The organism is Paenibacillus sp. FSL H7-0357, assembly GCF_000758525.1.
Classification (GTDB): domain Bacteria; phylum Bacillota; class Bacilli; order Paenibacillales; family Paenibacillaceae; genus Paenibacillus_AQ.
Window position 1 is genome coordinate 6,054,298 of record NZ_CP009241.1, and the last position, 57,671, is coordinate 6,111,968.

Annotated in this window: 47 protein-coding genes, 1 riboswitch and 1 other annotated feature (2 of these 49 only partly in view); of the genes, 6 read left to right on the forward strand and 41 right to left on the reverse strand. The window is 45.1% G+C overall.

Features of this window, described 5'->3' with window-relative positions; all coding sequences use genetic code 11:
* The 17 genes from H70357_RS26775 to H70357_RS26855 form a co-directional block, all read right to left on the reverse strand.
* Window positions 1-1,871: the 5' portion of a valine--tRNA ligase gene (locus tag H70357_RS26775; RefSeq protein WP_038600550.1), read on the reverse strand. Its footprint begins 766 nt before the window's first position; only the first 1,871 of its 2,637 coding nucleotides appear in the window; it begins with the start codon at window positions 1,869-1,871; its stop codon lies off the left edge, out of view.
* Window positions 1,872-2,044: 173 nt separating this feature from the next.
* Window positions 2,045-2,329, reverse strand: a binding site (T-box leader).
* A gap of 219 nt (window positions 2,330-2,548) precedes the next feature.
* A complete protein-coding gene (locus H70357_RS26780; RefSeq protein ID WP_038595718.1) occupies window positions 2,549-3,967 on the reverse strand; it encodes a LysM peptidoglycan-binding domain-containing protein in 1,419 nt (472 codons plus the stop codon).
* 138 nt (window positions 3,968-4,105) lie between these two features.
* Entirely contained in the window at window positions 4,106-5,527 is a 1,422-nt protein-coding gene (locus H70357_RS26785; protein ID WP_052092266.1) for a glycosyltransferase family 4 protein, read from the reverse strand.
* 336 nt (window positions 5,528-5,863) lie between these two features.
* Entirely contained in the window at window positions 5,864-6,715 is an 852-nt protein-coding gene (gene ypfJ / locus H70357_RS26790; protein WP_038595720.1) for a KPN_02809 family neutral zinc metallopeptidase, read from the reverse strand.
* Window positions 6,716-6,883: 168 nt separating this feature from the next.
* On the reverse strand, window positions 6,884-7,330 hold the full coding sequence (locus H70357_RS26795) for a hypothetical protein (RefSeq protein ID WP_038595722.1): 447 nt from the start codon (window positions 7,328-7,330) through the stop codon (window positions 6,884-6,886).
* A gap of 354 nt (window positions 7,331-7,684) precedes the next feature.
* The gene (locus H70357_RS26800) at window positions 7,685-8,629 is read right to left on the reverse strand and encodes an RluA family pseudouridine synthase (protein ID WP_038595725.1); all 945 of its coding nucleotides are present in this window, start codon (window positions 8,627-8,629) and stop codon (window positions 7,685-7,687) included.
* On the reverse strand, window positions 8,629-9,930 hold the full coding sequence (hemL, locus tag H70357_RS26805; protein WP_038595727.1) for a glutamate-1-semialdehyde 2,1-aminomutase: 1,302 nt from the start codon (window positions 9,928-9,930) through the stop codon (window positions 8,629-8,631). The genes H70357_RS26800 and hemL overlap by 1 nt, the downstream gene beginning before the upstream one ends.
* 32 nt (window positions 9,931-9,962) lie before the next feature.
* Window positions 9,963-10,961 carry a porphobilinogen synthase gene (hemB, locus tag H70357_RS26810; protein ID WP_038595729.1) on the reverse strand — a complete coding sequence of 333 codons (999 nt, stop codon included), beginning with the start codon at window positions 10,959-10,961 and terminating at the stop codon, window positions 9,963-9,965.
* Window positions 10,962-11,568: 607 nt separating this feature from the next.
* Window positions 11,569-13,116, reverse strand: coding sequence for a uroporphyrinogen-III C-methyltransferase (gene cobA / locus H70357_RS26815; protein WP_038600555.1), 1,548 nt, complete (start codon window positions 13,114-13,116; stop codon window positions 11,569-11,571).
* Between the two features lie 5 nt (window positions 13,117-13,121).
* Window positions 13,122-14,108, reverse strand: coding sequence for a hydroxymethylbilane synthase (gene hemC, locus H70357_RS26820; protein ID WP_038595731.1), 987 nt, complete (start codon window positions 14,106-14,108; stop codon window positions 13,122-13,124).
* Between the two features lie 317 nt (window positions 14,109-14,425).
* A complete protein-coding gene (locus tag H70357_RS26825) occupies window positions 14,426-15,079 on the reverse strand; it encodes a precorrin-2 dehydrogenase/sirohydrochlorin ferrochelatase family protein (protein WP_231578320.1) in 654 nt (217 codons plus the stop codon).
* The gene (gene ccsA / locus H70357_RS26830; RefSeq protein WP_038595734.1) at window positions 15,079-15,906 is read right to left on the reverse strand and encodes a cytochrome c biogenesis protein CcsA; all 828 of its coding nucleotides are present in this window, start codon (window positions 15,904-15,906) and stop codon (window positions 15,079-15,081) included. The genes H70357_RS26825 and ccsA overlap by 1 nt, the downstream gene beginning before the upstream one ends.
* 5 nt (window positions 15,907-15,911) lie before the next feature.
* Complete coding sequence (hemA, locus tag H70357_RS26835) at window positions 15,912-17,303, reverse strand: glutamyl-tRNA reductase (RefSeq protein ID WP_038595736.1); 1,392 nt, start codon at window positions 17,301-17,303, stop codon at window positions 15,912-15,914.
* A gap of 358 nt (window positions 17,304-17,661) precedes the next feature.
* Window positions 17,662-18,684 carry a LacI family DNA-binding transcriptional regulator gene (locus tag H70357_RS26840; protein ID WP_038595738.1) on the reverse strand — a complete coding sequence of 341 codons (1,023 nt, stop codon included), beginning with the start codon at window positions 18,682-18,684 and terminating at the stop codon, window positions 17,662-17,664.
* Window positions 18,685-18,753: 69 nt separating this feature from the next.
* Window positions 18,754-20,334, reverse strand: a complete 1,581-nt coding sequence (locus H70357_RS26845; protein WP_038595741.1) for an ABC transporter substrate-binding protein — start codon at window positions 20,332-20,334, stop codon at window positions 18,754-18,756.
* A gap of 77 nt (window positions 20,335-20,411) precedes the next feature.
* Entirely contained in the window at window positions 20,412-21,308 is an 897-nt protein-coding gene (locus H70357_RS26850; RefSeq protein ID WP_038595743.1) for a carbohydrate ABC transporter permease, read from the reverse strand.
* 28 nt (window positions 21,309-21,336) lie between these two features.
* Complete coding sequence (locus H70357_RS26855) at window positions 21,337-22,281, reverse strand: ABC transporter permease (RefSeq protein WP_306080849.1); 945 nt, start codon at window positions 22,279-22,281, stop codon at window positions 21,337-21,339.
* A gap of 398 nt (window positions 22,282-22,679) precedes the next feature.
* On the opposite strand from H70357_RS26855, the gene H70357_RS26860 reads away from it, so the two are divergent.
* The 6 genes from H70357_RS26860 (at window position 22,680) to hpt (ending at window position 32,363) form a co-directional block, all read left to right on the forward strand.
* Window positions 22,680-26,027: a GH36-type glycosyl hydrolase domain-containing protein gene (locus H70357_RS26860; RefSeq protein WP_052092267.1), complete on the forward strand. Its 3,348-nt coding sequence runs from the start codon at window positions 22,680-22,682 to the stop codon at window positions 26,025-26,027.
* A gap of 33 nt (window positions 26,028-26,060) precedes the next feature.
* A complete protein-coding gene (gene bglX, locus H70357_RS26865; protein ID WP_038595745.1) occupies window positions 26,061-28,220 on the forward strand; it encodes a beta-glucosidase BglX in 2,160 nt (719 codons plus the stop codon).
* Window positions 28,221-28,246: 26 nt separating this feature from the next.
* A complete protein-coding gene (locus H70357_RS26870; RefSeq protein WP_038595746.1) occupies window positions 28,247-29,209 on the forward strand; it encodes a metallophosphoesterase family protein in 963 nt (320 codons plus the stop codon).
* Window positions 29,210-29,392: 183 nt separating this feature from the next.
* A riboswitch (purine riboswitch) is annotated at window positions 29,393-29,495 on the forward strand.
* A gap of 137 nt (window positions 29,496-29,632) precedes the next feature.
* On the forward strand, window positions 29,633-30,193 hold the full coding sequence (locus H70357_RS26875) for a phosphoribosyltransferase (RefSeq protein WP_038595749.1): 561 nt from the start codon (window positions 29,633-29,635) through the stop codon (window positions 30,191-30,193).
* A 60-nt stretch (window positions 30,194-30,253) separates the two neighbouring features.
* The gene (locus tag H70357_RS26880; RefSeq protein WP_038595752.1) at window positions 30,254-31,765 is read left to right on the forward strand and encodes an IMP dehydrogenase; all 1,512 of its coding nucleotides are present in this window, start codon (window positions 30,254-30,256) and stop codon (window positions 31,763-31,765) included.
* Window positions 31,766-31,835: 70 nt separating this feature from the next.
* Window positions 31,836-32,363, forward strand: coding sequence for a hypoxanthine phosphoribosyltransferase (hpt, locus tag H70357_RS26885; protein ID WP_038595755.1), 528 nt, complete (start codon window positions 31,836-31,838; stop codon window positions 32,361-32,363).
* 215 nt (window positions 32,364-32,578) lie between these two features.
* Here the strand turns inward: hpt and H70357_RS26890 are convergent, their stop codons facing one another.
* From H70357_RS26890 to H70357_RS27000, 24 genes are all read right to left on the reverse strand, one after another.
* The gene (locus H70357_RS26890; protein WP_052092268.1) at window positions 32,579-33,196 is read right to left on the reverse strand and encodes a VanZ family protein; all 618 of its coding nucleotides are present in this window, start codon (window positions 33,194-33,196) and stop codon (window positions 32,579-32,581) included.
* Window positions 33,189-34,391 carry a sensor histidine kinase gene (locus H70357_RS26895; protein ID WP_231578322.1) on the reverse strand — a complete coding sequence of 401 codons (1,203 nt, stop codon included), beginning with the start codon at window positions 34,389-34,391 and terminating at the stop codon, window positions 33,189-33,191. Before H70357_RS26895 ends, H70357_RS26890 begins: the two co-directional genes overlap by 8 nt.
* Entirely contained in the window at window positions 34,324-35,019 is a 696-nt protein-coding gene (gene vanR / locus H70357_RS26900) for a VanR-ABDEGLN family response regulator transcription factor (RefSeq protein ID WP_038595760.1), read from the reverse strand. Before vanR ends, H70357_RS26895 begins: the two co-directional genes overlap by 68 nt.
* A gap of 172 nt (window positions 35,020-35,191) precedes the next feature.
* Window positions 35,192-36,229: an acyltransferase family protein gene (locus H70357_RS26905; RefSeq protein WP_038595762.1), complete on the reverse strand. Its 1,038-nt coding sequence runs from the start codon at window positions 36,227-36,229 to the stop codon at window positions 35,192-35,194.
* Window positions 36,216-37,316 carry a hypothetical protein gene (locus tag H70357_RS26910; RefSeq protein WP_038595763.1) on the reverse strand — a complete coding sequence of 367 codons (1,101 nt, stop codon included), beginning with the start codon at window positions 37,314-37,316 and terminating at the stop codon, window positions 36,216-36,218. The genes H70357_RS26905 and H70357_RS26910 overlap by 14 nt, the downstream gene beginning before the upstream one ends.
* 185 nt (window positions 37,317-37,501) lie before the next feature.
* Window positions 37,502-37,651 carry a hypothetical protein gene (locus tag H70357_RS36090; protein WP_156130953.1) on the reverse strand — a complete coding sequence of 50 codons (150 nt, stop codon included), beginning with the start codon at window positions 37,649-37,651 and terminating at the stop codon, window positions 37,502-37,504.
* Window positions 37,652-37,794: 143 nt separating this feature from the next.
* Window positions 37,795-38,418 carry a YdcF family protein gene (locus tag H70357_RS26915; RefSeq protein ID WP_038595765.1) on the reverse strand — a complete coding sequence of 208 codons (624 nt, stop codon included), beginning with the start codon at window positions 38,416-38,418 and terminating at the stop codon, window positions 37,795-37,797.
* Window positions 38,415-39,725 (reverse strand): UDP-glucose dehydrogenase family protein, encoded by a 1,311-nt coding sequence (locus H70357_RS26920; protein ID WP_038595767.1) that lies wholly within the window; start codon window positions 39,723-39,725, stop codon window positions 38,415-38,417. Before H70357_RS26920 ends, H70357_RS26915 begins: the two co-directional genes overlap by 4 nt.
* Window positions 39,726-39,730: 5 nt before the next feature.
* Window positions 39,731-40,642: a glycosyltransferase family protein gene (locus H70357_RS26925; protein ID WP_038595770.1), complete on the reverse strand. Its 912-nt coding sequence runs from the start codon at window positions 40,640-40,642 to the stop codon at window positions 39,731-39,733.
* Window positions 40,643-40,651: 9 nt separating this feature from the next.
* Entirely contained in the window at window positions 40,652-42,016 is a 1,365-nt protein-coding gene (locus H70357_RS26930; RefSeq protein ID WP_038595771.1) for a phenylacetate--CoA ligase family protein, read from the reverse strand.
* A 12-nt stretch (window positions 42,017-42,028) separates the two neighbouring features.
* Complete coding sequence (locus H70357_RS26935; protein WP_038595772.1) at window positions 42,029-43,366, reverse strand: flippase; 1,338 nt, start codon at window positions 43,364-43,366, stop codon at window positions 42,029-42,031.
* 57 nt (window positions 43,367-43,423) lie between these two features.
* Entirely contained in the window at window positions 43,424-44,680 is a 1,257-nt protein-coding gene (locus tag H70357_RS26940; protein WP_038595775.1) for a glycosyltransferase family 4 protein, read from the reverse strand.
* A 64-nt stretch (window positions 44,681-44,744) separates the two neighbouring features.
* On the reverse strand, window positions 44,745-46,109 hold the full coding sequence (locus tag H70357_RS26945) for an O-antigen polymerase (RefSeq protein WP_038595777.1): 1,365 nt from the start codon (window positions 46,107-46,109) through the stop codon (window positions 44,745-44,747).
* A 30-nt stretch (window positions 46,110-46,139) separates the two neighbouring features.
* Window positions 46,140-47,372 carry a glycosyltransferase gene (locus H70357_RS26950; RefSeq protein ID WP_038595779.1) on the reverse strand — a complete coding sequence of 411 codons (1,233 nt, stop codon included), beginning with the start codon at window positions 47,370-47,372 and terminating at the stop codon, window positions 46,140-46,142.
* Window positions 47,372-48,451 carry a glycosyltransferase family protein gene (locus tag H70357_RS26955; protein ID WP_038595780.1) on the reverse strand — a complete coding sequence of 360 codons (1,080 nt, stop codon included), beginning with the start codon at window positions 48,449-48,451 and terminating at the stop codon, window positions 47,372-47,374. The genes H70357_RS26950 and H70357_RS26955 overlap by 1 nt, the downstream gene beginning before the upstream one ends.
* A 2-nt stretch (window positions 48,452-48,453) precedes the next feature.
* Window positions 48,454-49,581 (reverse strand): non-hydrolyzing UDP-N-acetylglucosamine 2-epimerase, encoded by a 1,128-nt coding sequence (gene wecB, locus H70357_RS26960; protein ID WP_038595782.1) that lies wholly within the window; start codon window positions 49,579-49,581, stop codon window positions 48,454-48,456.
* Between the two features lie 4 nt (window positions 49,582-49,585).
* Window positions 49,586-50,701: a polysaccharide biosynthesis C-terminal domain-containing protein gene (locus H70357_RS26965; RefSeq protein WP_038595783.1), complete on the reverse strand. Its 1,116-nt coding sequence runs from the start codon at window positions 50,699-50,701 to the stop codon at window positions 49,586-49,588.
* A 5-nt stretch (window positions 50,702-50,706) separates the two neighbouring features.
* Window positions 50,707-51,723, reverse strand: coding sequence for a polysaccharide biosynthesis protein (locus H70357_RS26970; protein ID WP_038595784.1), 1,017 nt, complete (start codon window positions 51,721-51,723; stop codon window positions 50,707-50,709).
* Between the two features lie 27 nt (window positions 51,724-51,750).
* Window positions 51,751-52,953, reverse strand: coding sequence for a glycosyltransferase family 4 protein (locus H70357_RS26975; RefSeq protein WP_038595786.1), 1,203 nt, complete (start codon window positions 52,951-52,953; stop codon window positions 51,751-51,753).
* The gene (locus tag H70357_RS26980; RefSeq protein WP_038595788.1) at window positions 52,950-54,098 is read right to left on the reverse strand and encodes a DegT/DnrJ/EryC1/StrS family aminotransferase; all 1,149 of its coding nucleotides are present in this window, start codon (window positions 54,096-54,098) and stop codon (window positions 52,950-52,952) included. The genes H70357_RS26975 and H70357_RS26980 overlap by 4 nt, the downstream gene beginning before the upstream one ends.
* A 19-nt stretch (window positions 54,099-54,117) precedes the next feature.
* Complete coding sequence (locus H70357_RS26985) at window positions 54,118-54,762, reverse strand: acetyltransferase (RefSeq protein ID WP_038595789.1); 645 nt, start codon at window positions 54,760-54,762, stop codon at window positions 54,118-54,120.
* A gap of 14 nt (window positions 54,763-54,776) precedes the next feature.
* The gene (locus H70357_RS26990) at window positions 54,777-56,042 is read right to left on the reverse strand and encodes an acetyl-CoA acetyltransferase (protein ID WP_038595791.1); all 1,266 of its coding nucleotides are present in this window, start codon (window positions 56,040-56,042) and stop codon (window positions 54,777-54,779) included.
* Between the two features lie 20 nt (window positions 56,043-56,062).
* Complete coding sequence (locus H70357_RS26995) at window positions 56,063-57,364, reverse strand: 3-hydroxyacyl-CoA dehydrogenase family protein (RefSeq protein ID WP_038595792.1); 1,302 nt, start codon at window positions 57,362-57,364, stop codon at window positions 56,063-56,065.
* Window positions 57,365-57,394: 30 nt separating this feature from the next.
* On the reverse strand, window positions 57,395-57,671 hold the final stretch of the coding sequence (locus H70357_RS27000) for a sugar transferase (RefSeq protein ID WP_038595794.1). 344 nt of this gene lie beyond the right edge of the window; the window shows 277 of its 621 coding nt (coding positions 345-621); the start codon falls outside the window, past its right edge; it ends in the stop codon at window positions 57,395-57,397.

Sequence of the window (57,671 nt, forward strand, 5' to 3'; positions counted from 1 at the left end):
ATTAGACGCGTAATATCACGAGAAGTTTCGTTCAAGCGATGCAGAATCCAGCGGTCCGCCGTACTAAGCTCACCTGTAATGTCAATATCTGCAAAATTCACGCCTTCCAGATTCATCAGTGCAAAGCGCGAGGCATTCCAGATCTTATTGGCAAAATTACGCGCCTGCTCTACCCTCTCCATGCGGAAACGCAGATCCTGTCCGGCTGTGCTGCTTGTCGAAATCATATAACGCATAGCATCTGCACCATATTGCTCGATAACATCCAGCGGATCGATCCCGTTGCCGAGCGACTTGGACATCTTACGTCCTTCGGCATCGCGCACCAAGCCGTGCATGAATACATCGGAGAACGGCTTCTTACCGGTGAACTCCAGCGCGGAGAAGATCATGCGCGCTACCCAGAAGTAAATGATGTCATAGCCGGTAACCAGGACATTGTTCGGATAAAACCGCTGATAGTCGCTGCTGCTTTCATCCGGCCAGCCCAGTGTAGCGAACGGCCACAGATTGGAGCTGAACCACGTATCGAGAACGTCCTCATCCTGCTTCAGATCATCAAGTCCGCTGATTTCGCGGGCTTCCTCTTCCGTATATGCTACAAACACTTCACCTGTAGATTCAGAGTACCAGGCCGGGATACGGTGGCCCCACCACAATTGGCGGGAAATACACCAGTCACGCACATTTTCGATCCAGTTCAAATATGTTTTCTCAAAACGGTCCGGTACAAAATTAACACCTTCGCCGTTCTTCTGTGCAGTGATGGCAGCTTCGGCCAGCGGCTGCATCTTCACGAACCACTGGGTGGACAAATATGGCTCAACCACTGCGCCGGAACGCTCGCTGTGTCCTACCTGATGCAGATGGTCCTCAATCGAAATCAGAACGCCCTGCTCTTTGAGATCAGCAACAATCGCTTTGCGGCATTCGCTGCGGTCCAGTCCCTGATAAGGACCTGCCTCCTCGTTCATCATGCCGCCTTCGTCCATCACATTGATCTGCGGAAGGTTATGGCGTAGGCCAACTTCAAAGTCATTCGGATCATGGGCCGGAGTGATCTTAACCGCGCCGCTGCCGAATTCTTTCTCTACGTAATCATCGGCGATAATCGGAATTTCCCGGCCGATGACCGGAAGGATCAACGTTTTGCCGATTAGATCCTGATAGCGTTCATCCTTCGGATGCACCGCTACCGCCGTATCGCCCAGCATCGTCTCCGGACGTGTCGTTGCTACGGTGATGAATCCGCTGCCGTCTTTAAGAGGGTAGCGCAGGTGGTACAGGTGACCGTTAACTTCTTTGTACTCAACTTCAATATCGGATAAAGCGGTACGGGCTGCCGGATCCCAGTTGATAATGCGCTTGCCGCGATAGATCAGTCCTTTACGGTATAACTCCACAAATACCTGGCGTACACCGCTGGACATCCCTTTATCCAGAGTGAACCGCTCGCGCGAATAGTCGAGGGACAGGCCCATCTTGGCCCACTGCTCATGAATGGTGTTGGCATACTGGTCCTTCCACTCCCATACCTGCTCCAGGAATTTCTCGCGGCCCAGATCATGCCGGGACAGGCCCTGCTGGCGCAGCTTCTGCTCCACCTTGGTCTGGGTAGCAATACCAGCATGGTCCGTTCCCGGGAGCCAAAGGGTATCGAAGCCCTGCATCCGCTTGGTACGGATCAGGATATCCTGCAGCGTGAAATCGAGCGCATGCCCGATGTGCAGCATCCCGGTTACATTTGGCGGTGGAATTACAATGCTGTAAGGCTCTGCTTCAGGCCGCATTCCAGCCTTGAAGAACTCCTTCTCCATCCAGTAGGCATACCATTTCTGTTCAGCCGCCTTCGGATCATATGTAGTCGGCATATCGCTCTTTGCGCTATTGTCGGCAGCAGCATCCTGTGCCGGATCTTGCGGCTTCAGCAGCTCTGCCGCCGCTTTGTTGTGATCAGCCATTCTAAACCCTCCATTTAAGTAGCATTGGTAGATGTATCTCTGAAGCTGGACCTCTGAAAAAAAATACAAAAAGGCCCTTCGTCTCAAAGGACGAAAGGCCATTCTTTCGCGGTACCACCTTTGTTTCGCGCCAATAAAAAATAAACCACCGTTCCGGTCCCATAGGTTCCGGAAACTTAGCGCGACACTCACGCAGATAACGGCTGCAACCGGCCACTTCCTAACCTGTGCTTCATGAATCTGAAGACAAGCTCAGAGGGGCAACTCCGGGGCGACTTCGGTGGCTGCATCCTGCGGAAACTCACAGCAATTTATAGTTCCGCTCTCTGAAGGGCTGACCGCCTACTCTTCCCGTTCCCAGTCTTTATTAAGAATTTACTTAATCCAATAATACATTTAGTACTATTCCTAGTCAACCAGCATACACACAAACTGCGGGACTTATACCGCCCATTTCTAAAATTAGCCTCCTTCGCCTGATTCGAACCCCTGGTGTTCATCCTTAATCTCAGCTCAGAGGACAGAAATACAAAAATCCCGATCTCATCCGATCGGGATTCTGACACCGATGCGCCTGCCGGCATCTCTTAAGGGATATACAAAACTTGGCCTTCCTCCACATTCTGACCGGAAAGACGGTTGTACATGACAAGCTCTCTTGCACTGAGCTGATATTTCTCCGCTATAGTATCGATTGTTTCTTCACGCTGGACAATGCAGAGACGCACTTTACGGAACAGATCCTTGCCGTTTAAGCCACCGATAAAGCGGCTTTTCCATTCCCCGTCACGGCCGGAGTCCGGAACAGGCGCCGCCGCAGCTGTATCCTCGGCGATAAGCTCCTCCTGTTCCTTGCGGGAGCGGCTGGAGCTGAGCAGGGAAGAGAAGGTAAGATGCTCCTTCGCGGGAATATCTTCTTCTCTCTTGCTTCCCAGGGCAACCTTGAGATCCGGCTTCTCCTCCTGCGGAGGTGCTGCTTCCTTAGAGATCACGCCTTCGCCCGCGTTCTCCTGATCAGCGTGAGATACGGAGCTATCCTGAGCAAAAAGTGCCGCATAGTCCCCATTTTCAGCAGAGAAATCCTCTTCTTCCTGATGGGACGCATGCACCTCCGCGGCTGTATTCTCAGCGGCAGCATCCGAAATGTCCTTTGTGCTGCCTGAACTTTCGGTGCCTGATACTTTGGCAATGTCAGAACTGTTAAAGGGATTTGTATAGCCAGCCTGATTTCCATCGGCCGGGACGGCCTGCTCCGCTCTCCCTTGTGCCCCGAAGAAGTGACCCGAAACAGGTTCGTTGTTCGCGGTTCCGGCTGCTGATATCCCCTGCGGGCTATCAAAGCTGTGTGTCCGCACCTTCACTTCCTTGTCCTTCTGTTGGGCCGGTGGGGATGCAGCAGGCTGGTGGGTGAACACAGTGCCTTCCAAAAACAGCGGATTCACAGCAGCTTCAGGGCCACTGTGGGCAAACTCATGCTCCTCAGCGAAATTCTCTGCGGTGCCTTCGCCATAAGTCCACACTGAGTTTTCATACAAGGCATCGTTCTCATGCTCCTTGGCCTCTACCCTAACCCCCGTGGCCTGTTTTTCCTCGTCAGGTGAATAAGCTGCCGTGTACTCCTCCTGCTGCCAGGCGGGCTGCGTCTCCGCTCCCCCGATTCCCCGCAGCGAGAGTACACCAGTTATATTGACCGTACGCATCGTAAGCAGGTCGATATCGAAATTCTCGATCTCCACCCCTATGTCTTCAAGTGAGCTGACCCGGGTCAGCGGTACTGTGATTTCAACAGGAATGGCATGCTCCAGACGTTCCGTCCGGTCATTCTCACCCCGGTAGAGTCCGGTGAGCAGAAGCTGTCCGTACAGCTCGGCCCGGTCCTCCCGCTGAATCACCTGGATTTCCGGAATCAGCTCCACCTCTTCCAGTTCAGCGATTCCCGGAAGTTCTTCCGAAAGGTGGATGCGTTCATAAATATCAAACCGCAAACCGTGGGACTGGTCAAACACGGGAAATGTCCTCCTTCTTGGCATAATCTAACCCCGAGACAAGCCCAGAGCATAAGCCCAAAATGTTACTCCTCTCATGTATATGCTTCAATCAGAAAGGCATGACAACTTTGGACACTTCATCAGAGCGGCCGTCTCTTATTGCTTGTCAAAACCAAAAATACGGGCATCGGGAACGGAATAATCCAGCGGCAGCCTGCTCCGCAGAACCGGTACCAGTGGATTGCCGGGGGTAACGCTGCCCAGCAAATCAGCCGGATGAAAAGCTCCCTGAATCGCTCCGGCTTCCTTTTCCACCGCCAGCATTTCGCCTCCGGTCCCCCCTCTACACAAGGCTTGCTTTCCCACCGCTTTGCGGTACACCTTAAGCGTTCCTTCCGCCATGACATCCAGCGAGCGGCAACGGACCGCCCATTTTCTCGCCTGGTTTCCTGTCCGCCCGCGCAGTTCATCATCACCTAGCAGCAGAAGCAGCAGCTCCGCCAGCCCCCCTGAATCTTCCGCAGGAAAGATCCAGCCTGTTTCCCCGTGCTTAACCATTTCCGGCATCCCCGTCGTCCCAGCCACAATCGGTGCAATACCGGCAAGCTGGGCTTCTGTGACCGAGTAGGGCTGCGTATCCTGCAGGCTGGGCTGCACATAGATATCGGCCTGCTGCAACGTGGCCGGGATATTGTCCAAATTACCCACAAACAACAGATGTCCCTGAATCCCCAGCGCTGCCGCCTGTGATCTCAGCTCTTCCAGGAGACTACCGCTCCCGGCTAAGACGCAGACCCAGTCCTGACGGCTGCGATGCACCAGACCCAGTGCGCCGATCAACACATGCACGCCCTTGATGTACTCGAAACGGCCGGCGTACATAATAACTTTATGTCCCCCGCCAAGCTGTACCGGGGAAGGCAATGCCGCCTTGTCATTGTACTGCTCCAGGTTGATCCCGTAAGGCAGCGTATGAATCCGCTCCGGAGTGACGCCGAGCTCATTCACCAGTTGACCGATCCATTTTGAAGAGACCAGGATCAGATCGGCGGCATGTGCGCCAAGCTGCTCAATCCGGCGGAAATAGCTCCAAATCGGCCGGCTCTCATATTTCTCCTTCGTAAGCTCCGGTTCAATCCCCTTATACTCGTAATACGACTCCCGGGCCAATGCCCCGTGAATGCTGGACACCAGCGGCACCCGATTTTTCATCACCCGCCGCAGCGCGTAAGTGGAGATGGGATCCTGGGTGTGGATGAGATCATAGTCCTCCAGGCCGAGCACAGACGCTCCCGCCTCAAACACATAACGGCCAATTTCAAAACTGAAGATGCCATGCTCCAGGTACAGATGCGGAAACCGCTGAGGATCGAGATAAGGCAGCAGCGTGTTATAGTATGCATTTTTATCAAAATAGCTCTCCTTGTTCAGCAAATATAACGTATTGCTCTCTACATGGCTTCCCATCAGCGTAACAGAATGCCCCTGCTCGCTCAGCTTGTCTGAGAGCTGTTTCATATACGTCCAGATTCCGCCCATATTAGTGAGTCCCCAGTAGGTGACCAGCAGTATTTTCATGAACCCCTCTCCCCGGCTTGTAGAATTCATTTCATGAGGAGCAGCCTGCTCCGCGTTAACAAAGTATTATATGACCAGCGCTGGCTATAAGGCATGGGCAACAGTCTCTTTCTATGAAAAAAAGCACCTGCCCGTTAATAGAAGTAGGTCTGCCGACCAGCTGCTGAAATCCAAAAAGCCCGGAAGGAAACGGCTTTCCTCCAAAGAATAAAAGCCTGTAGACGAGGCCGTAACGGCTCTGTCTGCAGGCTTATTTATACTTGGCTTAGCTCGCTCCCGCACAGGGGGATGGATGGTTCTCCGGGTTGAGCGGCTGACACTTTGCCCTCTCATATTCTATAGCTGGGCAGCGTTAAAAGTATCTCCGCCTTCAATGGTACCGGAGTTAAAACCTTTGTAGAACCAGCGTTTCCGCTGCTCCGAAGACCCGTGGGTGAAGCTGTCCGGCACCGCATATCCTTGTGCCTGCTTCTGGATCGTGTCATCGCCGACCGCACTCGCCGCCGTCAGAGCCTCCTCCAGATCGCCTTCTTCCAGCAGGTTCATGCCCTGGGCGTGATTGGCCCAGACTCCGGCCAGATAATCGGCCTGCAGCTCGAACCGGACCTGATATTTATTGAATTCCTTCTCGCTCAGGCTCTGGCGAAGCGAATTCAGCTGCTTCGACGTGCCCAGCAGGGTCTGTACATGATGGCCCACCTCGTGGGCAATGACATAAGCCATCGCGAAGTCGCCCGGCGCCTGGAAGCGCTGCTGCAGCTCATCATAGAAGCTCAGATCAATATACAGCTTGGCGTCCCCGGGACAATAAAACGGTCCAACTGCCGAAGTGGCCGTTCCGCAGGCAGAATCCACACTGCCGCTGTACATTACAAGCGTCGGATCCTCATAGGTCATTCCCTGCTGCTTAAAAATCTCACCCCACACCTCCTCGGTGTCGGCAAGAACCACGGATACAAATTCGGAAAGCTCCTGCTCCTCAGCTGTCTGCTCATAAGGAGCTGAAGAATTGGTACCGCTGGATGTCAGGTTCCCTAATATATCCCCGGCATTGCCCCCGCTGAGCAGTGTTACAATCACTACAAGAATAATTCCGCCGATCCCGCCGCCAATGACCTTCCCGCCGCCCCCGCCTCTGCCTCTGCGGTCCTCCACATTCGAACTGCCTCTTCTTCCCTGCCATTTCATGGCTATGCCCCCAGTCGTAGGATCGTTAATGTGCCAAGCTGCATTTCGTAAGGGTATCTATCTTATTAGTGTTATACCCAAAAACGGCAGATTGGCACTTCCACTTGCTGGGCGGGCGGGAAATAAGGGGGAGGGACAAGAAAGTAGAAACACGGCGGCAACACTAATTTAGCTGCAATTTTCTTCAACACTTACATCATCATTTGTAATGATGACCTTGGAATGGCCGGATAAGCTTTCGGTATACGAACATATCCCGACCGTTTTCGGCGAGTCCTCATCTCTTGGATCGGTATACTTAAGATAAATTCCGCCTTCGCCGGAAAGGCTTAGCTCAGGGCTGATTTTCACCTTTCTTCCACTGGATATCCCTTGCTCGAAGCTTTCCTTGGAACTGCTCTCAATAACTTGGCCAGCGGAATCGCTCGTAAGGACCCCTGTCTCGACAGAAAACAGATCGTAATCGGATTGATTGTCTACGGTCACAGTAAAACTGCCAAATTGCTGAATCAGTTTCACAACATCCGAACCGACAGTAGCTGCAGTAATACTCCCGGCAATTATTAAAACCGCATCGAAGACGGCTATCGTTACAGAGATTCTGTTCCATTTCATCTGACGTCCATCTCCTTTATTAGAAAGACGAACCGAGACGCAGAAATGTATCATCCGTTAAATATTTAGGACGGATGGAGCTTGAAGGGGGCGACACCGGGCTTTCCGCGGATCGGAGGTACTTGTACCTCTCATTCGCGGATTCGCATCATCAAGTTTGCGACTTATTCACATTTGTGATTGTGATTGTTAATTTTCCATACAACAAAAAAGACGCCAAGGCAGGGGGCGGGACTGCACCTTGTCTCACAAACAGGGTGCAGCTCCTTCAGCCTCGGGTCTCTTTATAGTTGCATTATAAAATTTGATTGTCTTTAGATCATTTAGTCGCTAGGCAACTCCAACAGACTGATCTCAGCCTATTGTCCCGCCGCCCAGTTCCTCCCGCAGCCGCAGCATATCCTCCGGCCATGGATCGGCTATTTCCAGCCTTTCCTTGCTCCAGGGATGGCTGAAAGCCAACACCTCACCGTGCAGAGCCTGACGGCTGCTGCCTGTCAAACCCCAGCGCGGCCCGCCATACAGCTCATCCCCGTACAGCGGATGACCCATATGGCTGAGGTGTACGCGGATCTGATGCGTGCGTCCGGTTTCCAGCTGCACCTTAAGCGAAGTGCCGCCTTGCAGCACCTCGCGTCCAAGGATTAACGTTACCGCGGATTGTCCGCCGGGCGACACACGCCTGCGCGCCGCATGATGACGGTCGCGGCCAATCGGGGCGTCGATCACCTTGAGCGCAGGCGGGACGACGCCCTCCACAATCGCGGCGTACCGCCGCGATATCACCTTCTCGCGCATGTCTTCATCGAGTACAAGCTGCGCATATTCATTCTTCGCATAGAGCACAGGACCCGTGGTATCCTTGTCCAACCGGTGTATATGCCGCACGGCGACACCACCGCCGGAAGCGGCATAATGCGCTGCAACAACATGATCCAGCGTTGTATCTGACCCGCTGCCGTCCGGGTGAACCGCCATACCCGCAGGCTTATGGACAACAAGGCAAAAGTCGTCCTCATACAGCACTTCAAGCTCCTGCCACACCGGCTCAATGCCCGCTTCCCGATAAGGAAAAAGCGCCAGCCGCAGCCGGTCGCCCTTCCACTGGATGCCGCCTTCGCGGCGCAGCCGGGCATGGAGTTTCACCGGCATCCCGGCCGTCTCCAGCAGCCAGCGGTCTACTGCAGCCTGCGGATCAGCTGCTCCGGTAACGACCCGGCCGGGCATGGCTTCCAACCATTCGCCGCGCCGGGTCCAGGCGCCGCCGCCCTGGACCGATACATTATCTGCTCCGGACATCACAGTGACTTCAGGGCGTTCAAGTGAGCTTCGATAGTATCATCGATATCCTGCTCGCTGTGTACAGCGGATACGAACATTCCTTCGAACTGCGATGGCGGAACACTGATGCCCTGATCCAGCATCTTGGCGAAGTAGCTGCGGAACATATCCAGGTTACTGGTTTTGGCCGTTTCGAAGTTGATTACCGGACCTTCGGTAAAAAACGGGCAGACCATGGAGCCCACACGGTTAATTGTCAGCGGAATGCCGGTCTCGGCGCTGTTCCGCTTAAGACCTGCTTCCAGACGTGCGCCGAGTGTCTCCAGTCGGTCGTACACCTCTGGCGTCAGCAGCTTCAGCGTGCTGAGACCGGAAGCCATCGCCAGCGGATTGCCGCTGAGCGTACCCGCCTGGTAGATCGGGCCGGATGGAGCGATCTGTTCCATAATCTCTCTTTTGCCGCCATAAGCGCCTACGGGGAGACCGCCGCCGATTACTTTGCCGAAGCAGGTCAGATCCGGTTCAATGCCGAACAGTCCCTGAGCGCAGCTGCGGTTCACGCGGAAGCCTGTCATGACCTCATCAAAAATCAGCAGTGCTCCGTAACCCGTCGTCACCTTGCGCAAGCCTTCGAGGAAGCCCGGAAGCGGCGGCACAACGCCCATATTCCCGGCAATCGGTTCAACAATAATCGCGGCAATCTCACTGCCATAGCGTTCAAAAGCGATTTTGACCCCTTCCAGATCATTGTACGGCACAGTGATCGTGTTGACCGCTACGCCTTCAGGCACGCCAGGGCTATCCGGCAAACCAAGTGTGGCTACGCCGGAGCCGGCTTTGATCAGCAGGCTGTCCGCATGACCGTGGTACGAGCCCTCAAACTTGAGGATTTTGCTGCGTCCGGTAGTTCCCCGGGCCAATCGGATCGCACTCATAGTAGCTTCCGTACCGGAGTTGACCATCCGCACGATATCCACCGAAGGGACACGTTCCACCACTGTTTTGGCCATTTCCGTCTCCAGCAGCGTAGGCGCGCCAAAGCTTGTCCCTTTTACCGCCGTCTCCTGCAATGCCTTTACGACCTCTGGGTGAGCATGCCCCATAATGAGCGGTCCCCACGAGCAGACGTAGTCAATAAAGCTGTTGCCGTCGATATCGTAAATGCGCGAACCCGCGCCATGATCCACATAAACCGGTGTCAATCCTACGGATTTGAACGCCCGCACCGGGCTGTTCACCCCGCCGGGAATATACTGCTTCGCTTCTTCAAAAGCTGCACGGGAAGCTTCTTCCCGGCGCGCCAATGGCACATTACCCATGGTCCCTCACTCCTGTTCAATTCTTGATTAGTTTAACCCTGCAGCCAGCGTGCCGCATCCTTGGCAAAATAGGTAATGATAATATCCGCTCCTGCACGCTTCATGCCGGTCAACATTTCCAGTACTACCGCCTGCTCGTCGATCCAGCCCTGCAGCGCCGCCGCTTTGACCATGGAGTATTCTCCGCTCACATTGTAGGCAACCAGCGGCAGATCGAACTGGTCGCGGATGGTCCGGATGACATCCAGGTAAGCCAGCGCCGGTTTCACCATCAGCATATCCGCACCTTCCAGCACATCCGAATCCGCTTCGCGGATCGCTTCCCGCAGATTGGCCGGGTCCATCTGGTAGGTTTTGCGGTTGCCGAACTGCGGAGCAGAGTCAGCGGCTTCACGGAACGGGCCGTAGAAGGCCGAAGCATATTTTACCGAATAGGACATAATCGGCACATGCTCGAAGCCATTCTCATCCAGTCCGGTGCGGATCGCCTGCACGAAACCATCCATCATGTTGGAAGGTGCGATAATGTCCGCCCCGGCCTTGGCCTGCGATACCGCTGTACGGGTCAGTAGCTCAAGCGAAGCATCGTTGATGACATCGCCGTGTACGACACCATCTACTGTATGGGTATGAACCATACCGCAGTGGCCGTGATCGGTGAATTCACAAAGGCAGGTATCGGCAACGACCAGCAGCTCAGGATACCACTGCTTGATCAGCCGCGTAGCTTCCTGCACGATGCCGTCATCGGCAAAACCAGAAGAACCGATCGCATCCTTGGTCTCAGGAATGCCAAACAGCAGCACAGCAGGAATGCCCAGGGCAGCAATCTCATCCACTTCGGCCTTCAGCATGTCGAGCGAGAAATGATACACACCCGGCATGGAGCCGATCTCATTCTTCACACCTGTTCCATAGGTAACAAAAATCGGCTGGATGAAATCCAGCGTATTTAATAACGTCTCACGCACCATTCCGCGAATTCCGGCTGTCCCGCGCAGACGGCGGTGCCGTGTAATTGGAAAACTCATTGGACATCCTCCTGTATAGTAGATATATAAACACATAAGTTAAGTGATCTATTGAACAATAGCCCTGCTGTGAACTGAATGAGACCCGAAGAAGGGCACTCATGTAGTCACAGGCGAACCCGGTCGGACTGAGGTGAACTCAGAGTAACTCAGATAAATACAGGCAAACAAAGGGTAAACTAAGCAAACTAAGCAAACTAAGCTAACCCAGCAAAACCAGCTAATCCAGCTAACCCAGCTAACCAAGTAAACCAAGTAAACCAAGTAAACCAAGTAAACCAAGCAACCAAGCTAACCCAGCTAACTCAGCTAACTAAGCTAACTAAGCTAACTAAGCTAACCCAGCAAACACAGCAAACCCAGACAAACACAGGCAGATTGCGCTAACTGCATTCTCTGCAACTAATTTCACAATATGCCCGCTGATTTGCCGCCTAACTGTACTTCATACAGCTAAAATCACCGAAATAGCGAATTTCCGCTTAAATGGGCAAATTTAGCTGTACAGAATACAACTAACCATCCTTATGAGGGATTTAAGTCTATTTTAGCTGTACAAAGTACAGCTAAGTTAGATTTCCCTATCCGTCCGTCAGCCATTAAATGATTATCGCAGCCGCGTTCCTTCATTCCAGCGGCACAACTCCTGTACCAATCCCTCGATCGTCGCCTCGTCAGGGAGCAACCCTGGAGTCAGACCGGCTTCTACGGCGGTCTTTTCGGTCACGGGGCCGATGCAGGCAATCTTCACGCCCGCCAGCAGCGGAAGCGGATCTTCAAGCCCCATCCGCTTCAGGATGCTGATGAAGTTGCGCACTGTCGAAGAGCTGGTGAAGGTAACCGCGTGAATCCGCTTCTCCTCCAGCAGCTTAAGCAGCTCGATGTCATCCTCGCCGGTGACCACCGTCTCGTAGGTGTCCACTTCGGTCACTTCCAGCCCCAGCTCCCTCAGCTTGTCCGGCAGCCACTCGCGCGCGAGGTCGCCGCGTGGCAGCAGCACCTTCTGCCCAGGCAGCAGCCTGGAGCCGAAGGCTTCGATCAGCCCCTCTGCCTGGAAGACTCCAGGCAGCTCCTCGGCCACCAGCCCGCGCTGGGCCAGCGCCGCGGCTGTGGCCGGTCCCACCGCGCCGATGCGCGCGCGGTGCAGGCCCCGGATGTCCACCTTGAGCTCCGCCAGGTGACGCCAAAAAAACTCCACGCCGTTCGCGCTCGTGAAGAAGACCCAGTCGTATGCGGATAACGCGCCGAGCGCTTCTGCAATCTTGGCCTTCTTCTCTGCGCCTTCCGGCATGACCGTCTCAATGACCGGGAACTCGTACGGCTCGCCGCCCAGTTCCTCGATCCGGTCCACCAGCTCGCTTGCCTGGCTGCGGGCCCGTGTAACCACAATGCGCTTGCCGAACAGCGGCAGCGCTTCTACCCACATCAGCTGCTGGCGCTGCAGCACCACGTCGCCGACGACGATGACGGCAGGCGGCTGGAAATCCGCCGCCTTTACCTTCGCCTCAATGTCGGCGAGTGTCCCGATCAGTGTCTCCTGATCCGCACGCGTGCCCCAGCGGACAAGCGCGACCGGCGTTTCCGGCGACCGCCCGTGTTTGATCAGCTGGGCGCTGATATAACCGATTTTGGCAACGCCCATCAGAAACACCAGTGTTCCAGTAGCATTCGTCACCTTATCCCAATGAATGGAATGATCCAGCTTATCCGGACTTTCATGTCCGGTAATAATCGAGAGCGAGGAAGCATAATCCCGGTGAGTCACCGGAATGCCGGCATATGCCGGCACGCTGATCGCCGAGGTAATGCCCGGCACGATCTCATAATAAATGCCATGTCTGCGCAGCAGCTCCGCTTCTTCACCCACACGGCCAAAAATCGTCGGGTCCCCGCCCTTCAGCCGCACGACCGTCTTTCCCTCAAGCGCCAAATCGACGAGCAGCTGATTGATTTCCTCCTGCTTCATCGTATGGCGGTCAGGCAGCTTGCCTACGTATATTTTTTCTCCGCCGGACTTCATATGTTTCAGCAACCTCGGGCTGGCCAGCCGGTCGTATACCAGCACATCCGCCTTCTGGATGCACTCCAGGCCTTTCACCGTAATCAGCTTGGCGTCCCCTGGACCTGCACCTACAAGATAGACTTTCCCCTTCATCTCCATCATCCCCTTACATCCGCCAAAATCTTCTCCGCTCCCCGGGCAATAAGCTTCCTGGCGACCTCTTCGCCAAGCTGAACCGGATCTTCCCCGGTACAGGTTTCCTTCAGGATCACTGAGCCATCCGGCGTTCCCACCATGCCGGTCAATGTGATGACCCGGCGGGTAGAATCCGGTGCAGCAGCACCTGCTAATTCATTGGATTCAGTCCCACTGTCTTCTGCTCCCAGTACCGCAAAAGCGCCAATCGGCACCTGGCAGCCGCCGTTCAGTGCGCCAAGAAACGTCCGTTCCGCCGCCACTGTAAGGGCCGTATGCTCATCATTATAAAGTGCTAGCAGCTTCCGCAGCTCGGCGTCATCCTCCCGGCATTCGATGCCGAGTGCTCCCTGCCCTACAGCAGGCAGGCAGACCTCCGGCGGCAGATAAGCCGTTACCCGGTCCTCCCAGCCCATGCGTGAGAGGCCCGCAGCCGCCAGCAGGATCGCGTCGAATTCACCGCTCTCCAGCTTCTTCAGCCTTGAGTCAATATTGCCGCGAACCGGCTGAATGTCCAGATCAGGCCGCAGTGCGGCAAGCTGGCTGGAACGGCGCAGGCTGCTGGTGCCGACGCGCGCACCCTGCGGCAGCTCATCCAGACTAGCTGCTCCGGTAGCGATCAGGCAGTCGCGCGGATCGACCCGTCGCGGCACAGCACCGTTAATCAGCCCTTCCGGGAGTTCAGAGGGCATATCCTTCATACTATGTACAGCCATATCGATCTCTTTGGCCAGCATGGCCTGCTCAATTTCCTTTACGAACAACCCTTTGCCGCCTACTTTGGACAAGGTGACGTCCAGAATCCGGTCGCCTTTGGTGACAATCCGGTGCACTTCAAAGGTGAAGCCGAAGCCGTGCTCCTCACTCAGACGCTCCAGATCGGCAATGACATGCCCCGTCTGTGTCAGCGCGAGCGCGCTTTGTCTGCTGCCTACAATAATCTTGCGCATATTTACATTCCTCCCGGTAACCTGCATGTGCCTTGCTGCTCTCACAATCATACTACTCTTATACAATCAGCGGCATGCCTGCCGGTCCTTCAAATTCTCGCATTTGCCCGAAGATCAGCGGAACTTACCCGTGAGACGCTTTTTACAACGGCATCCGCAAGGCTTGGTTCAGCCGCATTCCGGTCATTTACCCGGCGTTTCCCCCGGATTCGGCCACCAATGGATACTCCCGCAACATTCTGGCAGGTTTTTCACTTCTACCAGCACCTCGTGCCTTCTTCAGCAGTCAGCCCAACGTTCCCGGATCTTCAACATACCTACGCCTCACGGTTAGCGGCAATCCAGACCTGAACCGTCTCCGGGCTCCACTCTTTAAAAGTACCCTGTCTGATCTCATCCAACACGTCCAGATGGGCCAGCTTGCGCAGAAGCCGGGCACGGACCGCGGCTGAAGGCTCCTGCCGCTTGATCTCTACCCGCAGCGCATGCAAAAAATCCAGGTACGGCTCGTATTCCTCGCCCAGCATCTCCGCAACCTGCTCCGTAATCTTCGCAGCCACACCAGGACCAGCGCCCGAAGTCGATACGGCCACCGTCAGACGCCCCCGGCGAAGCACGCCGGGAGTAATGAAGTTCCCCGCCTCGGCATGGCTGGCCACATTCACCGGAAGGCCCAAAGCCTTGGCCTCGCGTGCGGCTGCTTCATTAACCGCCGCATCACTGCTGGCGGCATAGACCAGGAAGGCCCCCTCAAGATCCCCGGGAGCATAAGGGCGGCTAATCCAGATTAGCATGCCCTTCTCTGCAAATTCGCTAAGCCTCTCGGTTAACGAGGGGCTGACAACGGTCACCGCCGCTCCCGCTTCCAGCAGCGGACCTACTTTACGCTCGGCAACGGCCCCGCCGCCGATCACCACTACCCGTTGATCCTGCAAATCCAGCATGACCGGAATATAATTCACCATGTTCATCACTTCCCGCCCCAGCCGTGGAAATCAGACCATGAATTCAGCAGAAAATTCAGGATAATGAAGCCGTATCCCGAAATCGCCCAGCGGGCCATAACCGTCCCGCTTCTTCGGCCGGACCGCTTCAGCAAGATATAGGTTAAGTAAATCCCAAGCCCGACAAGTGTAGTCAGCACCTTGGGATCCTGGAACAGCGGGGTCCGCCCCTCTGCGATAATGGACATGCCCGCCAATACAAGCGATACGCTCAGCAGGGGAACCCCGGCGAGGATTGATGTATACGAATATTTGTCCATCGTTTCCAGACTAGGCAGACGCCGGACGCGGTCATCCCATTTCTTGCTCTTCAGCTTACTGTGCAGGAACAGATACATTATCGCAAATACCGCACCCAGTGTCAGTGCGCCAAAGCTCAAATTAGCTAAAATAATGTGCATTGCCAGCCATCCGTGCACCGCACTCCAGCTCTCCAGGCCATGATCCGCAGCCGTCAGCCATACCCGGTTCAGCAGGAACACACTGAAGCCCGCTCCGCTGAGCAGCAGGATGGTGAATTCACCTCCGCGCGTGTACGCCACCGCAAGTGAAGTCAGCACGATACTGAATGAGAACCAGAACAGGAAATCATAAGGGGTGAAAATAGGCAGTCCTGCCTCCTGGGAGAACCGGATCGCAAGCCCGGCAGACTGCAACAGTCCCACAACGACAAGAAGCCCCGTGCCTAGCCGCTTCCCGCCCGGATTACGCCGAAGGCAATCCGAGAAAATAAACAGCAGGCTCAGGGCATATAGCAGCAGAGCGGTATCATATATTCCGTTCAGCAGTTGCATGTTCTTCACCCGCCCAGCAGGCCTGCCGGAGCAAACACCGTCTTAGGCACGTTGAAGTCGATGCTTGAAGAACGTTCATTGTCAGTCCGCTCAACCGGTGCAGGGCTGCCGCCGTCCGGATCGGTTCCCAGCTGCTCCTGAAGGGCAAAGATTTGCGTGAAATAATCAAGTGCCTCACTACCCTGCTTGCCGCCGGACAGTTCCTTAATCACATTGATCGGATCATGCATCATCTGGTTCACAATACTTTTCGTCAGGCGGCGGATCACCTTGCGCTGGTGCTCGTCCAGCTCGGGCAGCTTGTTGAACAGACTATCCATAGTTTCTTCATAAATCCCGTTCGATTTGTCCTGAAGCGCGCGGATGACCGGTCTGACGCCAAGCGTCTTCAGCCATACCTGGAATTCCTCCATCTCTTCTGCGATCATGACCTCGATCTTGGCCGCTTCACTGCGGCGCATCTCCAGATTGCTCTCGACGATGCCTTCCAGATCATCAATGTCATACAGGAACACATCCGGCACACTTGCCGCCGCCGGATCAATATCACGCGGAACGGCAATATCAATCATGAACAGCGGCCGTGAAGGACGGCGCTTCATGCCGGCAGCCACCTGATCCGCAGTCAGCACAAAACCGTCAGCGCCAGTAGAGCTGATGACAATATCGACTTCATCGAGATGCTTCAAAGCCTCGTCAATCGTGCTCGGCTTGCCCGAGAACTTCTCAGCCAGCTCTATCGCCCGCGACAACGTGCGGTTGGCAACAATAACCTCTGCCGCACCGCTGCTGTACAGATGCTTCACCGTAAGCTCGCTCATTTTGCCGGCGCCGAGAATCAGCACTCTTTTGCCGGTGAACATGCCGAAAATACGCTTGCCCAGCTCCACCGCCGCATAGCTGACCGAAACCGCGCTTTCGCCGATCGAAGTTTCACTATGCGCCCGTTTGCCAAGCGTCACAGCCTGCTTGAACAGCTGGTTGAACCATGTACCGGTCACGCCTTCTGCTTGGGCAGTCAAAAAAGAATTGCGCACCTGTCCCAGGATCTGCGTCTCACCAATCACCATGGAATCTAAACCGCAGGTCACACGGAACAAATGGGCAATAGCCTGCTCATCTTCATATATATACATATGCTGTGCAAATTGTTCACTCTTTACATTGAACCACTGCTCCATAAAGCTGCGGATGAAGTATCCGCACATATGAAGGCGGTCCACGACCACATAAATTTCCGTCCGGTTACAGGTGGCGACGACAACCCCCTCCAGAACGCTCTTGGTCTGCATCAGTTCATGGAGCGCCGCAGGCAGATCCTTCTCCGCAAAAGCGAACTGCTCTCTCACCTCTACGGGAGCCGTACGGTAATTCAGGCCAACGACGACAATATGCATCGCTTGTTCACCATCCTAGTCTCTAATCAGTGGTGTAGGCACTATCACTGTTTATCCATATTTAAAGGTATGTCATACACAACATCCGAAATCGCTGTGTTAAGTATATCACAAGGAAATAGGGCTTTTTACAAAACCTTTGAACTATTTATGACATCCAGATAATAATTATTATAAATAAAACCCCGGAGAAGTGCTATCGTTTATGATGGGTTTTTTTCAGAATAATTATAATGTTTTTTTATAACAAAAAGGAGCAGCGCTTTACCTGCTCCTTTAACAACAATCTCTGAGGTATTCCATATTCCGCATCAGACTTGCGGAATGACTGTGACAGCTTCTCCGCCGCGAACTCACCCTAATAATCCTTGATCATCCGGCAAGAGCCACGTTTGAGCAATACCGCATCGTAGACAATATGCTGGTTGTTTGACTGCCCCGAGATGAGGTCAAAGAGAACGCCCACGCTTGATAATGCCATTTCCGTGCCCGGTTGGCTGATTGTATCCAGAGAGGGGTGAAAATACTCAGCCATCTCAATACCATCAAAGCCAAGGATCGAGATGTCGCCCGGAATAGACAACCCGGCGGTAAGCACAGCTTTGGCCGCACCAATCGCAATGGTGTCGGAGGCTGCAAAAATAGCCGTAACTCCCTTATTCTTGTTGAACAGTCTACGCGCGGCATTAAATCCGGAGCTGGGACTGTATTCACAATCCTCGACCATTTGAGCATCGTAAGGCAGATTATGCTCTTCCAGTGCTTTTTTGTAGCCCAAGTGCCGGCGGTTGCCTGTGGTTTCGTCCAATAAAGGGGACTTAGCCAGAAACCCGATATTCGTATGCCCGAGTGAGATTAAGTAATTGGTCGCCTTATAGGCTTCCTTCAATTCATCAATGATCACACTGGAAAATACGGAGGGGTCCACCTTCTGGGTTGAGGTAATCGTCGTCAGCACAAAAGGAATCGTCAGCTGTTTGAACTTTTCTTCGGAATGATTATACGTTCCGCCCATAAAGATAATCCCGCAGAGATTCTTTTCCTTCACCAGTTGAATGGCCGCTTTGATTTCATCCGTTCCATCCTCCACCTGTTGAATGAGAAACGGGTAACCCCGCAAATTAACCTGCCGTTCAATTTCTTTGATCATATTGGAAAAGAAAGGATTGGTAATCCCCTTGACCATAAGTGCAATGTTCTTGGATTCCGTGGTTTTCAAATTCCGCGCGTTGGAATTGGGAACATAATTATATTCCCTGACCACACTTAGAACCTTCTCTCTTGTCGCCTTGCTCACCAGCCCTTTGTTGTTGATTACCCGCGAGACTGTTGAGATGCCGACACCGGAAATCCGCGCGATATCCTTAATATTTACGTCCACTGTACTCCCCCATCTATGGGTAAAGGAGCTATAAGTAATTATAGCTCCCTTACGCCTTATAGCATTCCTTTAGTTGACAGGAACAAATTCTGCTAATTGTTTCTGTACTTCGGCAATGACCTTGTCAATTCCTGCTTTTTTCAACTGTTCGCGGTATTCTGCAACTGCTTTTTTAGGTTCCTGGCTAGTTTTGCCAAGCATCAGCTGGATACCAAGCTGTGAATTCACGTTGGAGATTGAAGCGATTTCTGTAGTCACATTCGACGGATCGAAGCTGAATCCGTTGTACGGATCATCGATCGCCACTTTATCCCATTCAGCGAACAAGGAGTTGCGGATAGGGTTTTCGGTATCACTCGGAACAACGAACTTGTCATTTCTGAGTGACCAGGCCGAGAAGCCGCCAGCATCCGTTTTTTCATTGTAGCCTGGAGGGAATTTCTTGATGCCGTCTTCAATGACATATTGCTTGCCTTCAATCCCGTATTGAATAAGGTTGTAATAGCTCTCATCGGTCATAAACTTCTCAATCACCATCAGTGCGCGTTCCGGATTAGCCGAATTTGTGCTGATTACGGTCGAGTTGTCCACGCCCATCTTACGTTTGATTTTCTTGTTGGCTTCAGCGAAAGTGAAGAAGTAAGGATCTGATTCAGGTTGTGCCTTGATATCCGCTCCATACTGGCCGATCCAGTCTTGGGCATGAGTCAAATAACCAGCAGAGTTTCCCGCTCTAAAGTTCTCTTTCCCGCCCATGGTTGCGGACAGCACATCTTTACCCCAATACCCTTTATCCGCCCATTCACGCATTTTCACAGCCCAGTCTTCAAATTCCTGGGTGTAGGCCGGATGGAAGACGGTTTTGAAGTCCTCCGGACTCTTAGTCACCAGATTCAGTTCATTTAGAGAAATACCAGGGGCGTTAAGCCACATACCCGTGGTATCGACCAGCATTCTGAACATATTCTGCGCATCTTCAGCCTTGCCGTTGATTGGCGAGAAGGATTCATTTGCGACAACATTATCCATGTACTTCACCATATCATCTATTGAGCTGATTTTCTCCATGCCGTATTTCTTCAGCAGATCAGAGCGATAGGCAAAACCGGTAGGTGTGTATTCACTGTAAAGACTCGGAACTCCATAAATTTTACCTTTGTATTTCGTGTTCTCCCAGACAGTTGCAGGAATTTCCGCCTTCAGCTTAGGAGCAACCTTGTCCAGCATCTCCGTGATGTCCACGAGTGCGCCTTCACTGGCTAATGTAAAATAGGAAACTGGTGCTCCGGGAGAGGCGTGGGACATATCAAAATTTTCACCGGAAGCAAATAACAACGGGTACTTGGTAGCCGTATCCGGCCAGTCAATATACTTCACTTCAATGCTTGCGTTCAGATCTGCCTTGAGCTTCTTGTTGATCTCGCCAAGGATCGCCTTGTTGTTAACCCCTTCACTGCCCCACAGGTAGTACGTCAGCTTGGCTTCCTTCGAAGTGTCCACTCCACCCGTATTTGCAGTAGTTTCCGACTTTCCGGAATCCGTTGGAGAAGTGCTTGACTCATTGTTGTTGTTCTTGGACGTACAGGCTGTCAATACCCCGGCAAGCATGAGGACTGCCATTAAAGAAGACGCGATTTTTTTACCTTTCATCAGGTAAGCCTCCCTTTTCTTGTCTGTTTATAAAACCTTCATCTATAATAAACGCCTCTCTTAAGAGAACACGTCCATTAACCCTTTACTGCCCCGACGGTAAGCCCTGTTACAAAATAACGCTGCACAAACGGGTAGAGGAGAATAATTGGCCCTGTGGCCAGAACAGCTGTAGCCATCTTGATAGATTGCGTAGGAAGATCGGCTGAATTAATCACTGCCCCCGAGTTGATCATAGTCCCAAGGTTGGTCTGATTAACCATTCGCTGCAAAAAGTATTGCAACGGATATTTAGTCGGGCTATCCATATACAACATCCCGTTGTACCACTCATTCCAAAAGCCCAGCGCCGAGAACAGCCCAATGGTGGCCAAGGATGGAACCGCCAAGGGAATAAAAATCCGCCAGTAGATGCGGAAATCGCCGGCACCGTCAATGGTAGCGGATTCATATAAGGAATCCGGAATCGCCTTCATGAAATTGCGCATCAGGAAGATCGACCAGGCGCCGACCACAGCCGGCAGGATCATGGCGAACAAGTTATCCTTCATATGAAGATGCTTGACCATCAGGATATACGTTGGAATCAAGCCGCCGCTGAAGAGCGTCGTAAAGTAAATCAGAAAGGAGAAGAAATTGCGGTACTTGAAATCCTTGCGGTTGAGCACAAAGCCGGCCATCGACATCATAAACAGTCCCAGCACCGTACCCACTACAGTGATAAAAATAGTTACCTGATAAGCATTGATGAGATTTGTAGAGTTGTTAAGCAGCAACTCATAAGACTTGAAGGAAAATTCTTTGGGCAGCAGCTTGTAGCCTTCGCGGACAATTTCCTGCTCGTTCATAAATGAGGAAGTGATCATCAGCGCAAAAGGAAATAAACAAATCAGCGCAAAGATTGTGATGCACAAATAGCTGATGGCTTTAATGAAGATACTGCCGACATCTTGTTTGACTGCTTTCTTTTCCATTATCATCACCCCTGTTTCTTTCTGAATCTTAGAATAATGCGCTGTCAGGCTCGACCTTGCGCACAATAAAGTTCACCACAAGCACCAGAATCAGCCCGAACAAGGATTGGTAGAAGCCAACAGCGGCTCCCATGGAGAAGTTGAATTGCCCCACCAATGAGCGGAAGACATAAGTATCAATGATATCCGTCTGCGGATACAGCACGGAATTCGTCCCGATCAGATTATAGAACAGGTCAAAGGAGCCTTTGAGAATCCCGCCCATTCCGAACAGCAGAAGCAGAATAAAGGTTGGCTTCAGAATCGGCAAGGTCATGTAGCGGATCCGTTGCCAGGTAGTAGCACCGTCCATATAAGCAGCTTCATACAAATCATGGTTGATCCCTGTTATGGCTGCCAGATAGATAATCATGCCGTATCCGGTACTGGCCCAGATTTTGAAGGCGACAATAATGTATTTCCAAATGCCTGCATCGGAGTAGAACTCGTGGCGGTCCAGCCCGGCGCCGGCCAACATCGTATTGATAAAACCGGAGTTAAAATTGAATAGGTTGTAAGCAAATACCCCCACGATAACCATTGAAATAAAGTTCGGCAGGAGAATCACCGACTGGGAGATCTTCTTGAACCATTTGCCCGTTATCTCCGACAGCATAATGGCAAACACAATTTGAATGATATTCCCCAAGACAAGGAAAGCCACATTGTACAGCAGGGTATTCTTGGTGATATTCCAGAGATCACCATTTTGAACCAGGAATTCGAAGTTCTTCAGGCCGATAAAATGGCTTCCGAAGATCCCCTTGTTAAGTTTGTAATCCACAAATGCGACATAAGCTCCAGGCATTACCGCATAGTGGAAGATCAGGAAATACAAAAGCACGGGCAGCAGCATAAGGAAAAGAACTTTGTTCTTCATCAATTCCCGGCCGATATTTCCACCAGTTCGCATAATTCTTGCCAATAGGCCCACCTCCAATTTGAACGATGCATTCACACCAATGGAATAAATTCAGACGCCTCTCAATCACGATAAAAGGTATACTGAAAGGTATAGAAACGTTTCCATCATTTTTTTGGAACTCCCCTTGCGAAGAGCATACTCTTAAAATGTATGCGCTGTCAATTGAATTTTTTTTCGAATTTCAAGTACATTAATTATATATACGGTCCTAAATGTTTCGAAACAATAATTATTTCAAAGATGATTGACATTTTTTAGCCACGAGACTAATATCGAGGTATACCTAACATGGAAACGTTTCTATTATCTTTTTTGGTGAAAATGCATGCCCTTGATGACATTTGATTTGAACTCCCCTATCCGTTCAATTTCATGTCCTATCCATGTAGTGGAAAGCGAGGGTTCTTATGATTTTCAGACCACAATCCAACATGATTACCTTTACACTCGATGAATCCAAGTACACGTTCTTGCCAACAGGCGACATCTTCGAATTCTCCAATGGGCCATTCCTCATTAATCAGTTCCAGGGCAATTCTATGGATGGTTCGGCCAATAATATTTATCTTCGCGTGCATACAGCACAAGGCATTGAAAGCTATCCCTTGCTGGGAATCCGCTCCCGCTCCAAACTATTGTACAATCACGAAAGACTTATTTACCAAGGCCGGATAGAGGCTATTGATTACCGTGTTACATTCTCCCCTGCCGCTGATGGCATTTGGTTCTGGCATATCCAGCTCTCCGGAAACGGGGAAACGGTTGATGTCATTTATGGACAGGATCTCGGTGTCGCTGAAAAAGGCGGCGTGCTGTCCAATGAGCTGTATATGAGCCAGTACCTGGATCACAGCATTTGGGAGGGTCCTAACGGTTACGCCGTATGCTCGCGCCAAAACCAGCCTCAGGGCATAGCTTTCCCCTATCTGCAGCAAGGTGTGCTTCAAACCAAAGCCGTCGGCTATTCAACGGATGGCACGCAGTTTTTTGGCTTATCTTATAAAGCCCTGGATGTTCCTCAAGTACTGGAAAGCGGCCTTCCGAATCAAAATGTTCAATATGAGCTGGCTTATACCGGTCTGCAAACAGAGCAAATGAAGCTGGCTGGAACCGTTGATTTTGCCTTCTACGGCCTGTTCTGCCAGACTCATCCCGCCGTAGTAACGTCTCTTGAGTTTGGGTCCCGGCTCCAGGAAGCTTATGCCTCCATAGACTGGAACCTGAGCGACGCTGTACAAGAGGGAGAAACGGTCACGCTCAGTGCTGAAATCGGGGGTCCTTATGTCTCTCCGCAGTGGTCACAAGCCGAGATTGATGCCGCGTTCCCTGAGCGGAAGCTCGAGGAATACGAGGATGGTAAACTGTTGTCCTTCTTTACTAATGACCACGTCCATGTCGTGCTGCAGCCTAAGGAACTGCTCGTTGAACGCCCGCACGGACATATCATTACCACCCTGATGGATGACACACAGGTCAATAACAAGCTGATTACGTCCACCAATTACATGTACGGTATTTTCAACGGTCAGACGGTGGCGGGCAATACTTCTTTCCATAAGCTTCTCTCCACGCCGCGCGGCCTGCTCAATATTCTCAAGAACACAGGACAGCGCATTTATATCCGCCAGGATGGCGTCTACCGGATTCTTACGCTGCCGGCCGCTTATGAGATGGGTGTGAATTTTGCCAAATGGCATTACAAGCTGGAGGATGATACGTTAACGATCACCACCTTTACTGCCGCCAATCAACCGGATATTGTGCTTCAGGTACAATCAAAGCTCGGAAAATCCTACGATTACCTGATTACCAACCAGCTGGTTATAGGCGAGCATGAATTCCAGCATCCGGTGAGAGTCAGCGCTGCAGACGGAATTATCCGCATTCAACCAGATGAGGACGCTTGGCGGAACCATCCTTATCCCGGCCTGCATTATGACATTCAATTACCTGATACCGCTTTCAATTTCAGTGACGACCGGATATTCTTTGAAGACGGCAAGCCGCGCAACGGTACGCTGCTTACCCTTTCCGTAGAGCAGTCCTCAAGCTTCCAGCTAGTCATGCAAGGAAGGCTGGAGGACAAGGAAAGTTTGCCGCTGGCTCCTTACAGCTTTGAAGCTGAAGTAACATTGTACAGAGAATTCTACGAAGCGTTCAGTTCCCGTTTCTGCTTACAGATCGAGGGTGCCGAACAGGTGCAGATTGATAAATTGAACGAAACCGCATGGTGGTATACGCATAATGCAATGGTCCATTTTATTGTGCCGCACGGACTTGAACAGCCAGGCGGAGCCGCATGGGGCACGCGGGATGTATGTCAGGGGCCGATGGAATATTTCCTGATGACCCAGCATTATGAATTGGCCAGAAATGTTCTTTTGGAGATTTTTGCCCACCAGCTGTGGGAGAGCCGGGAGTGGCCGCAATGGTTTATGTTCGACCAGCACCCTGTCCAATCCCCTGAATGGCATGGCGATGTCGTGCTTTGGCCGCTTAAATGCATTGCCGACTATGTAATGGCTACCGGGGACAGCTCTATTTTCCAAGAAAAGGTAGTCTATCACTATCTGGCAGATGCCCTGCCTACCCGGGAGTCGGAATCCGTGCTGGAGCATGTCAAGGCAGCTGTGGACACAATCTGCAAGCGCTTCCTGCCTGGAACAGCCCTCATCTCCTATGCCGGCGGTGACTGGGATGATACCCTGCAGCCTGCCGATGAAGCGCTAAAGACCAAGCTGGTCAGCGCCTGGACCGTTGCCTTGGCATTCCAGGTCATCCGTAATCTGTCGCAGGTCACTGGATTCGACCCTGAGTTCTCAAAGTCGCTTGCTGAAATGGCAGAACGGATGAAGGTCTCTTTCCAGACGTTGCTCATTAAAGATGAGGTTATTGCCGGCTTCGCTTACTTCAAAGACGCCGAAACCATCGAATACATGCTGCATCCGCTGGACCAAAATACCGGAATACAGTATCGCCTGCTGCCGATGACACGCAGCATCATTGCCGAACTGGTGGACCCTGCACAAGCGGATATGAATCTGCGCCTGATTGATGAGCATCTCAAATGTCCGGATGGCGTACGCCTGATGGACCGCCCTGCCCGCTATGAAGGCGGCGTAAGCACCATTTTCCGGCGTGCCGAGCAGGCCGCCAATGTCGGCCGTGAAATCAGCCTGCAATACGTGCATGCCCATATTCGTTATCTTGAGGCGGCAGCTAAACTCGGAGATGCCGAGCGTGCCTGGGAAGGGCTGTTCCAAATCAATCCGATCAATATCCGCGAGAGCGTGCCCAATGCGAAAATCCGCCAGAGCAATATGTATTTCAGCAGCTCGGACGGAGATTTCCCGGACCGCTACAGCTATCACAAGAATTTCGAACAGCTGCGCACCGGCAGCGTCCAAGTGAAAGGCGGCTGGCGGCTATATTCCAGCGGACCCGGCATTTACCTGAATCAGCTCATCTCGGGCATTCTGGGAATCCGCTTCACGGCAGACAGCCTGATTATTGATCCGGTTCTTCCGGCCAGTCTGGACGGTCTGCGCTTCACTTATCAATGCTTCGGCCGCACCTTACAATTTGTTTATCATATCGGATCGGGTTCCACCCGCACACCGGAACTACGTTCGGAGGGCAATGCCGTTGCCGGCCAAATCCTGTCCAATCCGTATCGCCCGGGTGCGCTAAGCATTCCTGCAAGCACTGTGCTTGCGCTGCCTGACGAAGAACTGCATATCTATTTATCCCAATAACTTTCAATGCGCTCGATGAAGAAGGAGTCTGCCATGACTAAACCGTTTATCCAAGAGCTTGTGAATGAAATGACACTGGACGAAAAACTGGCCCAATTAACCCAGCTTGGTCCTTACTATTGGGGCCTGGACGATACCGTTGATTTGACGGGTCCGTTCAAGGAGCTCAAAATTAAGCCACATGCCATTGAGAATATCGGAAGCGTTCTGAACGGCGTTGGAGCCCGGAATGCCATCGAAATGCAGACCCGCCATATGCAAAAAAGCCGCCAGAAGATTCCGCTGCTCTTTATGGCGGATGTCATCCACGGCTACCGGACCATTCTGCCCATTCCTCTGGCGCTGGGCTGCAGCTTCGATCTGGAAGCCTGTGAACGCTTTGCCGAGCTCGCTGCCAAAGAAAGCGCGGCTGCCGGGATTCATGTCACTTTCTCACCGATGACCGATCTCGTCCGCGATCCGCGCTGGGGCCGTGTCATGGAAACATCCGGTGAGGACCCTTATCTGAACGCCCGCGTCACCGAAAGTATGGTGCGCGGCTATCAGGGCAAAGACCTGAAGGAAAAAGGACGCATAGCCGCCTGTGTCAAGCATTTTGCCGGCTATGGTGCGCCTGAAGGCGGCCGGGAATACAATACGGTCGATATGTCCTCCGGTGTATTGCGTGAATTCTATCTGCCTGCCTACAAGGCCGCGGTCGATGCCGGTGTAGCTATGGTAATGGCCGCATTCAATACGGTAGACCGTATTCCGGCAACCGGAAATGAACAGCTTCTGCGCGGGATTCTGCGGGAAGAATGGGGATTCAATGGTGTTACCATCGCTGACTTCAATTCCGTCAATGAGCTGATCCCCCACGGGGCTGCAGTGGATGGCCGCGAAGCTGCAGAGAAAAGTCTGGCTGCCGGTCTTGATATCGAGATGATGTCCACCCACTATCTCCATCATGCCGCAGACCTGATTGAACAAGGCCGGCTTGATGTCGCTTTGATCGACGAAGCGGTTATCCGCGTACTGGAGCTTAAGGACGCACTGGGTTTGTTTGAAAATCCGTTCAAGGATGCGGATCCGCAAGTGGATGAGGCAACCGAACCTAATGCGGAGCATTTGCAGACGGCACGCGAGCTTGGCGCAAGCTCGGTTGTGCTGCTGAAAAATGACAATGAAGCTTTGCCGCTCAAGCGGGGGATGAAAATCGGCCTGGCCGGTCCTTTCGCCACATCCATACATGTGCTGGGCGGCTGGGCCGGAACGGAAAAGGATCCGGCGGTCTCGCTCTACACAGGACTTTCCCGGAAAACCTCAGCCGGGGATATCCTTACGGCAATGACCGGCGAGCTGGGGAGTATGCTGGAGGGTGTATTTGATGTAGAGGACGGGATAGAAGAAGCGTTTCACCGCTTGAAGGATTGCGATGTGATCCTTGCTGCAGTGGGCGAGAACCAGCAGGATACCGGAGAAGGCGGCAGCAAAACCAACCTGCGCCTGTCTCCTAATCAGGAGAAGCTGATCTGGCGCCTGAAGGACACCGGCAAAAAGATAGTGACCATTGTATTCAGCGGCCGGCCACTGGAGCTGAAGCCTGTGCTGGATGCCAGCGATGCTTTGCTCCAAGCCTGGTTCCTCGGCTCGGAGTCAGGGAACTCACTGGCAGATGTACTGTTCGGGGACTACAATCCTTCCGGGCGTTTATCCATGAGCTTCCCCTACACTGTGGGCCAGATTCCGGTTTATTACAATGCTTATTCAACAGGACGTCCCTATGATCCCATGTATCCGCAAGTACGTTATGTAACCCGGTATTTAGACTGCCCCAATGACCCGCTCTTCTGCTTCGGCTATGGCCTGAGCTATTCTGATTTTGCTTACAGCAGCTTCAAGGTTGAAGCCGCTGACAAGCTTGTAGCCTCTATTGAGGTAGAGAATACCTCGGACATCGAAGGTAAAGAAACCGTTCAGCTCTATATTCACGATGTCAGCGCAAGCGTTGTGCGTCCGGTCAAAGAGCTTAAGGGTTTCCGGCAGCTTTCATTGGCAGCGCATGAGAAGCAGGTGGTTTCCTTTGAAATCACCAGAGACATGTTAATGTTCTATGGCAAGGACGATCAGCTTGTCTTCGAGCCTGGTGAATTTGATATAATGATCGGCCGAAACTCAGGAGATCATTTCACCCGGCGTATCCATATCGACTGATTTTGGCCAGAGAGGGGAATTTCCAAATGAAACGCCATTTATCATTCCAGAATGATGGAACCTTTAAAATTGTGCAATTTACCGATCTACATTGGATGGATGGAAGAGCCGAGGATCAGCGTACCCGTAAACTCATGGAGCGTATTATAGAAGCGGAGCAGCCTGATCTTATCGTTTTTACAGGGGATTTGATTTACACGGGTCCCGTTCCAGCGGAAGAAAAAGAATGTGAGAACCCTCAGGAAGCTTTCCGGGAGGCTGTCGCTGCTGTTGAACAAACCGGCATTCCCTGGGCCTTTGTATTTGGCAACCATGATACAGAAACCCGCATTTCCCGTGATGAACTGATGCAGGTAGCCTTGGAGCATCCTCACACGCTGGCTGAGGCCGGACCTGCGGAGCTTGCCGGTACAGGCAATTATACACTTGAAATTGAGGGGCCCAATGGCAGCTCCGCTGCAGTTCTTTATTTTCTGGACTCCGGCAGTTATTCCGGTCTTGAGCAGGTACCAGGCTACAATTGGATCCAGCGGAATCAGCTTAACTGGCTGACAGCAGAATCGGCACGGCTGAATCCGCAAGCACATGAGGATAAGCTGCCTGCACTCGCATTCTTTCATATCCCGGTTCCCGAGTACCAGGAGGTATGGTCTACCCGGATCTGCTATGGTCACCGATTCGAGCGCGTCTGTTCTGCTCCTGTTAATTCCGGATTATTTGCGACTTTGCTGGAAATGGGCGATGTGCTGGGCACCTTTTGCGGACATGACCATATCAACGACTTTGTTGGCAGCCTGCATGGCATACGCCTCTGTTACGGGCGGGCCTCAGGCTACAATACTTATGGAAAAGAAGGCTTTAAGCGGGGTGCCCGCGTGATAAAACTAACCCTGGGCGAAAAGAATTTTGATACTTGGCTCCGTCTTGAAGACGGCTCCACCGTACTGGAACAGCCCGTTCATGAGCCGGATAACGTAACCGTACACTAATCTTCCAAACTGGAATTGTTCGGCTCTAATAATCAGTCACCCGCTCTTGGAACGAGACTTCCCCGCATGATTGGCGGCGGTCTCGTTCTTTTTTCATTTACATAACACCAAATCAATGATTGACACACCATAACGGCAATGTTAGCATATAACAAAATAATTCAAGTTATAATTCCTCACACAATGTTAACATTACATCTCTCTTGTATAAGCTCGATAATTTGGATTGAGCGTATCTACAGGCAACCGTAAATTGCCCCAGGCTACAAGAGGCAACGCAAGACCGAAGGGAACCAAGGCTGAGAACCGCATTATTATTATGCACTCTCCTATGGTGACGTTTGTCTTGCATGTGCCTCTTGTCATCCGGGGTTTTTTGATATTCATGTTAAGGACTTATTCAGATTAAAGGGAGTGAAGGCGATGAGCGCATCCTATGCACGGTTAAGCGAGTCCATCAGCAAGGCCAAGAATGTGAGGATTTATAAAAACAAGGATACCGCCTATGATTTCAAGCTGTACCCTTTCGGAGAACGGGGCACCTATATTGATCCCGGGCTGATTAGTGAAATCACTGATAATCTGGCAGACAGTGTTACGCAGCAATTCCCTGCATTTGATTATATCGTATCGCCTGAACCCGGCGGACACACTTGGGGGATGCTGGCCGCCTACAAGCTGATGAAACCGATGAACATCCTGCGGCTCAGCACCGAGCTGTACGACAATTATGAGGTGTGCATCAAGCGGGAGACCGCTTATAACGAGAACTATATTTATTTTGACGGTTTCAAGGCCGGGGATCGGGTACTTATACTTGATGATGTCATCAGCTCGGGGGCGACTATCCGCTCCATCGCCGACCAAATGGCTGATATGGGCGTGCATTTAGTCGGGGTACAGGCGATTCTGGCCAAAGGCGAACACTACAAGGCGCTGGAAGCAGACTATGGCATACCGGTACGGGTGCTGTCTAAGGTATAAAGTGTTATAGAAGCTGATTTCAACTTATATAAATAACTTATTTAAGGGAGTGAAGATCGTATGGCTTTTTATTATGAACAGCCTTCAAGAACGTTCAGCGAATTTCTGCTTGTTCCGAACCTGACCACCAAGGATTGTATCCCGGGTAATGTCGATCTTAGAACCCCTGTAACGAAATTCCGCAAGGGTGAAGCGCCAGCGCTTACGATGAACCTTCCGGTAACCTCCGCCGTGATGCAGGCCGTTTCCGACCACAACATGGCTATCGCTCTGGCCAAAAGCGGAGGAATCTCCTTCATCTATGGCTCCCAGTCTGTGGAACAGCAGGTTGATATGGTGCGCAGAGTCAAGAAATTCAAGGCAGGCTTTGTCCTCAGCGACTCCAATCTGCGCCCGGAGGATACCCTGCAGGATGTGCTGGCCCTAAAAGCGCGCAGTGGCCACTCCACCATCGCCATCACGGACAACGGCGAGCCAACCGGCAAGCTGATGGGCATTGTCACCAGCCGTGATTACCGCGAGAACCGCCTGCCGCCGGAATGCCCGATTACGGAATTCATGACTCCTCTCTCCGCTTTGATCTACGCCGCAGAAGGCATCACTTTAACGGAAGCCAATGATATGATCTGGGACCATAAGCTGAACTGTCTTCCGATCGTGAACAGCAGCGGCCATCTCGTCTACCTGGTCTTCCGCAAGGACTACGACAGCCATCAGGAATATCCGCTGGAGCTGCATGACAGCAATAAACAGCTCATCGTCGGTGCCGGCATCAACTCCCGGGATTACAAGGAGCGGGTTCCGGCGCTGGTCGAAGCAGGAGCAGATGTGCTCTGCATCGATTCCTCCGATGGTTATTCGGAATGGCAGGCAGAGACCATCCATTATATTAAGGATACTTTTGGGGAATCGGTAAAGGTGGGTGCCGGGAATGTCGTGGATAAAGAGGGATTCCTCTACCTCGTTGAAGCAGGGGCGGACTTCGTCAAAGTCGGCATCGGCGGCGGCTCCATCTGCATCACCCGGGAACAAAAAGGTATCGGCAGAGGGCAAGCCTCCTCCGTCATTGAAGTGGCCGCGGCCCGCCAGGAATACTACGAACAGACCGGAATTTATGTCCCGATCTGCTCCGACGGCGGCATCGTCCACGATTACCATATCGTCCTTGCCTTAGCCATGGGTGCAGACTTCGTGATGCTGGGCCGCTATTTCGCCAGATTCGATGAAAGCCCTGGCCGCAAGCTGCTGGTCGGCGGGAACTTTGTCAAAGAATATTGGGGTGAGGGCTCCAGCCGGGCCCGCAACTGGCAAAGATACGACTTCGGCAACGCCGATAAAGAAAGCAAACTTGAATTCGAGGAAGGTGTCGATTCCTTCATCCCTTATGCCGGCAGACTCAAAGACAACCTGGATCTCAGCATCAGCAAAATCAAATCGACCATGTGCAACTGCGGCGCTTTAACCATTCCCGGGCTGCAGCAGCATGCCAAAATCACCCTCGTTTCCTCCACAACTATTTACGAAGGGGGGGCACATGATGTTATGCTAAAGGAAAAAGACAGAACATCCTGATCATTGGCAGCCTGTGAACACAGAAAGGTTGCTGCGGCGGGATCGTTCTGATTCATAAGGAGCCCACACAATGACGTCATTACAAAAGGTTCTGGTCACCAAAACAGAGCTGCAGCAGAGAGTCCAGGAGCTTGGAGCAGACATATCACGGGATTACGAAGGAAAGGAGCTGGTGCTCATCGGCATCCTCAAGGGAGCAGCCGTATTTATGGCTGACCTGATGCGCGAGATCACCCTCCCCATCGGCATGGATTACATGTCCGTATCCAGCTATGGCGCCAGCTCTACCTCAAGCGGCGTCATCACCGTCAAAAAAGACATCGACACCGACATCCGCGGCAAACATGTCCTCCTCGTCGAGGACATGATCGACACCGGCCTGACCCTGCAGCATCTCAAGCAGCTCTTTGCTCTCCGTGAGGCCGCTAGTGTCCGCATCTGCACCATCCTCAGCAAGCCCTCCCGCCGCCTTGCCGACATCCCCATCGACTACTGCGGCATCGAAATCCCCGATGAATTCGTCGTCGGTTACGGATTGGACTATGCCGAACAATTCCGGAATCTGCCGGAGGTTTGGATTGTGCAGACGGGCGAATAGGGGGCAGCAAAAAGAGCCGGAACTTTTTAAGTGCCGGCTCTTTTTGCTGTAATGGGTTCATAAGGCTTTATTGGACCTGGTGACGCTTAAAGGCGCGCCCGACAAAGGGGATGCATACCGCGCTTATAACAACATAAACAACAATCCTCATAGTGATAATATCTACGGTCAAGCCCCGTTCGCTCCCAGCAGGCCATACACTCCTGGTTTCATCTTTATCGCCATTTGATCGACCGCTGTTTTGCATCCATTGTTTGGATTGAGTTTTTCTTTTGTCTGTTATTTTCATTGCCTAACAACTTCTCCCACCCGCTTGTACGTTGAAAGCAGAGGGATAAAAAAGCAAATACGGCATATCCGAGTATACCTCCCAAGAGGTTCAGAATTATATCATCAATGTCTGCGGAGGCTCCGATAAAATATTGCGAAAATTCGATACAAAAGCTCCAGAAAAAAATCACCAACACAGTTCTCCCAAAGGCTCGCGCCCATGAAAATACACTTGGCACAAAAAATCCACAGGGGATAAACATGATGATATTAGCATAGACCTGCACAATCGCTTTATCCGGCGACATTCCCCCTGACTCATTTAACCAGCGTAAAGGGATCAGATTCAAGTGATGTTGCGCCGGATGAAATGCTTCTTCTCCCCATGCTGAAATTATGGTGGCGTACAACACTATAAAACTGCACGCAGCAAATAACAAAAAGCACAACTGCCGGATTACATTTACCCGTCTCCTCAACAAAAAGAATACCGGCAAATATAAGATGGCGAGAGCCCCAATGATAATGCCCCCTATTATAAAGTAACCCAGTAAATCATTCATAGTGACCTCCATGTGAAGTGAGCGGTATCTTTACGCTAAATACGGTTTTCCCATTTTCACTCTGCATCCCGATCTGCCCCTCATGCCGCATTATTATTTCTTTGGCAATGGCCAGGCCCAAGCCTGCACCTCCCGTATTCGTTGAACGGGCATCATCCAATCGGTAGAACTTATCAAAGATACTGTTTTGCTTATCAGGCGGTATGGTTTGCCCGGTGTTCGTAAAGGTAATGTTGGCCATACCCTCATGGGCTTTTGCCGCCACCTCAATCGTGCTGTTATCGTCACTGTATGCAACGGCATTTTTCAAAATGTTATTAAAAACCCGCGCCAGCTTATCTGCATCACCATAAACGGTTATCGTATCCTCGGCGTCAATAACCATCTTTTTTCCGGCAGTCGTGAGCGAGGGATAAAATTCATCCGGCATTTGTATCAGCATATAAGAGATGTCAACGTTCTGTTTGTTGAGCTGGAGCGTTTGCTGGTTATACCTTTCGACTTCAAAAAAATCATGGATAAGACGCTCCAAATGATACGCCTTATCCAAAGTGATTTTCATATATTTCTCTTGTTGCTCCTTCGGCATATCGGAAGCTTCGTTAAGTAAACTCAAATATCCAATGACGGAAGTAAGCGGCGTTTTTATATCATGAGCCAGATACATGACCAAATCTCTTTTGTTCTGCTCTGCCACCTGTACTTCCAGTTCACGTTTTTTGAGGGTTTGCTTCACAAAAATCAGTTTCTGCTCCATTGAGGACATCTCCGGTGATAGCGTAATATCTGCTTCATCCTTAATTAAGGCATCCATTCCTGCATTGACTTCATTAAAATATTTTGTAAACCAGGATAAAGAAAAATAGAAAAAAATAAGAAAAAAGACCGATATCGCTATCAGCATTATGATTTCCCAATGATCACGGAAAGTACTTTCGTAAATCGAAAGGGCATCGCTATATTCGTAACCAAAAACATGTTGTAATAACAGAACGCCTCCCTCACCCAGTCGTCCTCGAACTAGTAAATATAGAATATCCACTGCGATGATAGCAAGAATTATCAAAATCAGCATTCGAATGAATACTTTCATCCTTAACTTTGCATAGTTCATCTGAATATGGGTTTTACTTTTCAATTTTATACCCCACCCCCCATATCGTTCGGATCCATTTCGGATTATCCACCGAATCATTCATTTTTTCGCGCAAATGCCTGATATGAACAGTGATGGTATTATTATTTTTATTGTAATATTCATCGCCCCAAATCACGTGAAATAATTGTTCCGAGCTGATGACTTTGCCTTTATTCTCACAAAGGACCCGTAAGATTGAAAATTCTGTAGGTGTAAGAGATAACTGTTTTTCGTTCAGCCAGCACTCATGGGTGTTCACATCCAGAACCAGGCCGGAATAGGCTATGACCGTTTCATCAGGCACTGGCATGGACTTGTATTTCTTATATCTGCGCAATTGCGCCTTTACCCGCGCGACCATCTCAAGCGGACGAAACGGTTTGGTAATATAATCGTCTGCCCCCATCGTAAGGCCAGTAATCTGGTCTGTTTCTTCATCCTTAGCCGTAAGCATTATAATAGGAAAATTATGATTTTCCCGAATGCGCTGGCAGATGGTAAAACCGTTAATATCCGGAAGCATAACATCCAGAATTGCTAAATCCACATGTTCATTCTCAATATACTTGAGGGCATCCTGCCCATTATAAAACTTATGAACATTGAAATTTTCATTTCTTAAGTAGATTTCGATCAGATCGGTGATGGCCTGCTCATCATCCACCACCAGAATATTATCAGTCACTGTGGGATCACCTGCCTTCACTGCATGAAATATACTTATTGTACCAGAAAACGGAAAGGGCTTATGTTGTTTTTTTCTTGTTTAATTCTTAAGATAATCCTAAGGTTAGCTGAATTCCCCACATAAAGAAGGCTGTCGAAACTTTCTCGACAGCCTTACATTTTGAATGCAATCACGAAGTAGTTACTGGTATTGTACCGGACTTCACTCTGGCGCTGAACCCGGCAACTGCTTTTTTCAATAGTAAGGCCAGTCCCAACGTAATGAGAATACAAATCGCATTCAGAACAAGGTCGTTCACCTGCAGGTTCAGGCTTCTCCGGAGATCTGTCAACATCTTGAGCATTCTTTCATGAAGCAGATAAATCTCCAGACTATGCGTGCCGCAGAATGAGAGGAAGGAATAACGGGTCCATTTACGCTCTGCCATCCAGTGCAGTACTCCCGCCGCCAAGATGCATAAAGGCAGTGTAATCAGAATAAAAGGATACCACCACAGTCCATAACTCCATACATAGTCCTGCAGATATTTCTGGCTAACTACCAGCAGCAATATACCTGAGACAAACACTGCAAGATGCATGATTAGACTCAGCCGCGAGATTGCCCGTTTTTGATCGATAAGGTATCCAACAAACACGCCTACACAGAATATCGGAATTCTTATCGTAAAAATCAGCAAATAGGAGAGCGAAGTTCCAGATAGAACTACGCTGAGCAGTATTCCAAGAAGGCTGGCCACAGCAACGGCAATCACCTTATTCCGCCCCCTGAAAAAATACATAAACAGCGGCGTAAGCAAATACAACACCAATAGTGCAGGGACGTACCAGTCAAACCGGCTGTCCAGCCCGAGCCAAAAGCTAAGCGTCGTCAGATTCAGAAGGACCTCTGTAAAGGACATCTCACCGATCCCCCAATACAGAAGACAAAATAACAGCACCACCGGAAGATACGTTGGCAGAATCCGCTGCAGCCGTCTTTTGTAAAAGGTAGCCGTGCTGACATTTCCGCGATAGGCATAATATAACCCCAAACCCGAAACCAGCAGAAAGATATCGACTCCACCGTACCCATAGGCTTGCAAGGTGCCGAGAACCGGCACGGAGGATGCATTAATCGTCGAATGATACAGCACCACCCACAGAATCGCCAGTCCCATGAGTTGGGTACGATACGTGCTGATCAGCTTATAATTAAGCTTTGTCATGGATAACCTCCTGAAGCGCCGGCAGCTGGCGGGAAGAGGGGCTCGCAGGCATTAGACTGGAAAGTTTCTTGTAATTCAGCGAAAAGAGAATGCCAAGCGAAGCTTCCGCAAGAATGATTAAATCCCGATTAGAAATCACCAGCGGAATCGCAACCACACTAATGACGATAAGAACCCAAACCGCCGGATACCCCATATACGGCTCGATGAAGCGGCCCAGCCACAGCAGGACTCTCATCGCCACATAAGTGCCGACCAGTGCCAGACACCATATCCACACAATATACAGGCGGCCCAGCCCAAGCCGGTCAAAGGCCAAGATCAAGATCAGATGGGTAAATAGAAATAGAAATGAATGCTTACCGAAATAGAGCATCAGATTACTGGGAGCATAGCTTTTTTTCCTTCTGAAGAGATAAAAGACCCCGAACAATACAAACAAAGACAGCAGAAGATAGTTCACAGACATATTGTATTTGATAAAATCCGCTTCACGCACTCCACCGTAACTGGATATCACGAGCAGTGCCCCGGCTACAAGAGCTCCAATAAGGTTCACGTGGTTACTGCACCGATATGCGAAGATCCCGGCCACAAATGCAAACATCCATGGGAAATAGGTAAACCCAACAGTTTCTGTGAACAGTATGGATTTAAACGGGAAGTCCGGCAATAGACTGCCAATGAAAAAATGCACCAAAAAAACAAGCAACGCCAATAGGAGATATAAATAGAGTGAAGGTTTCAAATATTTCTCTATGAGGTATACACTCAGCACTCCGAGTGCAATGATCTGGGGAACATCCATTACCGAAAACGCCTGAACCTCCGGTTTCCACATGAGATTATAGGAGAAACCGATGACAGCGAACAACACGTAGAAGCTAAGCAGCGACCTGAAGCTTTTCCTTCGAACCTGCAAGGTGGTCGTCACCCCCGAGACAGCAAAGAAAAATACAGGGGCCAAACCGGCAATAATCTGAAACACCCGCTCATTGCCATTAAAATAAAGCGGAATATGGGCCACAATCATCAAAATACAGCTAATCCCCTTAATAGCATCCAATGAATAGTCATATTCCTTCATTCCCCTCACTCTCCTCCCCCTTTATTTGACTTTCTTATAGAGTACTTTCTTATAGAGTATAAGACGGAATTCATAACTTTCCATCACTCTAAAGTGTAAGATTGGGTTGTGGGGGGAATGTGCAAAGCATGGAAGTGTTACATGAAAAAAAACAGAACATAACATCAAAACAAAACGGAGGCTACTTAAGCCCCCGTTCCACTGCGCTGCCTGCCTACCAGCTTCCGCCGATTCGATCCACGCTTCACCCACAACCGATCCGCATCATCACGATAGAACCAGATATGCATCCATCTCAAAGGTGTCCAGACTTCCTTAAATAAATAATTAGGCAAGGAATTCTCCCCTATCACAACAGTATAGATATAATCCTTATTATAGATCGGGATACCTAATTTGTTTGTCGGTTGGTGGGAGTGAAGTTAGGAATAGTATTAATAGTTTTGTCGACTGATAGTATAGAATGATTTAGAACAATTTATCGAAACCAACGCTTGATCTGCTCTAATGCATCTTTAGCCTCAGGCCCGTTATAACCGAATACATTGCCTATCATCTTAGTGTACTCGTTAAAGGTTGTTTCCCGACTATAACGATCACTCCACCAACGTTTGGCATTGTATCCGGATTCCGAACCTACATAGGCAAGCTCAATACCAGACTTTTTATAAACATGATCGAAAAGAAACTTCACACGCCGCATGTGAAAATCCGAAGACACAACAATAGCGGATGTAAAACCATGCTGTTTCATAATTGGAAGTGTTAGCTCGGCGTTCTGATAGGTGCTCAATGCTGCATTTTCGGTTAGAATAGCCTCTTTCGGTATACCTAAAGTAAGAGCGGTTTGGAGCATGTCGCCGGAATTGCTTGTTACCTCCTTAAAGTTTGAGAGGAGTAGGTAAGGAGCGTAGCCATCATTATACAACTTTGCTCCCTTTTCAATCCTCCCTGTTCCACCGCTTAGTACGATAATTACATCTGATTCTAAAGGAGATGCGATTAGTATCAGTAATCTTCCAGCTATAAAGAAAAAAAACGCTAATAAAAGAAAAATTAAAAAAAGACATCTGAGGGTCCTTTTGCTCCGTAATTTATTCACTCTATTAAGGTATGTACTTTTCTTCTACCAATAGATTCGTAGACCAATCCAGCATCCTCTGCCTCAGTAAGAGAGTAACAATTCCTTCCATCCAGTATAAGAGGCCTCTTCATTAACTCCTTATATTTATTAAGTGGAAAAGACTTAATCTCCGCCCATTCTGTAAAAATAAAGCATATATCTGTATCTACTATTGTCTCTTCTATTGATTTACAATAATTAATTTCATCAGGAAAAATCCGTCTGAAGTTTTCAGTTCCAACTGGGTCCCATACTTTTACATTTGCGCCATCTTCAATCATCAAGGGAATATTCACTAAAGAAGGTGCATCTCTTAAATCATCTGTTCCAGGCTTGAAGGTTAAACCTAACACAGCAATACTGAGTCCGTTAAAACTATCAAAATATTTCCTGGATTTCTTTATTAGCTTTATCTTCTGATTCTCATTCACTTCGATTGCTGCCTTTACTGTTTTCAATTCATAGTCATTAAAACTAGCAAGCCAATGTAACGCTTTAGTATCCTTTGGGAAACATGATCCACCATAACCAATACCAGCATTTAGGAAGCGATTACCTATTCTTGGATCCATACCCATTCCTAAAGCAACATCATCAATGTTAGCTCCAACAATCTCACAAAGGTTAGCCATTTCATTGATGTAGGATATCTTCAAAGCTAGGAAGTCATTAGCAGCATACTTAATCATTTCTGCACTTCTACGGTTGGTAACTACAAAAGGTATATCAAACTCCTTATACATTTCCTTCATTAATTTCTCAGCATTTTCAGACTCTACACCTAACACTATTCTTGTAGCATTCAGAGTATCTTTAACGGCTGTCCCTTGAGATAGAAATTCCGGATTAGAAGCGACTTCGATAGTTACATTATACTTTTTGTGTTCATTTATAATTTGTTCCACTTTATCATTAGTTCCTACTGGAACAGTTGACTTGACAATAACAATACAGTCTTGTTCTACCGTTTGTGCTATTTGCCGAGCTACCTCAAATACATATTTTAAGTTCGCGGAGCCATCTTTCTTCTCTGGTGTTCCAACTCCAATGATAATGATTTGTGCATCACTGTATGCTTTCATGTAATCAGTTGTATAAGTGATGTTCTCTTTATTTTGCTCCATAAGTAGCTCTAGGCCAGGTTCGTATATTGGAGAAGTACCATTTTGCATAAGTGAAATTTTTTCTTTATCAATATCTAAACAGGTTATATTATTTCCTCTTTCAGCTAAACAAACAGCTGTAACCAGTCCTACGTAACCAGTACCCGCTACGGAGATTTTCATAATAATCATATCCTTAACATTTTTTTAATAAGCGCTTTGTTCCATACAACAAAATACTCAAATCTAGTACCAAATCTATCTTTAAACAATCTTATAATTTTGTCATTTAGTTCTGGATGATCAAATTCGCATCTCCTATTGCTCGTATTAATACTGGTATCATACTTACTACTTACTCCACTATGTGTACCTGATCCATCAAGGCCAATATTTTTCACTCTTGAGACTTTAGGGTATATTGTGAACATATCTAATTTAGATTGGCTATAACACCATCGTATTGCCCAGGAATCAATATCCCCCTTCATTTGGGAATCTAGCATAGCAGACAAATCTCTACCGCCGCGGTTAAACTTCTTCCGAAGACTCTTATCTATTCTAAAAGTCATGTAATCATCCACTTGCCAGTCTACATTGTCCCACCTATTTTTCCAAGTAGCCCATCCCCAGCTACACCCCCTATATGATAAATATACTTCACTTTCATATTTATCCGGGAAATCCAAATTAAAAGTATAACCACTTACTGACCAAATTTTTTTATCATTTTCATAAAATTTCAATGCATCATTCATATAACTTAAAAAGTCCGGTGAAGTTATTAAATCATCCTCAAGAACAATTACTTGTTGAGTCAATTCAATTATTTCATTAACTCCTGAGATTATTGAATTTGCGAGTCCTTTATTAAACTCTGATTTAATGATTTTGACTGATTTAAACAACTTTTTATCAGGAAGTGTGTCAATATAATCTCTTACAAGTGTCACATTCTTAATAGCCTTTTCATTTTTTGGTGCATCTGAGAATATAAAAACATCAGTGTCATCTGCCTGATAATTATAGGCTAATGATTCAATTGTCCGCCTAGTGTGCTCTGGTCTTGCATAAACAAATATTAAAACAGGAGCTAACATAGTAACACCTCACAACGGTATATTTTGAATGAGTAGTTTCGACTTTCCTCTTTTTGTCAAAGGTAACTCAATTACAAACTCAAAATATGTTTTTATTTTTGCAATATCATAAAAATTATCATGAAGCTCAATTTGATCTTCCTGTGAAAACCTTTCATTTTTAATTATTCTAAAAACGATCACTCCAGGGGTGTTCTGCACAATTTGCCATTTTTCTATATGATCAAAAGCTTTATAGTGTCTACCAAATACTATAGCAGTTAGTAAGACTTTATCCATATTCTCAGTATAAATATAATCCTGTGTTCTCCCTAGAATCCTTTTAAGCCTCACTATCCCGTTCTCAATCCCGTCATAAGTAGCCAAATCTCCTGTACGATATCGTATAAAGGGCATAGCATAGTTATTAAATCCAGTCACGACCACTTCGCCAACTTCACCCGGTTTCACATGAATACCATTTTCATCAATTATTTCAGTATATCCATAATAAGGGGAACAATAAGTTATAAGTCTATCATCAATTGAATAGCCAAATACGCTAGCTTCAGCATGCCCATATTGATTAATAACTTTAGTTTTGAAAGCACGACTTATATTTTTCAGTTGATAATCAGAGAAGCTTTCAGATGTTAATTCAACCCCTTTTATCACCATGCCCAACTCAATGTTATTATCATTGATATAAGTTGCTATCGAATCGATAAATGATGGATAACCTCTTATGAAGCTTGGTTTGAAGTCCTTTATATACTCTACATATAAATGTTTATTATTATTAGTAAGATATTGCGATGACAAAGCAAAACTACCATATGGTATATCTTTTTCGCTTTTTCTTATCCAAAATATTTCTTGCTTCAGCAGTTCTTCTGGTATTATTGTACCGTCCATTGCCAAAATTTTATCTCCTGGAGAATATCCAAACATCCTGTATAAAAAATGTTGGTGCTCTGAATCATAGCCCCCCAATGTATAAAATCCTAATGGTTCACCTGTGCTTCCTCCGGTAGTTACAAAACCAACATATTTTTTTGATTCAGGGATAGCCAAAATGTTGCTTTTTTCTTCTCTTATGGTACCTTTCGAGAGAAAAGGAATCCTAAAAAAATCTTCATAATTTTTTAAGTCAATCTGATTCTCAATAAATATTCTTTTATAATATACAGAATTTTCAAACGCATAATTTAGAATTTTGATAATTTTTTTCCTATAGATATTTTCGAAATTCATGTTATGTCCCATATGAAATTTTTGGAGATTTTTCAATCCGTAGTATATTTCCAACTTACCAATATAATGCCTGAAACCATAGCGAATATATTGAGGATCATTTAATCTTTTCATAATGCGAACTAATCGAGAATTCCCCATATAAAATCATCCTCATTTGTGTTTAATATCTGAAAAAATCTTTCTCAAATTAAATGCTCTTAACATCATAATGGACGAAATTCTTGTTGGTTTAAAAAAGGCTGGCGCAATAATCGCAACTGTTATTTGTGAAGTTAGTGTAGCTATAGCCGCCCCATAACCTCCATATAATGGTATTAAAAAATAATTCAATGATATATTAATAATACAACCAGCTGCTATATAAGCCATTGAATATCTTTGTAAGCCTTCACTCACTAACCAAACACCTCTAGCCGAACCTAACATCGCAAATATACCTGCCCAGATACTAACTGACAAAATTCGTGCAGATTCTATATATTCAGGACCATATAAAATTCCAATAATAAGCTTCGCAAATAACATTATGAATACGCCGAAAACAATACCCATCCAAGCTACAATATTATAAAGTAACTGCACCGACCTTATATAACCATCTTTATCGATTTTCTTTTTACTCATAATTACTGGTCTAAATGAAATAATAATGGCAGTTGGAATAAAATACCACATCTCCGCAATTCTAACAGCCGCTGAAAATATGCCAAGCTCATCTTTATTTGGCATTATAGTCCCCAACATAACTTGATCAATTCTCATGTATAATGATACCATCAAGCCTGAAAGCACAAGATACCAACTTTGCGACAATATTTCTTTCGCATAATCCATGCTAAATCTCATGCGAGATTTTTCTTGTCGGTATTTGATATAAGCCATAACTAGTGCTGCACTTACTATTGCAATATCAATTGTGTAAATTAAGGCAAAAAGAATTAGATCACCTTTGAAATAAACTAATAATAGTTTTAAACCTGCAGTCAACAAACTGACAATAATTCTAATTAAGGAGGATATCTTCGCTTTCTGATGAGCCTGTATCCAATACTCAATAACTTCGAACGATCTTATAACCATTGAGCAGGACATTATAAGAACGATAAGTTGTAGAGAATTATTAGATGGTTCTAGTATCCACATTACTATACAAGAAACAACGGTTAATATGACTCCGCCAATTATCCTTAACAAAAAGCTTGTGCAGAGAATAGTCCCTTCTTCATACTCTTTTTCCACAATAGTTTTAACAATTAAAATCTCCAAACCTAATGTTGATAAAACTGTAAACAAAGAGACGATAGCCAATGCATAATTAAATTCGCCATATAACTCGGGACCGAAATAACGTGCAACTACCGCAGTTATAAACACACCTAGTATCATGCTAAAGACTTTATCACTTACTAGCCAACCAGAGTTCCCTAATATTTTTTTGGCTACCTCATTACTTAATAGTCTACTCTTAACTAGATTTAATAAGTTCAATTTATTTTCCCACTTTTTCCATATACTTTTCAAATAGTATTTTTAAATGAGACTCAATTAGTCTATTGAAACTATATTCTTATAAATTTGAGATAGCTTTTCTAAATTATGTTCTCTATTATGGGTTTTCAAAGCACGTACTCTTGCGTTATTAGAAAATTTCAATGCTAAGTCATTATCAGCAAAAATTTCACAAACATAGTGTGCCAACATATATGGTGCATCTGCTTGATACAAGAATCCTTCTTGCTTATCAAGTAATAAATCGCTTATCCCCCCAACATAAGAAGCTACACAGGGCACTCCTAGTATCATTGCTTCTCCGAGCGAGTTAGGACTATTCTCAATCGATGAAGGACAAACAAATACGTTTGATTTTAGAAATCTGTTACACATTTCATTCTCATCTAGACTGCCGGTAAAGGATACTTTATCTTGAAGTTTATATTTACCTATAAGATGGTTTAAATACTTAGCGTATGATGTTTCCTTTAATTTTGCTTTTAATCCACGTATATTAAAAATATCAATACCACCAATATATAGTTTAGCTTTCGGGAATTTTTTCAAAATAATAGGCATTGCCTCTAACATATGGTGCAAGCCTTTAATAGGATATGTGCCTTGACTAACAAATATTGAATGTTCTTCAATTTTTTTAATATTCCATACAGAATTATAAAATTCCTCTCTTAGTGTTTCATTACAGTAATGATATTGTATGTCAGGATTTATCTGTAGTGCACAGGCTTTATCCCACATTGTTCTTCCTAGTACATGCTTCACCTTCTTTAGTGCCAATACTTCAGAAAAACCTCTTTGCTCAAATTTTTTTTGTTGTTGCACTAAATTATCTTTTTTAATCAGATCTCGAAAGGTAAAGCTATTTTGAATCTTTCTAGGTAGATTAGCCATATAATGTTGGGCGTAAATTGATACTAACCCTTGTATAGAAATAAGCACTTTTATTTTTCTTTGATTACAAACGTTAACCATAGAGAGTGTATGAACAAACTCCGTTCCAAATATATGTACAATGTCAGGAGTAGTTGTTTCTATAATTTTCTCAAGATATTTATAAATTTCATGCTCATTTCTATTCTGTGGAAAAGGATAATACTTTATCTTCTCCCCAAATAGAACATTTTTCGAACTGATTAATTTACAAGGGAAAGCGATTGAGAGTTCTATTCTATCAGAATTCGCTAAATATTTAGACATATTAACAAGCCATCCACCAAAAGGAATAGTTCTCAAGTTCATCAAAATACTTGCTTCTGGTAATGGAATATTCGTGAGCCATAAAACTTTCATCTTTTCAACCCCAAACTGTCATATATTACAAGTGAAATATAAAAGTACCTTTTTTTGATCAATACTAACTATTTATTTGTGGTACTTTTGATGATTTACTGGTTTTATCATTATGAATTTTGTTTACTACTAAAATCAAGCCTATTGCAAGCCAAGTATGAGGCGCTGAATAGTTCCATCGGAACGCTGTAGCTACCATTTGGTATACTAGATATACATTCAAGGAAAAGGTAATTAAGTTACTATTATTTAAATAATACCTATAAAAGATAGCACAGCTCACACCAAACAAAAGAGATAGAGATAATACTAAAGGTAAACCTCCATCTAAGTAGAAATTCATTATACTTGTGTAAAAAGCATTAAACGTAGTGTTATCTCCTATTAGTATTGGGTTAACGGTGAAACTAGCCGTCTTTTCATTTGCCGTATGGAAAGAGAACGAGTTCCCACTTAAAAAAATAAGAAATGTGTTAATCATTTCTTCAATTCCCGAAAAAAAGGATCTTCCATAAGTATATCCTGTTAATTTATATATTTGAGAAGATAAAAAAAAGTCCAACGATCTAAATGGCCCTGTAAAGTATATTACAAGTTGTTTGAGAGAGTAATTCACAAAAACATCTACAGACTCTGATAAGCTCGGAGACCTAATTCCAATTCTTTTAGCTGAGCTTAAATTCATAAAATAAACAACAAAAACAAAAAAAATCACATAAAGAGATTTTGAGATGTTACTTCTTTTCTTGAAATTTGTGCTTACTTTTTTAAATAAATCATATTTAAAACCAAAGGAAATCAATGTGAAAATTATAATTTCAAAATAAATAAACCTTCCATTTCCTATAAATGCAAATAAAACACTATTGAATAAAGCCAACCCCAAGTTTATTCCTTTTTTTCCATTTACAACCAAGTCGGATATTAACGCAAGAATAGAAACTTTAACCAATGGGGTAATAATCCAAAAATATAATAGCGAACTAAAAGATGAGCCAAATAATAAACCTTGTTCATATACAATTCTTCTCATGTCTGCCGTAGTCATAGAAAATAATAAATTGTTATATTTTATAGCAAAATAAATCAAGATGAAGGAAAGAAAAAACTGAAGAAACAAAAAGAATCTGGTATTTAATAAGTCACCACCTAAGAGTCTTTGCTTATCCACCCCCACATTTATATGATTTTTATTTTTTTTGTGATTTACTACAAAGAAGCCAATAGAAGTTGCAACCACATTCAACCAAATTATCATATATGTTTTAGTTGAAACATCATATAGCATAAATGGGTTACCTAAGGATACAATAGTCCATATTCCCCAGAATAATGAGAAATAGGTTAATGGATTAAATATATTACCAGTTCTAATTACTCCAAATATTATAATGAAGCAAATTGTACATATAAATAATATGTATAACATTTTTTCCCCCTAAACTGAAACATCAATAATTTAGCATATTTCATGAAAAATAGTAGTTTTAAGAAAATCCAAGATTTTTTCCGCTTGTTTTAAGTTGTTTTTATAAGTCAAGACAAAACTTTTAGCCTTCAATCCGAACCCATGGAGTTCTCTCATATCTAAACTTAAAACTTCAACAAGTTTTTCCTTTAAGTCATCCACATTTTCACCTTCAAAACAATAAACAAATTCTTTATATTCTACTGGCATTCCCGGCAAATTTGTTGTTAATATTGGAGTACCAGAAGCCATATACTCCATATTCTTTGAAGGAAATGAATATTTTGTAAACTCTTCTTCAGATGGCCTCGGATTAATTAATAATGTTGCTTTTGTCTCCTTGATTATTATCTCGCTATTAGGTAAAACCCCATAAAATCTAATTCTTTTGTCTTTAAGTTCATAATTTTTCAATTCATTTTCCAGTTCCCCCGATCCAAACAACCATAGTTCGGCATCATTGAATGGAATATTAATAAATGCTTCAACTAATTTTTTCACACCGTATTTTTCTTGTAACGCACCTGCATAAATAACAATTTTTTTTTCATATTTATTTTTCAATTCGTTATTAATTTTTGTCATTTCTAGATCTACGAATCCTTCAATAACAATATGAGGCTTCTTATGTGGATTGACTATTTCATTCATATGGATGGTCAACAAAACATATCCATCATGCTTTTTAATAAAAAAATCACAAAATTCAGTATACCATTTTTTAAATAATTGCTTAATTCCAAATTGTCTCTTAGTGGAATATGTCTGCATAAATTGCGGTAAATCAGTAACAATCCCAATAGTTTTCACATTACAAAGAGTTGCTGCACATTTAGCAGCAGCACTGATAGTTAAATTCAAAACATCACATATTATGACCCTTTCATTCTTTCTATTATTAAAGCACCATATAAATGAACCAATAAAGGCAATTAGCAACGTAAGAATGTGCCCTATAAAGGGTACGTTTAATAAAGGTATATACTTATATGTAACTTCTTTATCGCTATCATTAGGATAGTTGATAAATAATTTTCGAGTATTCATGCGTGATAATGGTATTCCACTAAGCGTTGTAACGGTAGCATGTCCTAGACTTCCAAACCCCTCGGCTAGTAAACGATGAAACTTTTGAGCCTGTTGCTCCGGTTTAATAATGCTTTTAGTGAAAAAATCATTAAATGTTCTGGTAGAGCATAATCTTGAAACATAAAGTATTTCCATTAATCCCTCCCCCCTCCAAATATCTCATATAATTTATTTTTAAAAATTAAATTGTCATTTAAAGCCTTCTCAATAATATTACCTGCTACAACTTCTAGTTTTGCCCAATCAATTGAGTTGTACCAACTGTATATATCCTCAGCGATATTATTCGCATCATAATTAATCTGATATCCTAATTCTGAACTCGTTATTTGCATTGCAGTGTCTGAATTCACAATTATTGGTATACTATACCAAGCAGCATCGTAAAGCTTATTAGATAAAGCATATTTAACTAATAAGGACTCATTTCCATAAGCATTAAAGAGTATGTCTGTCTCTTCATAGAATTTTTCTTTTTGGTTTTCGTTATACCTTCCGTAGAAAAAAACATTTTTCATATTATTTTCTTTGCAGTACTCTTTGATTTTATTTTCATCTACTCCATCACCGTAGAAAGAAAATAAGAATCGTTCATCATTTGATATCAAATTTAGCATTTTAACAACTTCACTATAATAAGAAATAGCCCCAATATACGAAATTCTGATAATCTCTCTTTGCCTTGCAGTATTTGATCTTATATTTTTGTTCCTCTTATTCTTAAAATCCAAGTTATGACATACTGTATATTCCGCTTGTGGTAAAAAACTCAAAAAAGAAGGAGATGAAATAACTGTCATTTTACTAACATGTACTACTTTTCCTAACATTTTTTTATAAAACGAGTATTTCTCATAAGTATAATCTCTTATATCTAAAATGAATCTATCTTTATATTTCTTTTTCAGGAATTTACTCAAAAATAAAGCAGGCAAAGTGGTAAGAATTATAAGAAAATCATACTTTTTTTCCTTAATTACTTTTTCGCAAAATTTAAAAAAACCATACATTTGCTTCAATTTCCATATTTTATCACTATCATCAGACATCTCCTTTCTATATACTATTGTATTATTATTTGATTTTTCATTCATATTCTTTCTATCCCAATAAATCAAATCAAAATCAATCCTATTTTCTTTCAAAAAAGATTCGTAAACATTAAAATAAGGCATATACCTTAAATTAGAGAATCCAATAACTCCCACTTTCATTTTTAATATTTCCTCCATGTATTCCTATCAATTATATTTGTATAACTCTGTATAATTTTTATGACCTTCACAGAAACATTCTCATCCTTATAGTCATAGGGTAGTAATGTTTTTTCATTGTTCAGTTTCATCTCACAAGCCAGTTTTATGGATTGTTCAATTAGTTTAGTATCAATGCCTCCAATAACAACTGTTCCTTTATCTAAAACCTCGGGACGCTCTGTAGATGTTCTTAACAAGACCCCTGGAAAATCCAGCATCGCACTCTCTTCAGACAAAGTACCACTATCCGAAAGAACACAATAACTATTCTTTTGGAGTTTATTATAATCAAGGAACCCAAATGGCTTTAAGTTCTGCACAAGTGGATGAAATTTGAAATTTCGTTGTTCAATATATTTCATGCTTCTTGGATGCGTAGAATAAATTACAGGCATTTGATAACGTTCAGCAATTTTATTAATTGCTGTCATTAATGATATGAAATTCTGTTCATTATCAATATTTTCTTCACGATGAGCTGAAACAATTATATATTTCTCCGGTTCCAAATTTAATCGATTAAGCACATCACTAGCGTCGATCTTGTCCATATGTGCTTGAAGAACCTCTTGCATAGGTGAGCCTGTAACAAAAATATGTTCTTTACGGAATCCTTCTGACAAAAGGTATCTTCTGGAATGTTCTGTATACGGAAGATTAATATCTGAAATATGGTCAACAATCTTGCGATTGATTTCCTCAGGAACGTTCTGATCGAAGCACCTATTCCCTGCTTCCATATGGAAAATAGGCACTTTCAGTCTTTTAGCAGCAATCGCACTCAGTGCACTATTAGTATCACCTAAAATAAGTAGAGCATCAGGTTTTTCCTTCTCAAGAACTTCGAACGATTTTGCTATTATGTTCCCCATAGTTTCTCCAAGATTAGTTCCCACTGCCTCAAGGAAGTAATCTGGTTGGCGAAGTTCAAGCTCATTGAAGAACACTTCATTTAATGTGTAATCCCAATTCTGCCCTGTATGTACTAGAACATGATTGAAGTATCTATCGCAAGCTTTTATGCACTCAGACAAACGAATAATCTCTGGTCTGGTTCCTAATATTGTCATAACCTTGAGTTTCTCCATTTATTTATACCTCCAAGTAATAAGTGTCTGGTTTGTCAGGATTAAATAATTCATTAGCCCAAAAAAGGGTTATTACATCAGTATTACCTGTGTTAGTAATAGAGTGTGTGTATCCAGGTGGAATATCTATTACTCTTAAAGATGAACCATTTACTGGATACTCAAAGATTTCTTCGCCTTCAATCATTCGGAATTTCACAATAGCTTCGCCTTCAATGACAAGGAACTTCTCCACCTTAGTATGATGCCAGTGGTTGCCTCTTGTGATACCTGGTTTAGTCCGGGATATGAATACTTGACCAGAGTGTTCGCTCTTAACAAACTCTGCTAACCATCCTCTATTATCATGTTTCATTTCCAGATTGTATCCGAAATCGTCTTCTTGCAAATAAGAGAGATAAGTACTATAAAGATAACGTTCAAAATCATTCTTCAGATCTGAGAGAACTAGTGTTCTTCGGCTAGCTTTAAATGAGGCTAAACTAGCCTCCAACTCCTTAAGTTTAACGTTAAATGATCGTGAAATATCAAGATAATCACTTGTCTTGGTTACATCCGAATTGTCCATGACGTGTATAAACGATTCAACTACATCATCAATATAAACCAACTTAACTTCTGCTTCCGGATCATTCACTTTAATGGGTATATCTCTACTAATATTGTAACACCAAGTCGCAACTACAGAATTATAGTTAGGTTTGCTCCATTTTCCGAAAACATTTGGTAGCCTAAAGACAAATGTACGAATCTCTTCATTACGCCCATAAGCAAATACTGCTTCCTCAGCCGCACGTTTGCTGTTCCCATATGGATTATCCATTTCAGCTTGTATCGATGAAGAAAGTAGTATTGGTGTCTTCTTTCCATTCGAACTCAAAATATTGAGTAGATGTTGAGTATAATCCAAGTTTCCAGTCATAAATTCCTCAGTATTATCAGGACGATTAATTCCAGCAAGATGATAAATAAAATCTGCCTTAATCGCATATTCTTCTAATTCTTGGAGTGAATGCTTAGAGTCGATCTTCATAACCTCGATATCTTCTCTTCTATTTAATGATGCTACTAAATTACGTCCAATAAATCCGTGAGCACCTGTTACCAAAACAGTTTTCATTATTCTTAGCCCCTGCCATTAAGTTCTTTTTTTATCAAATCTAGACTTAACAAGAGTTCCTTTATACCTTGAATATCTAATCTTTCTGTATTATGAGAGTTGTATTCCCAGCCCACAGAAATTTCTTTATCACCTTCGTCAAAGAATTTATCATAGTTTAAGTCTCTGGTATCAGCAGAAATTCGATAATAGCTGCCCAAATCTGTTGCTTTAGCCATTTCCTCACGTGTCAGTAACGTCTCATATAACTTTTCGCCATGTCTAGTTCCAATAACTCTTGTGTGACTGTCCGATTGAAATAGTTCTTTTAGGGCAACAGCTAGTTCTCCTATTGTTGAAGCAGGAGCTTTCTGAACGAAAATGTCCCCTTGTACTGCTTTATTAAATGCAAACAACACTAGTTCAACAGCATCCTCCAAGGACATTAGATAACGAGTCATATCAGGATCTGTAATTGTAATATCCTCATAATTTTTAATCTGATCAATAAATAATGGGATAACAGAACCTCTTGAACACATTACATTTCCATAACGAGTTCCACAGATTAACGTATCTTCAGGAGAAACAGTTCTTGATTTAGCTACCATAACCTTCTCCATCATCGCTTTTGAAATACCCATAGCATTGATAGGATAAACTGCTTTATCAGTCGATAGACATACGACTTTTTTCACTCCAAAAGCAATGGCAGCATTAAGAACATTTTCGGTACCCATAACATTGGTCTTAACAGCTTCCATTGGAAAAAATTCACATGAAGGGACTTGTTTTAGGGCAGCGGCATGGAACACATAATCTACGTTATGCATAGCTGCTGCCACGCTGTTGTAGTCTCTCACATCACCGATAAAGAATTTGACTTTATCATTTCTTAATTCCTTGCGCATATCATCCTGTTTCTTCTCATCTCTGGAGAATATTCTAATCTCACTAATTTCCGTGTTCAAGAATCTTTTTAAGACTGCATTACCAAAAGAGCCAGTTCCTCCAGTTATCAATAACGTTTTTCCTGTAAACATCATTAATTACCCCATATCTTATTTTATTTAATGAGAGACAATAATTTTGTAAGTTTTATCGACAGTAAAGTTTTCTTCTAAATAAGCTCTCCCATTAGAGCCCATTTCCAAACGTAATTTCTCACTGTTATTTAAAGTAGTTACATTATTCTTGAAACCTTCTAAATCCCCACTCTTAGACCACAATCCACATTTTGCTTCATGTAACATATCTTTGACATCAGTATTGACATCTGTTGCTGCTAAAATTGGCAGTCTAAATTCCATATAAGAATTTAATCTTGAAGGAAAGTTCGGAATTGTGAATCTTGCGTCTAAAAATACAAGTCCAACATCACTTACAGATAAAATCTCATCAAATTCATTTTTGGGCATGTATTTTTCTAACCGTGTGTTCTTTTGCTTACTTATAGTTATTTGATTCTTTATCTTCTCGAACTCAGTACCTGAACCTACTATTAAAACGTATGTCCGTTCTATATTTTCCAAACATTTTAAAACATCTATTAAAAAATCTATGCCTTGTGGTTTCCCTAAATTCCCCCCATAAACATATACCACCGCATCTGAAGGGATATTATACTTAGATCGTATCCTATTTCTCTCTATAGAGGAATGAGTACGCATTTGAACTGGTTTAATAGAGTTAGGACAAACCTCGATCTGATTGATATCAACTTCGGTATTATGTTTGATAACATAATCTACGTTCGCTTTTGACATGCATCCAATATTATCAGATATTGCGTACAAACTTCTCTCTTTTCTTCTGAAATAATGCCATAGCATACTTCTTTCTTTAATGATTCCCAAATCAACTGCATTCTGTGGAAAAATATCCTTCAACAGCAAATATGATTTACTTCTATCCCGCTTTTTTATATAATCAACTATCTTTACAAAAGTAATTGGTGGAGTTGAATATATGATTAAGTCAAATCTAATATCTTTAAAATACTCTTTTACAGCTTTGATAAACTGTCTTTCAATCAATAAGGTAGATATCCCCTTCTCTAGGAAACCAGTTTTTGTTACATTTCCTGTCTTTACTCTTAATACTTGTATACCGAATTCATTTTTAAGTTCTGTTTCTTTCTCATACCTCTTCTCACGCTGACAAATCACATAAACTTCATCGCCACGATCTTTAAACTCTCTCATCAAGTCTACATATAAATTTCTCGAGTCTTCCCCTTCTGGATAAGCGAGTGTCAAAAATAGTATTTTCATCTTTTATCAGATTCGAAAACTTCACTAAATGTGTTTATTACTAACCTTTGCTGATCCTGTGTCATAGAAGATCCTGAAGGGAGACAAATTCCATATTGAAATAAGTAACTGCCAACACTTTTAGTTTCATAGTGATTGAATATCGGTGTATCTATGAATAGTGGCTGTAAATGCATCGGTTTCCATAAAGGCCGAGATTCAATATTCTTCATTTCAAGTTGATTAACTATATATTCAGGAGTGACATCAACTCCCTCGTTTATGGTTAGTACAGATAACCAGTAATTAGGACTTCCCAAATCAGAAATCGGCATAAAACGGAGCGGCAATTCATTAAAACCATCTACATATTGGTCAAATATAAACTTTCGGTTATCAATAAAACCATCCAAAGCCTGTAACTGTCCTCGGCCTATTCCAGCACTTATATTGGAAATTCGATAATTATAACCTACTTCTTTATGTTCATAATGCTTGGCCGCCTCTCTAGATTGTGTTGCCCAAAATCGCATTTTCTTGATGGCCTCAGCATCGTTAGAAACGACCATTCCGCCACCCGAAGTAGTAATAATTTTGTTTCCATTAAAAGAGAATATACCTATATGACCAAATGTCCCACATTTCTTTCCTTTATACGTTGCCCCGAGAGCCTCAGCTGCATCTTCAATAACTGGAACTCCATATCGTTCACATATCGGTAATAGCTCATCGTAATCAGCACTCTGTCCATAAAGATCGACAATAATGACTGCCTTAGGCATTTTGTTTTCTTTTTTTGCCCATTCAAATGCTTTCTCTAAAGCTATTGGTGACATATTCCATGTTTCCGGTTCTGAGTCTATAAATACCGGCTGAGCGTATTGATATAATATTGGGTTGCAACTACCTGCAAATGTAAGGTCAGAACAAAAAACATAATCACCAGGACCCACATTAAAATATTTGAGCGCTAAGTGAATACCTGCAGTTCCAGAAGATAATGCCAGTCCGTGATCAATACCCACATATTCACATAATTCTTCCTCGAATTTATCTACATTAGTCCCAAGTGGCGCAATCCAATTACTATCAAAAGCTTCCTTTATGTAATTCATTTCATTCCCGCTCATGTGAGGAGGAGAAAGGAATATCCGTTCTTGTGTCATTTCATCGTCACCTTTTGTTTTAGTTAAACTTAATAGGTTTTGCCGGAGAACCCACTGCAGTACAATTTGGAGGTAAATTCCTTACCACCACGGAACCAGCACCAACAATTACATCTTCTTCTATAATAATTCCTTGTATAATTTGAGAACCTGTTCCTAGTTCAACAAAGTTATTAAGCTTAGTGTTGCCAGAGAGATTAACACTCGGATAAAGCGTACAAAAATCTTCAATTACGGCATCATGGCCAATAGTACAATCCAAATTCACAATAACATGTTTACCGATAGAAATATTTACCGTCAATATAGAACCTGCACAGATAATACTTCCTTGACCGACTTCTAACCATTCGGACATTATTACAGAAGGATCAATTAGCGTAACAAATCTCACATTGGAAAATTCTAACGCTTCAGAAATCACTTTTTTTCTTAGTTTAGGTTTCCCTATCGTACAAGCTACAGATATTGCTGATTCTCTCGAATCAAACCATTCCATTCCTCCCAATACCGGAAGACCATTTATAATACTTCCTTCCAGATGAGAATTATTATCTATGAAACCAATGAGATTCCATGTTTCCTGAAACCGGTTAATATTGTTTACCAGCCAGGCAACCTCTCTTCCAAATCCTCCTGCTCCTATAAGTACAAGATCCTGCATGCATAATTCACCTCTTAATCTTTTCCTACAATAAATGTATAGTTTGTTGTTGCTGACCCTCCAATATTTAACATCATTGCATTTCTGGCATTATTAATTTGATATTCCCCAGCATTATTCGATATTTGTTTATACAAATCCAACAACATTCTAACTCCGGAAGCTCCGACAGGATGCCCCCCACCAATTAAACCACCGCTTGGATTCACTGGCTTTTCACCAGCGAATGAGATCAGGCCTGACTCAATAGCTTCATACTCTTTTCCTGGATCTGTCAAACCCAAGCAGGATAATGCAGCATATTCACTGGATGTAAAACAATCATGAACCTCAAACAAATCTATATCCTTAACCTCTAATTCGGATTTTTTGTATGCCTCTTCAACTGCTGTTCGAGTCCATTTAAGAAGATACGGATTGTCACTACTTTCATTAATCTTTGAATTGAAAGTTAATGGAGCATTTCTGTGACCCCATCCTTTTATGTAAGGAAGGTCACTAATATTCAAGTTGTTTCTCCTGCAATAACTACGTGCATATTCTTCAGAAGCAAGAAGTACCATTGCTGCTCCATCAGTTGTTTGAGAACAATCACTAATAGCCAATCTTCCACCAACCAGTGGATTAGATTCCGTTTTCCGCATTTCAGATTGCGATCTACTCATAAACCAATTTTTTGTTTGTGATTTAGGATTTCTTTTAGCATTTGAATAATTAATATAAGAAATCTCAGCTAAGTTGTTCATATACCGCTCAGCATCAAGATTATATTTTTCAATAGTGGCATCAGCTAATTTACTAAATAAATTAGGAAACGGAAAGTCGACCCCTTTGGCTTCCTTCTCAAAATAAGAAGCACTTCCAAGGAACGTTCCACTCAACTTACTATTCACTGTCTTCATCATCTCAATACCTACTACAATAGCCAAATCATATTGCTCACTTTTTATTTTGGCTATAGCAGCATCTATCGCTACTGAGCCTGAAGCACATGCTGCTTCATACCGTGCTGAAGGCAAACCATAGAATACATCACTAATCTCTGTAAGGAATGCTCCGAGATGTCCCTGAGACAAATAGTTTTCTGCTGCAAAATTACCTATAAAGGCTCCAATTTTATTCTCATTATTAAGTTTTTTAATTTCGTCAGTTGAAATATTAGTTGCTAAAAATCCATCCTCTATAATTTCTCTAAACATTCCAACTAGTGATTTACCCTCTTTACTCCAATTGCGTTCGTAGTCACTTTGTTCTCCACCGAGAATATATACTTTGCTCATTGCTGCCCCCCATGGTAAATCTAGAATTTAGCTCTCAAATATCTCCTGAAATCTAATTGCGAAGGTTCTATGTTTATTTTATTGAACATATCAACGAATGAATTCAGTTTAGTATCTTTGTTCATAATTTCTATCAATTTGTCTTTACCACCAAATAATTGCAACAGGGCTAACGGGGGCGCCCAATTAAATCCATATGCCATTACTGTATCAGCATCGTGTATACTTCCAGCAATTTCATCAGCTACAAATACTGAGTACGTAATATATTTCATTAAGAAATGACTACAGATACGGGCTTCCTCTGAATCATTATTTATCAATATTTTGATAGCCTCGTCATAATTAGATTCTTTAATAGCAGCTACCATTCTTTGCACAAAATAAAAGGAATACTTGATTTGTGAACGATAATTTTTAGTTTCAATATCATAAACATATATATGTTTCTTCCCCGTACTATCTCTTTCAAGTTTATATAACCCTTGGCCACATTTTCTCCCTAGTTTGTTCCCTTTAATTAATAGTTCGATAAATTCAGGTAACCTAAAAGAACTATTATACATATCATGAGAATTAGTAAAGAGATTATCTGTGATCGCTTTGTATATATCAAGTCCAATAAAATCTACAGTTACAAGTGGAGCCATCCCCCTACCAGTAAAAGGACCCAGAATTGAATCGATATAATCGATTCCACCTCTATCTCTGTATAGTTCAGCAAATTGAAGTGCTTCATTTAAAAACTGGAAACCAATACGATTCGCTAAAAACGCTGGTGCATCTTTAAGAACAACAACTTTTCTAAATAACACTTGCTCTAGATAAGCTCTTAAAGCAACGAGCACTTCTTTATCTGAATTCTCGTTAGGAATCAACTCACACAATGGCAAGTTATATGGAGGATTAAAGAAATGTGTAACAAAATACAAAGATTGTCCTTCTTTATCAAAGCTTTCTTTCAATTTTTCTATAGAAAGACCTGAAGTCCCAGTACTTACAATTGTTCCGGGTCTTCTATGTTTAGAAATAATTTTATTCACTTCATTCTTCACTTCATAAATTTCAGCAACAGATTCAAATATCCAATCTGAGTTGGCGATACAATCTGCCAACTCATCAAAGGTCTTTGCTATTAAATTACCTCTAATTGAATCAGCTCTGACAGACCCAACAGCTTTTTCAATTCCTTCAAAAGACTTATCTAGAGACCTACTGACCATGTAAACTTCAACATTTCCAAAAGAAGCAAAAATCCCTGCTACCGCTGCGCCCATAGCCCCGTTTGCACCGATTACTGTTACTCTATTAATTGTTATCATATCTTCCCCCAAGGATGACCTTTTCGAGCGTTATAGACCTTCTTTTCTTACTGAAGCTAGCGAAGACATTGTAGTAACATCAGAATTATTAATTCCAGTTTTACGAATAATATTAACTACTGTTTTCAAAACAATCTTCAAATCCAAAACAAAGCTTACATGCTCAACATACCACACATCTAATCTGAACTTTTCATCCCACGATATCGCATTCCGACCATTCACTTGAGCCCATCCAGATATACCTGGTGTAACGTCATGTCTTCGCAACTCATCAGAGGAATAGTAGTCCAGATATTCAACTAAA

Coding starts and splice junctions, on each gene's coding strand:
- H70357_RS26785 (WP_052092266.1), bottom strand. CDS start 5,527: ATGAAAATACTGCTGGTCACCTACTGGGGACTCACTAATATGGGCGGA.
- H70357_RS26825 (WP_231578320.1), bottom strand. CDS start 15,079: ATGAACATGGTGAATTATATTCCGGTCATGCTGGATTTGCAGGATCAA.
- H70357_RS26890 (WP_052092268.1), bottom strand. CDS start 33,196: ATGAATGATTTACTGGGTTACTTTATAATAGGGGGCATTATCATTGGG.
- H70357_RS26910 (WP_038595763.1), bottom strand. CDS start 37,316: ATGAAGGAATATGACTATTCATTGGATGCTATTAAGGGGATTAGCTGT.
- H70357_RS26990 (WP_038595791.1), bottom strand. CDS start 56,042: ATGAGCAAAGTATATATTCTCGGTGGAGAACAAAGTGACTACGAACGC.
- H70357_RS26845 (WP_038595741.1), bottom strand. CDS start 20,334: ATGAAAGGTAAAAAAATCGCGTCTTCTTTAATGGCAGTCCTCATGCTT.
- H70357_RS26955 (WP_038595780.1), bottom strand. CDS start 48,451: ATGAAAGTGGGAGTTATTGGATTCTCTAATTTAAGGTATATGCCTTAT.
- hemL (WP_038595727.1), bottom strand. CDS start 9,930: ATGGGTAATGTGCCATTGGCGCGCCGGGAAGAAGCTTCCCGTGCAGCT.
- H70357_RS26920 (WP_038595767.1), bottom strand. CDS start 39,725: ATGAAAATCTCCGTAGCGGGTACTGGTTACGTAGGACTGGTTACAGCT.
- H70357_RS26940 (WP_038595775.1), bottom strand. CDS start 44,680: ATGAAAGTTTTATGGCTCACGAATATTCCATTACCAGAAGCAAGTATT.
- H70357_RS26850 (WP_038595743.1), bottom strand. CDS start 21,308: ATGGAAAAGAAAGCAGTCAAACAAGATGTCGGCAGTATCTTCATTAAA.
- H70357_RS26965 (WP_038595783.1), bottom strand. CDS start 50,701: ATGAAAACTGTTTTGGTAACAGGTGCTCACGGATTTATTGGACGTAAT.
- H70357_RS26985 (WP_038595789.1), bottom strand. CDS start 54,762: ATGCAGGATCTTGTACTTATAGGAGCAGGAGGATTTGGAAGAGAGGTT.
- H70357_RS26930 (WP_038595771.1), bottom strand. CDS start 42,016: ATGGGGAATTCTCGATTAGTTCGCATTATGAAAAGATTAAATGATCCT.
- H70357_RS26995 (WP_038595792.1), bottom strand. CDS start 57,364: ATGATAACAATTAATAGAGTAACAGTAATCGGTGCAAACGGGGCTATG.
- H70357_RS26950 (WP_038595779.1), bottom strand. CDS start 47,372: ATGGAAATACTTTATGTTTCAAGATTATGCTCTACCAGAACATTTAAT.
- H70357_RS26875 (WP_038595749.1), top strand. CDS start 29,633: ATGAGCGCATCCTATGCACGGTTAAGCGAGTCCATCAGCAAGGCCAAG.
- H70357_RS26975 (WP_038595786.1), bottom strand. CDS start 52,953: ATGAAAATACTATTTTTGACACTCGCTTATCCAGAAGGGGAAGACTCG.
- ypfJ (WP_038595720.1), bottom strand. CDS start 6,715: ATGAAATGGCAGGGAAGAAGAGGCAGTTCGAATGTGGAGGACCGCAGA.
- hemA (WP_038595736.1), bottom strand. CDS start 17,303: ATGCATATTGTCGTCGTTGGCCTGAATTACCGTACGGCTCCCGTAGAG.
- wecB (WP_038595782.1), bottom strand. CDS start 49,581: ATGGAGAAACTCAAGGTTATGACAATATTAGGAACCAGACCAGAGATT.
- H70357_RS26925 (WP_038595770.1), bottom strand. CDS start 40,642: ATGTTAGCTCCTGTTTTAATATTTGTTTATGCAAGACCAGAGCACACT.
- H70357_RS26945 (WP_038595777.1), bottom strand. CDS start 46,109: ATGTTATACATATTATTTATATGTACAATTTGCTTCATTATAATATTT.
- H70357_RS26795 (WP_038595722.1), bottom strand. CDS start 7,330: ATGAAATGGAACAGAATCTCTGTAACGATAGCCGTCTTCGATGCGGTT.
- H70357_RS26905 (WP_038595762.1), bottom strand. CDS start 36,229: ATGACAAAGCTTAATTATAAGCTGATCAGCACGTATCGTACCCAACTC.
- hemB (WP_038595729.1), bottom strand. CDS start 10,961: ATGAGTTTTCCAATTACACGGCACCGCCGTCTGCGCGGGACAGCCGGA.
- bglX (WP_038595745.1), top strand. CDS start 26,061: ATGACTAAACCGTTTATCCAAGAGCTTGTGAATGAAATGACACTGGAC.
- H70357_RS26970 (WP_038595784.1), bottom strand. CDS start 51,723: ATGTTTACAGGAAAAACGTTATTGATAACTGGAGGAACTGGCTCTTTT.
- H70357_RS26880 (WP_038595752.1), top strand. CDS start 30,254: ATGGCTTTTTATTATGAACAGCCTTCAAGAACGTTCAGCGAATTTCTG.
- hpt (WP_038595755.1), top strand. CDS start 31,836: ATGACGTCATTACAAAAGGTTCTGGTCACCAAAACAGAGCTGCAGCAG.
- ccsA (WP_038595734.1), bottom strand. CDS start 15,906: ATGCAACTGCTGAACGGAATATATGATACCGCTCTGCTGCTATATGCC.
- H70357_RS26870 (WP_038595746.1), top strand. CDS start 28,247: ATGAAACGCCATTTATCATTCCAGAATGATGGAACCTTTAAAATTGTG.
- H70357_RS26860 (WP_052092267.1), top strand. CDS start 22,680: ATGATTTTCAGACCACAATCCAACATGATTACCTTTACACTCGATGAA.
- H70357_RS26980 (WP_038595788.1), bottom strand. CDS start 54,098: ATGACACAAGAACGGATATTCCTTTCTCCTCCTCACATGAGCGGGAAT.
- cobA (WP_038600555.1), bottom strand. CDS start 13,116: ATGAAGGGGAAAGTCTATCTTGTAGGTGCAGGTCCAGGGGACGCCAAG.
- H70357_RS26800 (WP_038595725.1), bottom strand. CDS start 8,629: ATGTCCGGAGCAGATAATGTATCGGTCCAGGGCGGCGGCGCCTGGACC.
- hemC (WP_038595731.1), bottom strand. CDS start 14,108: ATGCGCAAGATTATTGTAGGCAGCAGACAAAGCGCGCTCGCGCTGACA.
- H70357_RS26895 (WP_231578322.1), bottom strand. CDS start 34,391: ATGATTCGGTGGATAATCCGAAATGGATCCGAACGATATGGGGGGTGG.